Origin of the sequence: Variovorax sp. PBL-E5 (assembly GCF_901827185.1) — a bacterium.
In the GTDB taxonomy this organism is placed as follows: domain Bacteria; phylum Pseudomonadota; class Gammaproteobacteria; order Burkholderiales; family Burkholderiaceae_C; genus Variovorax.
This window is the reverse complement of record NZ_LR594671.1, coordinates 3,407,834-3,463,196: the sequence shown is the minus strand read 5'-3', so window position 1 is coordinate 3,463,196 and position 55,363 is coordinate 3,407,834. Positions and strand designations below refer to the sequence as shown.

Sequence of the window (55,363 nt, the reverse complement as noted above, 5' to 3'; positions counted from 1 at the left end):
TGGTGTGCGTGTACATCGTGCTCGGCGTGCTGTACGAGAGCTACATCCATCCGCTGACCATCCTCTCGACGCTGCCTTCGGCCGGCGTGGGCGCCTTGCTGGCGCTGATGGTGACCGGCAACGACCTCGGCGTGATCGGGATCATCGGCATCATCCTGCTGATCGGCATCGTGAAGAAGAACGCGATCATGATGATCGACTTCGCGATCGATGCCGAGCGCAACCAGGGCAAGTCGCCCGGCGAGGCGATCCACCAGGCAGCGCTGCTGCGCTTCCGGCCCATCCTGATGACCACGCTGGCCGCGCTCTTCGCTGCCTTGCCGCTGATGTTCGGATGGGGCGAGGGCGCCGAACTGCGGCGCCCGCTGGGCCTCGCGATCTTCGGCGGGCTGGTGGTGAGCCAGGTGCTGACGCTGTTCACGACGCCGGTCATCTACCTGGGCTTCGACCGGTTGGGGCGTCGGTTCAGGCGTCAGCCTTCTGACGGAGCGGCGTCGACATGATGCGCCGTGGAAGCCTTGCTCCCTCTCCCAGAGGGAGAGGGAGCAAGACCGAGGGGCTTTGGGCATGAACCTTTCCAAGCCCTTCGTCGAGCGGCCGATCGCCACGGTGCTGCTGACCATCGGCATCGCATTGGCCGGCATCGTCGCTTTCTTCGTGCTGCCGGTCTCGCCCTTGCCGCAGGTCGACTTCCCGACCATCTCGGTCCAGGCCAGCCTGGCGGGCGCGAGCCCGAGCACCATGGCCTCGAGCGTGGCCACGCCGCTGGAGCGCCGCCTGGGCATCATCCCCGGCGTCAACGAACTCACTTCGACGAGTTCGACCGGGGCTGCCCGCATCACGCTGCAGTTCGACCTCAGCCGCAACATCGACAGCGCCGCGCGGGAGGTGCAAGCCGCCATCAACGCGTCGCGCGTCGACCTGCCCGCCACGCTGCGCAGCAACCCGACCTACCGCAAGCGCAACCCGACCGCAGCGCCGATCATGATCATCGCGCTGACCTCCAAGACGCGCACGCCGGGCCAGATCTACGACGCGGTCTCGAACATCGTCAGCCAGCGGCTGTCGCAGGTCGAAGGCGTGGGCGAGGTCGAGATCGGCGGCGGCTCGCTGCCGGCGGTGCGGGTCGAGCTCGAACCCTTCGCGCTGAATCGCCTGGGCATCAGCAGCGAGGACGTGCGCGCCGCGATCCAGGCCAACAACGCCAACCGGCCCAAGGGCGCGATCGAGACCGCCGACCGCCGCATGCAGATCTACACGCCCGCGCCCGGCCTGCGCGCCGACGCCTACCGCGACATGGTGATCGCCTGGCGCAACAACGCCGCGGTGCGGCTGGGCGACGTGGCGCGCGTGATCGACAGCGTCGAGAACACGCGCACGCTGGGCCTGTTCAACGGCGAGCCCGCGGTGATCGTGCTGGTCACGCAGTCGCCCGGCGCCAACATCATCGACACGGTGGACGGCGTGCGCAAGCTGATGCCCGAGCTGCGCGCGCAGCTGCCGCAGGACATCGACATCCAGGTCGCGTCGGACCGCACCAACTCCATCCGCGCCTCGCTGCGCGAGATCGAGGGCACGCTGATGATTTCCATCGTGCTGGTGGTGCTGGTGGTCGGCCTGTTCCTGCGCAAGGCGCGCGCCACCATCATTCCCGCGGTCGCCACCGTGGTGTCGCTGCTCGGCACCTTCGGCGTGATGCACCTGCTGGGCTACAGCCTCAACAACCTGAGCCTGATGGCGCTCACGGTCGCGACCGGCTTCGTGGTGGACGACGCCATCGTGGTGCTCGAGAACACCATGCGCCACGTGGAGGCCGGCATGAACCGCATGGAGGCCGCGCTGCGCGGCGCGCGCGAGGTCGGCTTCACGGTGCTGTCGATCAGCCTGTCGCTGGTGGCGGTGTTCATCCCGCTGCTGTTCATGGGCGGGCAGGTCGGGCGGCTGTTCCGAGAGTTCGCGGTCACGCTGTCGGCCTCGGTGCTGATCTCGCTCGTGATCTCGCTCACCACCACGCCGATGCTGTGCGCCATGCTGCTGCGCAGCGAGGCCGAGGAAAAGGGCGAGCCGCCGGGCCGCGTGCGCGCCTGGCTCGGCAGCAAGGCCGAACGCGCCTGGGAATGGACCCTGGGCACCTACGCCCACAGCCTGGACTGGGCACTGGCGAGCAAGGGCGTGGTGATGCTGGTGCTGCTGGCGGTGATCGGGCTCAACATCTACCTGTTCAGCGCGATTCCGAAGGGCTACTTTCCGCAGCAGGACGTGGGCCAGCTCAATGCCGGGCTGCGGGCCGACCAGAGTATCTCGTCGGTGGCGATCGCCGACAAGCTGAAGGCGGCCGTGGACATCATCCACAAGGATCCGGCGGTCGACACGGTGGTCGGCTTCGCGGGCGGCAGCCGCGCGGGCGGCGGCTTCATGTTCGTCAACCTGAAGCCCATCTCCGAGCGCAGCGAGAAGACCAATGCGGTGATCGACCGCCTGCGTCCGCAGCTCAATCAGCTGACCGGCCTGCGCGTGTTCCTGAGCCCGGTGCAGGATCTGCGCATGGGCGGGCGCACGAGCAATTCAGCCTACCAGTACACGCTCAAGAGCGACAACCTCGCCGACTTGCGCACCTGGTCCACGAAGCTGGCCGATCGCCTGCGCCAGGAAGCCAAGCTGACCGATGTCGACAGCGACGATGCAGACAATGGTGTCGAGACCTACGTCGACGTCGACCTCGACGCCGCCGCGCGCCTGGGCGTGACCTCGAGCGCGGTCGACAACGCGCTCTACAACGCCTTCGGCCAGCGTTCGGTGGCGACCATCTACGACGAACTCAATCAGTATTCGGTCATCATGGAATGGGCGCCGCGCTTCCAGCGCTCGCCGATCGTGCTCAAGGACGTCTACGTGCCGTCGACGCTGAACTCGGTCACGACCGCGAGCGGCAACACGATCACGAGTTCGCTGCAGCTCAACACCGACGCCAGCAGCGGGACCTCGACGGTCACCTCGGCCAACCCCGCCTCGCGCACCTCGTCCGCCGGCCAGCAGGTCGCGACCGCCGTCACGCCGATGGTGCCGCTGGCGGCCTTCTCCACACTCCGCGAGCGCGCGGTGCCGACCTCGATCGACCACCAGGACACCGAGCTCTCGAGCACCGTCTCGTTCAATCTCGCCGACGGTGTGAGCCTGGGCGACGCGAAGGCCATCGTCGCCGAGGCCGAGGCCGACATCGCGATGCCGATCAACGTGCGCGGCAGTTTCCAGGGCACGGCGCTCGCCGCGCAGCAGTCGCAGGGACAGCAGCTGCTGCTCATCCTGGCCGCGCTGGTGGTGATCTACATCGTGCTCGGCGTGCTCTACGAAAGCCTGATCCATCCGATCACCGTGCTGACCACGCTGCCTTCGGCCGGCGTGGGCGCGGTGCTGGCGCTGCTGCTGTTCCGCATGGAGTTCTCCATCATCGCGCTGATCGGCGTCTTCCTCCTGATCGGCATCGTCAAGAAGAACGCCATCCTGATCATCGACTTCGCGCTCGAGGCCGAGCGCGCGCGCGGGCTGACCGCGACCGAAGCGGTGCGCGAGGCCTGCATGCTGCGCTTCCGCCCGATCCTGATGACCACGCTGGCCGCCGCGCTCGGCGCGCTGCCGCTCGCGATCGGCTTCGGCCTCGGCGCCGAGTTGCGCCAGCCGCTGGGCGTCGCCATCATCGGCGGACTGATCGCGAGCCAACTGCTCACGCTGCTGACCACGCCGGTCGTCTACGTGCTGCTCGACAAGCTGCGCCGGCGCCCGGCCAACGAAAAACACCTGGCCCGAGCCGCCGGTCCCGGCGCTCCAGCATGATCGCCGCCTGAACCCATGACCGCACCGAACAGCCCATCCCTCCGCGGCCGCCCGAGCCGCCGCCTCGCACGAACGTCCATGGCGCTGGCCCTGGCGGCGGTCCTGAGCGCCTGCGCCGTCGGGCCGGCCTACGAGCGTCCCACCACCGCCTTGCCTGCGGCCTGGAAGGAAGCGCCCACGGCCCAGGGCTGGCTGCCCGCGGCGCCGGCCGATGCGCTGGACCGCGGCGAATGGTGGAAGCTCTTCGGCGATGCGAAGCTCGACGAGCTGGCGCAGCGCGTGCAGGTATCGAACCAGAACATCGCCGCCGCCGTCGCCAACTATGCGCAGGCCCAGGCGCTGGTGCGCGAGCAGCGTGCGGCGCTCTTTCCGTCGGTCTCGCTCGGCGGCGGCGCCACCCGTTCGGGCGCGCGCAACACCACGCCCAGCAATTCGTTCAATGCCTCGCTCGGCGCCGACTGGGCGCCCGACGTGTGGGGCCGCCTGCGTCTGGCCGTGACGGGCGCGCAGGCCAGCGCGCAGGCGAGCGAGGCCGACCTGGCCGCGGCCCGCCTCTCGGCGCTGGGCGATCTGGCGACCAACTACTTCTCGCTGCGCGAGGCCGATGCCGAACTCAAGCTGCTGGCCGAGACCATCGAAGGCTACGAGCGCAGCTATGAGATCACGCGCAACCGCTACAACGCCGCCATCGCCGCGCAGACCGACGTGCTGCAGGCGCAGACGCTGCTGGTCAACACGCGCGCCGACCGCGTCGCGCTGCAGCGCACGCGCGACGCGCTGGAGCATGCGATCGCGGTGCTGACCGGTGCCGCGCCGGCCGAGTTCAGCCTGCCGGCCGCCGACTGGACGCCGACCGTGCCGGGCATTCCGCTCGCCGTGCCCTCGACGCTGCTGCAGCGCCGGCCCGACATCGCCGCCGCGGAACGCGACGTGGCGTCGGCCAATGCGCAGATCGGCATCGCGCGCTCGGCCTACTACCCGAACCTGTCGCTCAGTGCCTCGGTCGGCAGCACCGCGAGCCGCGTGGGCGATCTGTTCGGCGCCTCGAACACGCTGTGGTCGCTCGGTCTCTCGGTGGCGCAGACGGTGTTCGATGCGGGCGCGATCAGTGCACGCGTCGATGCCGCCACGGCCACGCGCGATGCGGCCGTCGCGCGCTATCGCCAGACCGCGCTGACCGCATTCCAGAACGTCGAGGACCAGCTCACCGCCGGCAGCCGGCTGGCGCAGCAGGACGGCCTGCGCCGCGAAGCCTCGGAGGCGGCGGACCGCACCGAGCAGCAATTGCTCAACCGCTATCGGCAAGGGCAGGTCAGCTACACCGACGTGGTGACCGCGCAGGCCTCGGCGCTGAGCGCACGGCGCACGCTGATCCAGCTGCAGGTCAGCCGCCAGAACGCGGCCGTCACGCTGATCCAGGCGCTGGGCGGCGGCTGGCAGGCCGGATGGGACGGCGAGGGGGCCTCGGCGCCCGCGCCTTCCGCCTCCGCACCGAGAACCAGTCCTTGACCGTGACACGCATTGCCCTCATCCACGCGCTGAGCCATTCGGTCGCTCCGATCAACGCCGCCTTCGAACGCGACTGGCCGCAGGCGTCGCGGATGAACCTGCTCGACGACAGCCTCTCGACCGATCTCGCACGCAGCGGCCGAGGGCTCGACGCCGCGATGCACGAGCGCTTCCAGCGGCTGACGCAGTATGCGGTCGACGCCGGCGCGCAGGGCATCCTCTTCACCTGCTCGGCTTTCGGGCCCTGCATCGAGGCCGTCGCGCAGCGGCATGCCGGCCTGCCCGTGCTCAAGCCCAACGAGGCGATGGTGGCGGATGCGGCGGCGGGTGCCGGCAAGCTCGGGCTCATCGCCACCTTCGCGCCGACGCTGGCGTCGATGCCGCCCGAGTTTCCGGCCGGCATGGCACTCGAACCCGCGCTGGCCGACGGCGCGATGGACGCGTTGAACCGCGGCGACGGGGAGACGCACGACCGGCTCATCGCCGCACAGGCGGCGCTGTTGTGCGCGCGCGGCTGCACGCGCATCGCATTGGCCCAGTTCAGCATGGCCCGTGCGCGGCAGGCCTGCGAACTGGCATCGGGGCTGCCGGTGCTGACCACCGTCGACAGCGCGGTGCGGGCGCTGCGTACACGGTTGTCGGACTAGACATCCTCATCGCTCGATAAGAAGCGGAGACTCGTCTCGCCTCCGGCGGCCGGATGGGGCAGGGCGGCCTTGCCGATTCGATCAAGGTAGACTGCACGGTTTTTCGTTCAGGCGGTATGGCGCACGTTTCACAGCGCACAGGTTTCAACGGCTCGGCGCTGGTGTGCGTGCTCTCTCGGCTGACCGGCACCGAAGTCCGCGAATCCGGACAGGCCACTGCGGATCGATTGAGCCAATGGTTCGATTGGACGGATGCCATCTCGCTGTCCGCGGCACTGAATGGTGGCCTGGCGCCTGCGCCCGCCGGCGCCCGGGCCTCCAGCCGCGCCGAGGAAGGCGAATACGCCCGCGTGCGAACCGCATTGAAGAATGCGATCGCCGAGGATGGCCTCTCCACGACCGACAAAGAAGGCCGGCGCCTGCGTGCGTCGACGCCCGGAGACACCACGGCCACGACAGCCGCCTTCAAGCCCTACCGTCAGCGCTACCTTGCCCGGCAACAGGCCATGGAATCGAGCATCGCCCCGTTGCGCAGCCGGCTGCGGGCGGCGCTGGCGGCCCGATCGCCTGCCATGGCCCGGCTTGCTGCCGTGGACGTGGTGATGGAACAGGTGCTGGGTGCGCGCGAGCGCAGCTTGCTGACGGCGGCTTCCGCAGGGCTCGCAAGGCATTTCGAGCGCCTGCGCCAGGCAGCACAGGCGTCGATCGATCCCGACAACACGACGCCACCCGGCGAGTGGCTGGATCTGTTCTGCAAGGACATGCAGGACCTGCTCCTCGCCGAACTTGATTTTCGAATGCAACCGATCGAAGGGCTGCTCGAAGCCCTTCGCATGAGGCCACCAGACTGCCATGAATAGATTTCTTCATCACGCCGTCCTTGTCGCCGGCCTGGCCGCCGTGTGCTGGGCCGCTGCCGGCTACGTCGGTTCGAGCCCGTTGGCGTTGGCCATCACGGTGTTCGTCGCCGCGTTCTACCTGATGGGCGCGCTGGAATTGCAGCGCTTTCGCCAGGCCACGTCCACCTTGACTCGCGCCACGGCGGACCTGCGCGATCCCCCGGCGAGCCTCGGCCCCTGGCTCGAGCAGCTGGATCCTTCCCTGCAAAACGCGGTGCGCCTGCGGATCGAAGGTGAGCGCGTTGGCTTGCCCGGCCCGGCGCTGACGCCGTACCTGGCCGGGCTGTTGGTGTTGCTGGGCATGTTGGGCACGTTCCTGGGAATGGTCGTCACGCTGAAGGGCACCGGCATCGCGCTGGAGAGCGCGACCGACCTGCAGGCCATCCGCGCCTCCCTGTCCGCCCCCGTGAAGGGCTTGGGATTGGCCTTCGGGACATCGGTCGCGGGCGTGGCCGCTTCCGCGATGCTGGGCCTCGCCTCGGCGTTGTGCCGGCGCGAGCGGCTGCAGGCGGGACAAAGGCTCGACCAGCGGATTGCGACCACCTTGCGTGGCTTCTCCCTGGCCCATCAGCGCGAGGAATCCTTCAAGCTGCTGCAGCGGCAGGACCAGGCGATGCCCGAGCTGGCCGATCGGCTGCAACGCATGATGGCGACGATGGAACGGCAAAGCGAAGCGCTGAACGAGCGCCTGGCCGCCGGCCAGGACAGCTTCCATCGCAAGACCGAGGCCGCATACGCCAGTCTGGCCTCTTCCGTCGGGCAATCCTTGAACCAGAGCCTGAGCGAAAGCGCCCGCATCGCCGGCGCGACGATCCAGCCGGTCGTCGAAGCCACGATGGCAGGGATCGCGCGCGAAACCGCCGGGTTGCACGAGACCGTCGCGCACACCGTGCAGCAGCAACTCGACGGTCTGTCGATCCGCTTCGAAGCCACCCACACCAGCGTGGCGCAGACCTGGAAGACCGCGCTCGCCGAGCACCGGCATACGAGCGAAGCGCTGTCCGAGGCGCTGCGCCACGCGCACGACCACTTTGCCGAAAGCTTCGAACAGCGTTCGGCCTCTCTGGTGCAGGAGGTCGGCGGCCGTCTGGAAAGCACGATGGCCCGTGTGTCGGACACCTGGGACAGCGTCCTTGCGCAGCATCAGCGGGTCAGCGAGAAGCAGTCGGAGGATGCGCACCAGGCCTTGGCCACGGTGGCGGCGAGCTTCGGGCAGCACGCGGACTCGCTGCTGCGCAACGTGGGCCAGGCGCATGCCGACCTGCAGGCGGGAACGGCATTGCGCGATGAGCAGCGGCTGTCGGCCTGGACGCATGCGCTGTCGGCCATGGCCGCCTCGCTGCAGCAGGAATGGCAGCAAACGGGCGCGCAGACCCTCGGTGCGCAGCAGCAGCTCTGCGAAACGCTGGCGCAGACCGCCCGCGACATGTCCGCACAGACGGGCGCACACGCAGAGACCACGGTCGCCGAGATCGCCCGGCTGCTGCAAGCCGCCGCCGAGGCGCCTCGTGCCGCAGCCGAGGTGGTGGCCGAGCTGCGCCAGAAGCTTTCCGACAGCATGGCGCGCGACAACGCGATGCTGGAGGAACGCAGCCGCATGCTGAGCGTGCTCGAGACACTGCTCGACGCGGTGAACCATGCGTCCGGCGAGCAGCGAACGGCCATCGACGCGTTGGTCACCTCGTCGGCGGAAATGCTGGACCGGGTCGGCAGCCGCTTCACGGACACGGTCGATGCGCAGACCGGCAAGATGGCCGCTGTCGCCGCGCAGATCACCGGCAGTGCCGTCGAAGTGGCGAGCCTGGGCGACGCATTCGGCTTTGCCGTTCAGCTGTTCAGCGAATCGAACGACAAGCTCGGCACGCATCTGCAGCGCATCGAAGGAACGCTGGGCAAGTCCATCGCGCGCAGCGACGAGCAGCTGGCGTACTACGTCGCGCAGGCGAGGGAGGTCATCGACCTGAGCATCATGTCGCAGAAGCAGATCGTCGACGATCTGCAGCGCCTCGGCAGCAAGCAGGCCCTCGTGGACGCCGACGCGCGATGAGGGAGGAGATGGATGCCGGCCTGGAGCCGACCGTGCCGGTATGGGCCGTCTTCGGCGACCTCATGGCGGGGATGTTGGGCGCCTTCGTGCTGATCCTGGTGTGCGTGCTCGGCATGCAGTTCGAGCTCGCGACAAAGCTGGAAGCCGAAGTCCATCAGCGGCAGGTGGAAGCGCAGCGCCGAATGGCCCTCGAGCAAGCCCTGGCAGGGCCCTTGGCGACAGGCCGGGTGACGCTCAGCAACGGGCGCATCGGCATCAATGGCAGCGTGCTGTTCGCCTTCAACTCCGCTGAATTGCAGCCCGAAGGCCGGCAACTGCTGAGGAGCCTGACTGCACCCTTGGCCGCTTATCTGCAGGCTCGCGACGAGATTCTGATGGTCAGCGGCTTCACCGACGACCGGCAGGTTCGCGGCGGCAACCGCCAGTTCGCCGACAACTGGGAACTGTCGGCGCAGCGCGCCTTGACGGTGACACGGACGCTGATCGAGGAAGGCATGCCGTCGGCCTCGCTGTTCGCCGCTGCCTTCGGGTCCGAACAAGCAGTGGCATCGAATGCCGATGCCGACGGACGCGCCCGCAACCGGCGCGTGGAAATAGCGCCCACGCCCAGGCGATCCGACGGAAATCTCAAGTCCCATGAGTAGCGGCAAGCCCTGCGCAACGGGCATGGAGGCCACCGACCCCGCCGGGATGGTTCACGCGCGGCGCGAGCGTGGCGATCATCGATTCGATCCCGTGCGCTTTCACTTCATCGAAGCGCTGGCCGCGCGGGCATCCGTCCACCACGGCGAAGCGCGACGCATCCTGGACGACAAGGTCGTCAAGCTGCTGGCCGTGTATGGCGGGGATCTCGCCAAGGCCCGTCGCGCGGATGGCCCACCGGCACCACCGGCGGCGGATGCGAAGCAGGAAGGCCGACCCGATCGCGGGGCGCTGGCCGAGCTTGTCGACGACATCGACCGGCGTGCCTCTGCCCGCGAGAGCGGCGCAACAGCAAGTGATGGCACGCCGAGTCTCGCTCCCCATCCCGAACTGAAGGCGCTCCGATATTTCAGGAGCACCTGGTCGCGGCTCAGTGCCGAGCGGCGCCTGCTGCAGTCACTGGCGAAGGTGCCGGAGAATGCCGGCCCTCTCAACTCGCATCAGCTTGTGCATCGATCTCTCATATTGATGCGTGATCTTTCGCCGGAATACCTGAACCGGTTCATGTCCTATGTCGACGTGTTGCATTGGCTCGATCAGGCAGATGCGGGCCGTGCCCCGTCAGGCACAAATGCCCCGCGTGCCGAAAGTAATCGGAAGACGGCTCGCGGCAGGTCCGGCTGATGGATGTCGCGCCGTCTGCAGAACGCTTGAGCCTCTCTCCATTCGGCGCGCCCGCCGGAATGCAGCGGCACTCTACGCAGTGAGTTCTTCCAGCGACTTTCCGGCCGCCATCGCCTCCTTGAGCCACCTCGGGCGCGGACCCATGCCGCTCCAGCTGTTTCCGGCCTGGTCGCGATACTTCGCTTTGGGCTTCTTCGCTTTCGAAGCCTTCGCTGCGCTGCGCATTGTCTTTGCGGGCGAAGACCCTGCGGTTGCGAACTCATCGAGTGCTCTTCCCGCCTTCAATGCGTCGCGCAGCCAATGCGGACGCGGGCCTCGACCCGACCACGCGTTGCCTTGGCCGTCCGCGTACTTGACCGACTGAGGCGCGGCGGAGACAGCCTTGGCCGCCTTCGGCTTGCTGCCGCCGGACTTGCCTCCAAAGAGCTGGTCTGCAGTCAACCCATAGTGCGCAATCGCCTCCTTGATGCGGCCAATGACGCCTCCCACTTCCTTCTTCTTCAATTTTTCCGCCTGTTGCTGGAGTGCCTCGATTTGCCGTTGAATCTGCTTGTAGCTTTGAGTCATTGAATGAAAGTCCCAGGTTCGTATGGAGTTGCGACTTTAAGCCCATTGCAGTGCGGCGCACAATGGTGTCCGGACGACAGATCGAGTCCAGACAATGCGAGTCCGGACAACGCGGCATCAACGTCCCTGGAATTTCGGCTTGCGTTTTTCGAAGAAGGCCCGCACGCCCTCCTTGTGATCCTCGGTCAAAAGCGCCAGGCCCTGTGCCCAGGCCTCGGCATCCAGGAGGGCTTCGAGATCCGGCTGGTACATCAGCTTGAACATCTTCTTGGCCACACCCAGCGCAAAGGTGGGTCCGTTCGCGAGGCTCTGCACTTGAGCCCATGCGGCTTCTTCCAGTTCGCCATCCGGCACGACCTGGGAGACCAGTCCGAGTGCCAGTGCTTCCTGGGCGTCGATGCGGCGACCCGAATACACCAGTTCCTTCGCGCGTTGGACGCCGAGATGCTGGGTCAGGAAATACACGGCACCTCCGTCGGGCACCAGACCGACATGGCGGAATACCTGGGAGAAGCGCGCGCTTTCGGATGCAATCACCAAATCGCATGCCAGCGCCATGCTCCATCCGATGCCGGCCACCGCACCGCGGACCGCACAGACCACCGGCTTCTCGATGTTCGCCAGGTTGCGAACCATGCGTTGCGCCAGCTTCAGCAAGGCCCTGCCGCTCTCCGGCGTGAAGTCGCCCATCCTGCCCACATCGCCGCTCGCGCAAAACGCCGGCCCGGCGGCGTCCAGCAGCACGGCCCGCACCGTCGGATCCCGCCCGGCGGCCTCGAAGGCCGTGCCGAGCGCTTCGCGCATCTCGACGGTGAGCGCGTTCATCTTTTCGGGACGGTCCAGCGTGATCCGCGCCACGGCATCTTCCACAACGAATCGTGTGTTCATGGTTCGGCTTCCTGATCTCAGCGACCGGTGAATTCCGGCTGGCGCTTTTCCGCGAAAGCGCGGGTGCCTTCCGCGACGTCCTCCGTTCCCTGAAGCAGGCGCAGCATGATCTGTTCCAGCCGCAGGCCGGTCGCGAGATCGACGTCGCGGCTGCGGATCGCGAGTTCTTTCGCGGCCTGCACGGCGAGTGGCGCGTTGCGCACCAGCCGGTGCGCGAAAGCCAAGGCTGTTTCCATCAGCTCCGATGGCTTGACGACGCGATTCACCAAACCCCAGCGCAGAGCGGTCTGGGCGTCGATGCTGTCTCCCAGGAGCAGCAGTTCCATCGCAATGGCATGCGGCAGTTGCTGGGCGATGCGCTGCGTGCCGCCGTTGCCGGGAAAAATGCCGCGCTTGACCTCGGCGACCGAGAAGGTCGCATGCTCGGCCGCGATGCGCAGGTCCGATGCCAGCATCAAGGTCATGCCGCCCCCGACGCAATAGCCATTGATCGCCGAAATGACCGGCTTCCAGACTTCAAGGCCGCGGTTGAGCAGTTGATCCTTCTGCGTCAGAAGCGTCTCGGAGAGCGCCGGCTGCGCATTGACGAAGGATTTCAGGTCGGCGCCGGCCGAGAAGGATTTCTCTCCGGCACCGGTCACGATCGCGACCCGGATTTCCGGATCGTCGCGCACTCTGAGCCACGCATCGGACAGGGCTTTGTAGTGCGCCGCGTCCATCGCATTCATGCGCTCGGGACGATTGATCGTGAGGGTGGCGACATGCCGAGCCAATGTGAAATCGATGGACATCCGTTCTTGTCTCCGGAATGAAGGATTGAGCCGCCGTTGATCAGACTTCGATCACCAGGGGTGCGTTGGGAAACTTCTTGCAGGCAGCGCTCAAGGCCGCCAGGTGCCGCGCCATGCGACGGTTGGCCGCCTCCGCATCCTTCTCGGTGATCGCGGCGAGGATCCGGCGGTGCGCCCTGATCACGGTATGGCGCACGTCTTCCGTCGCGAAGTTCTCGATGGCCGAAGCCTTGTAGACGAGGTTGGCGATCGACAGCATGAACGCCCGCAGCAGTTCGTTGTGGCTCGCGTCGGCGATGGCGCAATGCCAATTGACGTTCTCGCGCAGGAAGTGCGGCACGTCCGCGAACGCCTCCTCGACGCGCCGCGTGACGTCGATCAGGTTTTGCAGTTCCGCCGCCGTGCGGTTCTGCGCCGCCAGCGCGGCGAGCGACGGCTCCACCGCTTCCCGCGTCTGCAGCAGCGACAGCAAGCTGATGCCGCGGCCGCCCACGAAGAGCGACACCGATCGATGCATCGACTGATCGTCCGGCCGGCTGGCGACCGTGCCGCCGAGCCGGCCCGGGCGAGTCCGGACGAGGCTTTCGGTTTCGAGGATGCGCAGGGCTTCGCGAACCGATCCCCTGCTCAGGCCGGTCTGGGCCATGAGCTCGCGTTCGGCGGGCAGCGGCATGCCCGGCTCGAGCGCGCCGTCGAGGATGCGCCGGCGCAGTTCGCGCGCCAGCAGGTCCGAGTTCTTCGGCGCACGGATGGGAGAAAGTTTGACGTCGTTCACGGCTTGATTTTGGTGTTTACAGATCAATCGTATCTTTGTACGATCCGATTCGTCAATGGTTCGACCAACTCGGCGCAATCCCGCGACAGGGTTTTTGGGCGTCGGACACAACAAAGGAGACAACACATGGAAGGCTTCAACCGTCGCGACGCGCTGGCTGCATTCCTTTTGGGCGCCGCAGCAGTTGCACCGCTGTCGGTGTTCGCAGAAGGCAGCTATCCCGCCCGGCCCCTCAGGATGGTCGTGCCCTTTTCCGCCGGCGGTGGAACCGATGTCGTCGCGCGCGCCCTGGCGAGAACCCTGTCGGAGCGGCTGAAGCAGCCCGTGGTGATCGACAACCGGGCCGGCGCGGGTTCGACCATCGGGACCGAGGCCGTGGCGCGCTCGCCGGCGGACGGCTACACGCTGCTTTTCGCCTCCGCGGCCTACAGCTTCGCACCGGCGGTCTACGGCAATCTTCCCTACCGGCCGGAAGACCTCACCGCGGTCGCGGTCGTGAACAGCACGCCGCTGATGCTGACCGTGAACCCGTCGGTGCCGGCGCGAGACGCGCGCGCCTTCATCGAACTGCTCAAGACGCAGCCCGGCCGGTTCAGCTATGCGTCCTCCGGCGTGGGCACGACCCTGCACATCGCGGCGGAACATTTTCTGCGGAGCGCCGGCGTCAAAGCCCAGCACATCCCGTACAAGGGCGAGGCGCCGGCGATGAACGACCTGCTCAGCGGGCAGGTCGCCTTCATGGTCGGCCAGGCGTCCTCGGCGGTGCAGTACGTCAAGAGCGGCAAGCTGATCGGCCTGGGCGTCACGACGCCGAAGCGCCTGGCTTCCCTGCCGGAGATGCCGACCTTGGCGGAGGCCGCCATCCCCGGCTTCTCCGCCTATGGATGGAATGCGGTGCTGGTGCCCAAGGGCACGCCGCGCGCCGTGATCGAGCGGCTGAATCGCGAGATCACGGCCGCCGTCGGCAGTTCGCAATTGCAGAAGACCTTCGATGACCTTGGCCTCGATCGCCTGGAGCCGATGACGCCGGAAGGCGCCGCCGCATTCATCGTCGCCGAGACGAACAAGTGGAGGCCGGTGATCCAGGGCGCGGGCATCAAGGGCGAGTGACTTTCAATCACGCCCATACAGAACACAGGAGGTGACATGGCAGGTTTGTGGTTTCAGCAATTCAGCGTCGGGCAGATCTTCGAACACGAGATCCGGCGCACCGTGACGGAGGCCGACAACATGTGGTTCAGCAATGCCACATGCAACCCCGCGGCCATCCACATCGACGCGGAATACTGCAAGGGAACGGAGTTCGGCAGACCGCTGGTCAACAGCATCTTCACGCTGGGACTCGTCATCGGGCTGTCGGTCCAGGACACGACGCTGGGCACCACCATCGCGAACCTCGGCATGACCGATACGCGCTTCCCGAAGCCGGTGTTCGCCGGCGACACGATCCGATCGAGGACCACCGTCACCGCGAGCCGCGAAAGCCACTCGCGCCCGAACGCCGGAATCATCACCTTCCTGCACCAGGGCTTCAATCAGCGCGACGAAGAAGTCTGCACCTGCACGCGGCAGGCCCTGATGCTGCGCCAGCCGGACTGATCCGCGTCGAACTCACACCAAGGAAGCATCCATGCGAAAGCTGCACCACTTCATCGCCGGCCTGCTGCTGGCAGCCGGCACACTCAGCGCGTTCGCCGACGCCTATCCATCGAAGGCGATCAAGGTGATCGTGCCGTACGCGGTCGGGCAGGGCACGGACATCGTGGCCCGCTTCGTTGCCGATGCGCTCGGCAAGGAACTCAAGCAAGCGGTCTATATCGAGAACAAGCCCGGCGCCAACGGCAATGTGGGCGCGCAGTTCGCCGCCCATGCGCCTGCCGACGGCTACACGCTGATGGTGGGCACGAACGCAACCAATGCGGCGAACGCATTCATCTACGCGAATCCCGGCTACGAGGCCGAGGACTTCGAGGCCATCGGGATGATCGGCATCCTGCCGCTGGTCTACGTCGCCAACAACGCCAGTTCCGTCAACAACATCCAGGACCTGATCCGCGCGGCCCGGGCGAAGCCCAACGCCCTGAATACGGCGGTCTCGACCACGACGTGCCGGACCGCGCACGAGCTCTTCAAGTCGCTCGCCCAGGCACCGATGTTCCCGGTCGACTTCAAGGGCAGTGGCCAGGCCCTGACGGCCGTCATCGGCGGACAGGTCGAATTCATGGTCGACACGATCACCTCGCTGCGCGCCGCGATCACGTCGAATCAGGTGAAGGCCCTCGGCGTGACCTCCGCCAGCCAGAGCAAGCTGCTGCCCGGCGTCAAGTCGCTGGCCGAGCAGGGCGTGAAGGGCTATGAACTGGTGGGATGGACCGTGCTGTACACGCCCAGGGGCGTGCCGGCCGAGATCTCGCACACGCTTTCCGCTGCCCTCGACAAGGTGCTGGCACGCAGCGAGGTGCAGGACAAGCTTCTCCAGTTCGGCATCGAGCCGCAGAAGAAGTCCGCCGAGGAACTCAAGGCGTTCGCCGCATCCGAGAAGGAAAAGTGGGGCCGCCTGATCACTGCGGCCGGCCTGAAGGCGAACTGATTCGACACCATGAACCAACTACCCGACCCCATCCGACCCGTCCGGTCCTTTCTGTTCGTGCCCGCCGACAGCGAGCGCAAGATGGCCAAGGGCGCCGACAGCGCGGCCGATGCCCTGATCCTCGACCTGGAGGATTCAGTCGCCGCGAGTCGCACGCAGATCGCTCGCGGCATGGCGCTCGACTATCTGCGCAGCCGGCCGGATCGCAGCCGCCAGCAACTCTGGGTTCGCATCAACCCGCTGGAGACGGAATCGGCCTTGCAGGACCTCGTGACGGCGCAGGGCGCGCCCGATGGCATCGTCTTGCCGAAGGTGCGCGGGGCCGCCGACGTGGTCAGGCTCTCTCACTACCTGGAAGCGATCGAAGTCCGCGACGGCATTGCCAAGGGGAGCATCCGGATCATGCCGGTTGCCACCGAGACGCCCCAGGCGCTGTTCACCCTGGGCAGCTACGAGGGTTGCTCTTCCCGGCTGGCCGCTCTCACCTGGGGCGCCGAGGACATCGCGGCCGCACTGGGCGCCAGCACGAACCGCGCACAGGACGGCGAGTACGACACCATCTATCAACTCGCGTGCTCCCTCTGCCTCGCGGGTGCGCATGCCGCGGGCGTGCAGCCCATCGACACGATCTGGGCCGACTTCAAGGACGATCCAGGCCTGCGGCGCGATGCACAGCGTGCGCGCCGGCGCGGCTTCACCGGAAAGATCGCGATCCACCCCGGCCAGGTGGACACGATCAACGCGGCCTTCACGCCGAGCGACGAGGAGCTTGCACACGCCAGACGCGTGGTCGAGATCTTCGAGAGCAACCCGGGGCTGGGCACGGTCGGCCTCGACGGCAAGATGCTGGACATGCCGCACCTGAAGCAGGCGCAGCGCCTGCTCGCGCTCGCGCAGCGCTTCGCCGGAAGCACGGCGGAAGGCGGATCGGATCGTTCATGAGCAAACAGCCTCTGCGCGGCCTGCGCGTGCTGGACCTGTCCAAGGTTCTTGCCGGCCCCCTGTGCGCCCAGTACCTGGGCGACATGGGGGCCGACGTGATCAAGATCGAGTCGCCGCGGGGCGGCGGTGACGAAACCCGTGGATGGCCTCCGCTGCGCGAGGGCGGGGGAGCGCGAACCGGCGCGATCTTCATCAGCACCAATCGCAACAAGCGCTCGATCGCGGTCGACCTCGCCACCGACGACGGCCGCGAGATCGTGCATCGGCTCGCGCGGCGAGCGGACGTCGCGATCACGAGCTTCGGACCGGGCGTGGCCACGAAGCTCGGCGTCGACAGCGCATCGCTTCGCGCGTTGAACCCCCGGCTGGTGTTCTGCGACATCTCGGGTTTCGGCAGCGTTGGGCCGATGTCCCAGGGCAAGGGCTACGACGTGATCCTGCAGGCGTTCTGCGGCATGCTCTCCATCACCGGCGAAGCGGATGGCCCGCCGGTGCGCAGTCCCTTCTCCCCCGTGGACCAGGGCACGGGCCTGCATGCGCTCGCCGGCATCCTGGCGGCGCTGTACGAGCGGGAACGAAGCGGGGTCGGCGGCACGGTGGAGGCCTCGCTCTTCGACACCGCGACCGGCTTCCTCGCCTACTTCCTGCAGAACTTCTGGGAACGCGGCACCGAACCCGTTCGGCCGGGCAGCGGCCACGAGTCGCTGTGCCCCTATCAGGTGTTCGAGACCGCCGACAAGCCGCTCATCCTCGGCGTCGCCAACGACGCGCTTTGGCAGCGCTTCTGCGCCCTGGCCGGGCTGGAGTCCGTGCGCGACGACCCGCGCTTCGCCACCAACGCGACGCGCGTCGAGCATCGAGCCCAGACGCTGTCACTGGTCAGCGCCGCCATGCGGACGCGCGGGCGGGCCGACTGGTTGCAGACGCTGGACGCAGCCGGCATCCCCTGCTCGCCGCTGCATACCCTCGGCGAACTCTCGGCGCATCCGCACACGCGCGCCAGCGGCATGGTGTTCGAGTACGAGCATCCCGCGCTCGGCACGCTCGCCACCGTGGCGCAGCCGCTGCGATTCGATGGCGAACGCACCGAGGTCCGCCGGGCCGCGCCGATGCACGGCGAGCACACGCGTGAAGTGCTGGCCGAGCTCGGCTACAGCGAGGCGGAGATCGTCCGCCTCGCGTCGAAAGGGGAAGCGCGATGAACTTCGATCTGAGTGATGAACAACGTGCGATCCAGGAAGCCGTGGCCGGCATCTGCCGCGATTTCGGCGACGACTATTGGCTGCTCAGGGATCGCGAAGGCGGCTTTCCCGAGGACTTCTACCGCGCCATGGCCAACGCCGGCTGGCTCGGCATCGCCATGCCGCAGGAGCACGGCGGCGCGGGCCTGGGCATCCTCGAAGCCACCCTCATGATGGAAGCCGTCGCGGGCTCCGGCGCAGGCCTGTCCGGCGCTTCCGCCATTCACATGAACGTGTTCGGATTGCATCCTGTCGCCGTGCACGGCACGGAACAACAGAAGCGCCGCTGGCTTCCGTCGATCATCCGGGGCGAGGCGAAAGCCTGCTTCGGCGTCACCGAGCCGAACACCGGGCTCAACACGCTCAAGCTCAAGACGATGGCGGTGCGCAAGGGCGACCGGTACATCGTGAACGGGCAGAAGATCTGGATCTCCACCGCCCAGGTCGCTCACAAGATCCTCCTGCTGGCGCGGACCACGCCGATCGAACAGGTCAAGTCGCCCTCGCAAGGGCTCAGTCTCTTCTACACCGACCTGGACCGCAGCCACATCGAGGTTCGCGAGATCGAGAAGCTCGGCCGCAAGTGCGTCGATTCCAATCAACTGTTCATCGACGGGCTCGAGATTCCGGTGGAAGACCGGATCGGAGAAGAAGGCAAGGGGTTCTCGTACATCCTCGATGGAATGAATCCCGAGCGCCTGCTGCTCGCGGCCGAAGCCACCGGTCTCGGCCGCGCGGCGCTGCGCCGGGCGGCGAGTTATGCCAACGAAAGGGTGGTCTTCGACCGCCCGATCGGCAAGAACCAGGGTGTTCAGCATCCGCTGGCGGAGCGTTGGGTGGAACTGGAAGCGGCGGAACTGCTGTACCGGCGCGGCGCATGGCTCTACGACCAGGGCCGGCCCTGCGGCGCGGAGGCCAACGCCGCCAAGTTCTTCTGCGCCGAGGCGGGCTTCCGTTCCTGCGAGACGGCCGTGCTGACGCATGGCGGCATGGGCTACGCGAAGGAGTACCACGTCGAGCGCTACCTGAGAGAGGCGATGCTTCCCAGGCTGGCACCCGTGTCCATCCAACTGATCCTGTCTTTCATTGCGGAGAAGGTGCTGAACCTTCCCAAGTCTTACTGAGAGCCTCCGGAGTTTCCATGTTCCAGCAAAAGAAGGTCATCATCAGCTGCGCAGTGACCGGCGCGATCCACACGCCGTCGATGTCTCCGCACCTGCCGGTCACGGCCGACGAGATCGCAGAGGCGTCCATCGCGGCTTGCGAAGCGGGCGCGGCAATCATTCACCTGCATGCCCGCGATCCCGTCACCGGCAAGCCGGATCAGCGCCCGGAGGCGTTCAAGCCATTCCTCGAGCAGATCAAGGCCCGGAGCAAGGCGGTCGTCAATCTGACGACCGGCGGCTCGCCCTACATGACCGTGCAGGAGCGCATGCTGCCGGCGAAGGTGCTTCGACCCGAGGTCGCATCGATGAACATGGGCACCATGAACTTCGGCCTGTTCCCCATGCTCAAGCGCTTCAAGGCGTTCAAGCATGATTGGGAACGCCCTTACCTCGAAGGAAGCAAGGACCTGATCTTTCGCAACACCTACGGCGATTTGGAAACCGTGCTGACCGAGCTCTCGGCGAACGACACCCGCTACGAATTCGAGTGCTACGACACCTCGCACCTGTACAACCTGGCGCACTTCGTCGAGCGTGGCCTGGTGAAGGCGCCGTTTTTCATCCAGACCGTGTTCGGCATCCTCGGCGGCATCGGCACGCATCCCGACGATGTGATGCACATGAAACGCACGGCCGACCGGCTGTTCGGCGACAACTACCGCTGGTCGGTGCTGGGCGCCGGCGCCAGTCAGATGAAAGTCGCAGCGATGGCGGCGTCCATGGGCGGGAACGTGCGGGTGGGCCTGGAAGACAGTCTGTGGATCGGCAAGGGCCGTCTGGCGAAATCGAATGCCGAGCAGGTGCACCAGGTGCGCGCCATCCTCGAAGGCTTGGGGCTGGAGATCGCCACGGCGGATGAGGCGCGGGAGATTCTCCAGCTGAAAGGTGCCTCTGCTGTCGGCTTTTGAGAGGACCTTGCCGCATCACGCGGCGTCTCGGCGCGACGGTGCCTTCGGGCGGTAGCCGATGAATTGCGGCGCGATGCGCGCGATGACAGGGCCGTCGAAATCCCAGCTCAGGCATTTGCCCATCTGATGGTCGGGCTCGGTGGCGACGAGGGGTGCCTCTCCGCGCTGTAGCCGCTGGTGGCGCCGGTAGCCCGGAACGGTTTGAAAGGCGACGGTCGCCATCACGCCCAGCAACTCGCGCAGGTGGGTGCAGCCGCGCACGCCGCCCATGGCCGCGTCGACCTGCTTGCGCCAACCCGGACCGATCCTTGCGCCGACCAGGCCGCCGAAGGGGTCGGCTGCGGGCGCGCATTCATCGAAGGGCGTGCTGGGCATGGCCGCCACTGCGGCGTGCACGATCAGTGCGTCGTCGATCGTCAGACGGATGTGCATGTGGTGGACGGGCTCGCCCGCGGCACGCGAGCGGTCGCCGTTGGTCGTTGTCGCATAGGCCTTGGTGTCGACCAGTTCGGCCTCGAGGTCCCAGAGCCCGTCGGCGCGCAGAAAGCTCCGGGTCGTGATGGCACGGATGTGCGCGGGCTCGCGAGAAACGGGGTCGGGGAGGGCGTCCATGCTTTTTCTTTCATTCCTGGATAGCGCCGCGCGACTCGGCGCGCAGCAACGAGGTCCCGCTCGGATCTCGCTTGACGTCGCGAGCCTGTTGGCGAGCTGACGTCGATTTTTAACATCATTCAACGCATCGCCTGCACCTCGGTCTTCCCGGGCGCTCGAGCGCAATGAACGGAAGCTGAGCGATGTCCTCGCGATAATCGGCACTCTTACAAGGAGCGCGCGTGGATATCGTTTTGCTGGTGAAGGCCGCCGTCATGGGCATCGTCGAGGGCCTGACCGAGTTTCTCCCCATTTCGTCGACCGGGCACCTGATCCTCGCGGGTTCGCTGCTCGGCTTCGACGACGACAAGGCCAAGGTGTTCGACATCGCGATCCAGACCGGCGCGATCTTCGCGGTGATCGGGGTCTACTGGGAGAAGATCCGCTCGACCGTCGTCGCGCTGCCGCGCCAGCCCAAGGCGCGGCGCCTGGCGCTCAACGTGCTGGTCGGCTTCCTGCCCGCGGTGGTGCTGGGCCTGCTGTTCGGCAAGGCGATCAAGGCGCACCTGTTCACCGCGGTCGTGGTGGCCAGCACCTTCATCATCGGCGGCTTCATCATCCTGTGGGCCGAGAAGCGCCCGCCCGGCGCAGTGCGCGTCGAGCATGTCGACGACATGACGCCGTGGGACGCGCTGAAGGTCGGTGTGGTCCAGTGCTTCGCGATGATCCCGGGCACCAGCCGCAGCGGCTCGACCATCATCGGCGGCATGCTGCTGGGCCTGTCGCGCCAGGCGGCGACCGAGTTCTCCTTCTTCCTCGCGATCCCGACGCTGATCGGCGCCGGCGTCTACAGCCTCTACAAGGAGCGCGCGCTGCTGTCGCTGGCCGACATCCCGCTGTTCCTCGTCGGCCTGGTGTTCTCGTTCGTCAGCGCCTGGTTGTGCGTGCGCTGGCTGCTGCGCTACATCGCGAGCCACAGCTTCGTGCCCTTCGCGTGGTACCGGATCGCGTTCGGGATCGTGGTGCTCGCCACCGCATGGAGCGGCGCGGTGGTCTGGGCGGAGTAGCGCGCGCTGCGTGGCAGCCGCTCAGTCCAGGGTGAGCCCGGACTTGTGCGCGATGTCCTTCCACTTGTTCGTCTCGGTGGCGACGAAGGCCTGCGTGTCCCGCGCGCTGCCCTTGCCCGCGATCGATCCGCTGGAAACCAGCGCCGGCCTGAGCTCGCTGGAAGCCATGATCTCGTTGATCCAGGCGTTCAATTGCGTCACCCGGGCGGCGGGCGTGCGGGCCGGCGCACCGACCACGTACCACTGCGTGGCCTCGTAGCCCTTGAGGCCGGCCTCCTGCATCGTCGGCACCTCGGGCAGGCTCTCGATGCGGTAGGAGGAAGTCACGGCATAGGCCTTGAGCTTGCCGGCCTTGATCTGCGGCAGCACCGGCGTGACACCCAGGATCGCCAGCGGCACCTGGCCGCCGACCACGTCCGTCACCGCCTGGCCGCCGCCCTTGTACGGGATGTGCGTCATCGCCGTGCCGGCCGTGATGTTGAACAGTTCGCCCGCCAGATGCTGCGAGGTGCCGTTGCCGGAACTCGCGTAGCTCCAGGCCTTCGGCGTGGCGCGCATTGCCGCGAGCAACTCCGCGACGGTCGATGTCGGTGCCGCCGCAGGACCGACCAGAACCATCGGTCCCTCGGCGATCCTGGCCACCGCGACCAGCTCCTTGCCCAGTTCCGGCGGCCGCTGGTTGAACAGGATGGGGCCGGGGATCGAGATCAGCGTGTAGCCGTCCGGCGCCGCCTTGGCCGCTGCCTGCAGCGCGATGACGCCCGATGCGCCCGGACGGTTGTCGACCACCACCGGCTGGCCGGTCTTCTCGCTCAGCCGCCGCGCCGCGAGCCGGGTGAGAACGTCGAGGCTGCCGCCCGGCGCGAAGCCGACGATCCAGGTGATCGGCTTTTCGTGCGGCCAGTCGGCGGCCGCTGCGAGGCCGTGCAGCGGGAGCATGCATGCGAGCGCCGCCAGTGCGATGGCGCGGCGCGGAAGCGAAGAAGGTTTCACGATATCGAATCCGTCAAGAAGGGGTGGGCAGGGCGGCGCGCACAACGCTAGTCGCGCGCGCCCGGAACCGTGTTGGGAAATGTCTTGCAGCTGTCGTTGAAGGCCTGGACCATGCGCAGCACCGGCTGCAGCACCCAGGTGTTGAAGGCCAGCACGTCGCTCTCTTCCTTGGGGTCGCGCGTCAGGTTGAAGAGGTAGGGCGATTCGAGCTTGCCCTTGCCCTCGTTGACTTCCGGCTCCCAGAAGAAGTGCAGCTTCCAGTCGCGCCACTTCACCGCGCGCAGGTCGTTCTTGATGTAGAAGAGAAAGCCTTCGCGCGTCGAACGCGCCGTGCGCCCGAGGAGGAAGTCGCGCTGGTCGATGCCGTCGATCGGCCGGTCGTCCGGAATGCGCGCGCCGCCCAGCGCGGCCAGCGTGGTGAACAGATCGGTGACGTGCACGATCTCGTTGCTGACCTGGCCGGCGGCGATCTTCTGCGGCCAGCGCGCGATGAAGGGCACGCGCAGGCTGCCTTCCATGGCCGTGTGGTACGTCCCGCGCCACGGCCCCGCGGTGCCGCGGTAGGGCGGGCGGAACTCGGGTCCGTTGTCGCTGCAGAAGATGAAGAGCGTGTCGTCGGCCAGTCCCAGGCGGTCGATCTCGTCGACCACCTGGCCCACGCGATGGTCCATCTCCACCATCGAGTCCGCGAAGTCGCCCGCGCCGGTGCGGCCCGCAAAGTCGCGATGCGGCAGCGTCGGAAAGTGCAGGTGCACCATCGGCAGGTAGAGGAAGAAGGGCTTGCGCGTCGCGTGGTTGCGCTGGATGAAGGCCAGCGACAGGTCGACCAGTTCCTCGTCGATGCGGCGCCGGCTCTCGAGGTCGTAGACCTTGACATTCTCGGACGCCGATCCGCGCGTGCCTTGCATGATGTGCGGCAACTCGGCCACCGACGGGTCGAAGCCCGGGGTCGAGGTGAACTGGCTTTCGTCGGTCGTGCGCGGAATGCCGTACCAGCTGTCGAAGCCGCGGTCGGAAGGGTAGCGGCCCGGGATGTCGCCCAGGTGCCATTTGCCATAGTGCGCCGTCGCGTAGCCGCTGTCGGAAAGGACCTGAGCCAGCGTGACCTCCGACCGCGTCAGTCCCTGCGGCAGGCCCGCCGGCACCGATTGCAGGCAGCCGGTGCGGATCGGATGACGGCCCGTCATGAGCGCCGAGCGCGTCGGCACGCAATCGCTTTCGACATTGAAGTTCTGCAGGAGCAGGCCCTGCCGGGCCAGCGCGTCGATGCGCGGTGTCGGCGCGCCGCGCAGCGCGCCACCGCCGTAGCAGCCGAGTTCTCCCCAGCCGAGGTTGTCTGCAACGATGAGGACGATGTTGGGTTGGTGCACGTGTCGGGCCCGGTCGAAGTCGAGTCCTTCAATCTAGCCAGTCCGGCACCGCCGGCCATTCCGGTGAGCGCGTTTTCGGATGACGATCCGGAATGCCCTCGCGGGCTAGGAACGTCCGGCCAGCAGCAGATCCCGGAACGTCGTCATCAGCGGCGACCAGCTTGCGCGCGGCTGCGCCAGCAGCACCAGCGTGCGCTGGAACGCGAACTGGGGCACGGGCAGCGGCGCCACCTGCGCCGCCCAGCCCCGCAGCATGGAGCCGGGGACGAGCGCGAGCAGGTCGGTGCTGGCCAAGAGGCCCATCGCGGTGCCGGAGGTGTAGTCGGCCTCGAGCGCGACCTGCGGCGGCGGCACGCCCTCGCGCTCGAAGATCTCGGTGACCAGGCGCCGCGCCGCGCTCGCGCGGCTGGCCAGGATCCACGGGTAGGCCGACAGATCGGCCAGCGTCACCGTGGCCCGCTGAAAGAGCGGATGCCGCGTTCGCGCCGCGACCTGGACCTTGTCCTCGCCGATGCGCGCATGGGTGCAGCTGAAGTTCGCGCCCGGGTAGGACGGGACCACGGCGAGATCGAGCGCACCTTGCTCCACCTCGTCGTTGAGCGCGTCCGACTTGCCGATCGTCAGGCGGATCCGCAGCCCCGGCCGGCTGCGGACCATGTCGGCGAGCGCACGGACGGCGTCGGTGTCGCCCGCCGAATTGGTCAGGCCGATGCGCAGCAGTCCTTGGTGCTGCGCCCGTATCTCCGTCGCGACGCGCGCCATCTCGACATGCTGGGCATGAAAGCGCCGCGCCGATTCGACGAAGAGTTCGCCGTTGCCGGTGAGCCGCGTGCCGTGGCTGCTGCGCTCGAGCAGCGGCATGCCCACAGCTTCCTCGAGGCGCCGCAATGCCTTGGAGATCGTCGGCTGCGTCACGCCGATGGACTCGGCCGCCCGGCCCAGGTGGCCCTGACGCACGACCTCGAGGAAATAGGCGATGTCGTTGAACGAATAGCTCATCCGACCCGCGCCGCCTATTTGCCGGCGCGGCCTGGCGACATGCTCTTCACGGCCTCGAGCATCTTCTCGACATGCAGATCGGGGTCGAGGCTCTGGTAGACGGCAGCCACCTTGCCGTCGCGCGAGAGCGCATAGGACACGCGGGTTGCGTAGTCGGGCCGCGTTTCCATCATCGCGTCGAAGGACTGGCTGATCGACTTGCTCTCGTCCGACGCCACCGGAAAGCGGCCCTGGCAGACCTCGCTGGAGAATTTCGCGAGCGTCTGGATGTCGTCGGTCGACACGCCGATCACCGTGGCGCCGGCCGCCGCGAAGCGGTCCATCGCCTCGGCGAAGGCATGGGCCTCGATCGAGCAGCCCTTGGAGAATGCCGCGGGGAAGAAGTAGACGACCACCGGTCCCTTCGCCAGCGCATCGGCCAGCGCGTACTCGAAGGGCTTGCCGCCGAGCGCGGCCTGGGTGCTGAACATCGGCGCGGCGCGGCCGACGTCGAGCGCGGCCCGGGCAGGCCCGGCAAACCCAAGAACGAGCATCATCTGCACAATGGCGGTCGCAGTTCCAGGCAGCAGCTTTTTCATGTCTTCATCCCGTCAGGTTCCGGCCCGCATGTTATTCCAGCCCTTCGCAGTCCGCATGGCATGGCGCGCCATGGTGCTGCTGCTGTGCGTGCTTCTCGGCGCCTGCGGCAGCCTGCCGCCGTTCAAGCAGATGGCGCCGACCCTGACGCTGCCGGTCGATGCGTCGACCCCGCTCGCGAAGGTCGTCGCCGCGTCGACGCCGCCCGGCGAGCATTCGGGCTTTCGGCTGATGCCGCTCGGCGTCTATTCGCTGGATGCCCGGATCGAGCTCGCGGCGCGCGCGCAGCACACGCTCGACCTGCAGTACTACCTGATCGCCGACGACGGCGCCGGCCGCCTGCTGCTGCGCTCGCTGAAGGAAGCGGCCTTGCGCGGCGTGCGCGTGCGGCTCCTGGTCGACGACCTCTACACCGCGAGCACCGAGCAGATGCTGCTGGCGCTGCAGGACACGCCCAACGTCGAGGTGCGCCTGTTCAATCCCTTCTGCTGTGCGCGCGGCCACCTGGCCAGCCGTTTCATCGCCTCGGCCTTCGACCTGCCGCGGCTCAACCACCGCATGCACAACAAGCTCTTCATCGCCGACGGCGTGATGGCGGTCGCGGGCGGACGCAACATCGCCGACGAATACTTCACGCTGAACATCGCGCAGAACTTCGTCGACATGGACGCGCTGGTGGTCGGCAAGGTGGTCGCACAGCTGGGCAACATCTTCGACGACTACTGGAACAGCGAAGAGGTCTATCCGATCGCCCAGATCGTGCGGCCCGGCCGCCAGGTTCCGGTGCGGGACAAGGCCTTCGACGTCTCGGTCGGCATGGCCGGCCCCGAGCGCAGGATCCCGCTGCCCTCGACCGACACGCTGGGCTACGGCCCGATCGGCGAGGAGCTCGATGCCGGCCGCATGGGCCTGCTGTGGGGCGAGGCCCATGCGATCGCCGATCCGCCGGCCAAGCTGCGCTTCGTGCGGCCCGACCAGGCCTATGACGCCAGTGTGACCAAGCGCCTGTGGGCGCGGCTGATGGAGGCCGAGCACGACATCTTCCTCACCACGCCCTATCTGGTGCCGGGCGAGAGCGGCATCGCGTCGCTCGAAGACGTGCGCCGGCGCAATGTGAAGGTGACGCTCCTGACCAACTCGCTCGCGGCCAACGACGAGCCGCTGGTGCACGGCGGCTATGTCCGCTACCGGGTACGGCTGCTCAAGGCCGGCATAGACCTCTACGAGCTGAGTCCGGCGCGCACTGCGCGCAGCGAGCGGCTGGGCATGTTCGGCAAGTCGGTCGGTCGGCTGCATGCCAAGACGGCCGTGGTCGACCGGCGCGAGATGTTCATCGGCTCGGCCAACCTCGATCCGCGTTCGGCCACCGAGAACACCGAGCTCGGCATCGTGGTCGACAGCCCGCAGCTGGCGCGCGAGATGCTGCGCATCATCAACATCAGCAAGCTCGAAAGCGCCTACCGGCTGCGCCTGGCCGAACCCGGCGACCGGATCGAGTGGCTCACCATCGACAACGAGAAGGAGGTCATCCTCCACAGCGAGCCCGAGTCGACCTGGTTCCAGCGCGTCTACAACCAAACCTTCGCACCGCTGGTGCCGGAAGACCTGCTGTAGCGCCTGCGCGCGCGCCCTGCCTTCAGTCGATCAGATTGCGCAGCGACGCCTCGACCGCGGCCGCGGTCGCGATCGGCTTTTCCATCGGGAACAGGTGCGTGCCATCGAGCACCGTGATGCGTCCCCTGGTGACGCGCTGCGTCATCGCCATGCCGACGCGCCGCATCTCGATCGACTGGCGGCCGGCCACGAAGGCGGCCGGGCACTTGAGCGGATGCGCGCGCAGCAGGGCGCCGAGGTTGTGCGGGATGGTGTCGTAGATGGCGGTCTCGATGTCGCGGTCGAAGCTCAGCGTGCGCGAATCCTCGGCATCGAAGGTGCCGTGTTCGATGTAGTCGCGCAGCACGCGCTCGTCCCAGCGTGCGAAGGCCTTCTTCTCGCGGAAGTGCGCGAACACCGCCTCGCTGTGCTCCCAGCTGTTGCGGCGCTTGCGGCTCACCGTGCCGGGCGACACGCTCTTCATCCAGGGCGTGCGCTTCATGAGATGGATCGTGCCGGCGCGCCAGCCGCCGATGAGCGGCGAATCGAGCAGCACCACGCCCCGGGCGAGGCCGGGGTGCAGCGCGGCGCACATGAGGCTCAGGAAGCCGCCCAGCGAATGGCCGACCAGAAAGACCGGGCCGCCGGTCCTGTCGACGTGCATCTGTGCGAAATCGGCCAGCTGCTGCACGAGGTGTGGCCAGTTGTCGGTCACGGGGTATTTCGGGTCGTGGCCGAATTTCTCGATCGCGTCGATCTCGAAGCCGCGCTGGCGCAGGCTGTCGAGCATCACGCGGTAGGTGCTCGCGGGAAAGCTGTTGCCGTGCGAGAAGATGACGGGCGGCATGCCCCTGGACGCGCTCAAATCAGTTTTTCTTCCGGCGTCGAGATCTTGCGCAGCGCGCCGTGGCGCGTGGCCGGCATCTTGAGCGGATGCTCGGTGAAGCCGTCGTCCCAGACCGGGTCCTCGATGCTGTCGAACACCTCGCGCAGCTTCTGGCCCCAGCTGTTGTGCATCATGCGGTAGTACGGATTGTCGGCATCGATGCAGACCACCTTGTCGGTCTGCAGCCGGTTGGCCTCGTACACCACGAGGTCGAGCGGCAGGCCGACCGAGAGGTTGGACTTCATCGTCGAGTCCATCGACACCAGCGCGCACTTGGCGGCTTCGTCGAGCGGCGTCTCGGGCGTGAGCACGCGGTCGAGCACCGGCTTGCCGTACTTCGATTCGCCGACCTGGAAGTAGGGCGTCTCGGTGGTCGCCTCGATGAAGTTGCCGGCCGCGTAGACCAGGAAGAGCCGCATGCTCTCGCCCTTGACCTGGCCGCCGAAGACGAAGGAGACGTTGAAATCCACCCCCGCATGCTTGAGCGCTTCGGCATCGCGGTCGTACACATGGCGCACCGCCGAGCCGAGCACGCGCGCGGCGTCGAACATGCTCTTCGCATTCCAGATCGTGATCGGCGGCCCGTCTTCGGTCTCGCGCAGTTCCTCGATCTGCAGGATCTCGCGCACCGATTGCGAGATGCTCAGGTTGCCGGCCGACAGCAGCACCATGAAGCGGTCGCCCGGCTGCTCGTAGACGATCATCTTGCGGAAGGTGCTGATGTGGTCCACGCCCGCGTTGGTGCGCGAGTCGGAGAGGAACACCAGTCCGGCGTTGAGTTTGATGCCGACGCAGTAGGTCATGAGAGGGTCTTGCACGAACCGGGCCATCAACCGGCTTCGCGCGCCTGGAGTTTCTTGAGTGTGTAGAGCGCTTCGAGCGCCTCGCGCGGGCTCATCGCGTCGGGATCGAAGGCGACCAGCGCGGATTCTACGGCGCTGATCGCCGGCGCCTCGGCGGCCGGCGGCGGCGCGAACAGGTCGACCTGGGCGCGCGTCTGCGTCTGCTGCGCCTCCAGCGCCTCGAGCGCCTGGCGCGCATGGTTGACCACGGCAGCCGGCATGCCGGCCAGCCGCGCGACCTGGATGCCGTAGCTCTTGCTCGCCGGGCCGGGCTGCATCTCGTGCAGGAACACGATGTCGCGGCCGGCCTCGGTGGCGCTCACGTGCATGTTGACCGCGCCGTGGTGCGTCGCGGGAAATTCCGTGAGCTCGAAGTAGTGCGTCGCGAACAGCGTGAAGGCACGCGTGCGGTCGTGCAGCTGCGCCGCGATGCCCGCGGCCAGCGCCAGGCCGTCGAAGGTGCTGGTGCCGCGGCCGATCTCGTCCATCAGCACCAGCGAGTGCGCGGTGGCGCTGTGCAGGATCTGCGCCGCCTCGGTCATCTCCAGCATGAAGGTCGACTGCGCGTTGGCCAGGTCGTCGGCCGCGCCGATGCGCGTGTGGATGGCATCGATCGGCCCGAGCCGGCAGGCCGCGGCCGGCACGTGCGAGCCGATCGAGGCCAGCAGCACGATGATCGCGACCTGCCGCATGTAGGTCGACTTGCCGCCCATGTTGGGCCCGGTGATCACCTGCAGGCGCTGCTGCGGGCCGAGCCGGGTGTCGTTGGCGATGAAGGCGCCCGAGGATTTCTCGGCCAGGCGCGCTTCCACCACGGGGTGGCGACCCTGATCGATCTCGATGCACGGATGCGCGGCGAAGCTCGGCGCATGCCAGTGCAGCGTGTGCGAGCGTTCGGCCAGTGCGCACAGCGCATCGAGCGCGGCCAATGCGCCGGCCAGGTGCGTCAGGGCCGCGACCGAGGGCTGCAGCGCATCGAGCAGCTGCTCGTAGAGCCACTTCTCGCGCGCCAGTGCGCGGTCCTGCGCCGACAGCGCCTTGTCCTCGAAGGCCTTGAGTTCGGGCGTGATGAAGCGCTCGGCATTCTTCAGCGTCTGGCGGCGGCGGTAGTTGTCGGGCACGCGGGACAGCGCGCTTTGCGTGACCTCGATGTAGAAGCCATGCACGCGATTGAACTGCACCCGCAGGTTGGTGATGCCGGTGCGTTCGCGTTCGCTGGCTTCGAGCTTCAGCAGGAAGTCGTCGCAGTTCTCGCTGATGGCGCGCAGTTCGTCCAGTTCGGCATCGTGGCCGGTGGCGATCACGCCGCCATCGCGCACCAGCGCGGCCGGCTCCGGATGGACCGCGGCCACGAGCAGGTCGACGCAGCCGGGTGGCGGCGCGAGATGTTCCGCGACCTGGTCCAGCAGCGAAGCAGTTGCCGGCAGCAGCGGCGCGAGCAGCTCGGCCTTGGCGAGCGCCATCCGCAGCGCGACCAGTTCGCGCGGGCGCACCTGCCGCAGCGCGATGCGCGCCGCGATGCGCTCGACATCGCTGGTGTTCTTCAGTTGCTCGCGCAGCGTGCGCCATGGCGCGGCCGTGCCGCCGAAGGCCGTGGCCTGCAGCGCATCGATGGCTTCCAGCCGTGCCTGCGCGTCGCTGCGGTCGCGCCGCGGCGCGAGCAGCCAGCGCTTGAGCCGCCGGCTGCCCATGCCGGTCATGCAGGTGTCGAGCAGCGAAAACAGCGTCGGCGAATCCTCGCCGCGCAGGGTCTGCACCAGCTCGAGGTTGCGCCGCGTGGTGGGCGGCAGTTCGATCAGCTCGCCGTCGCGCTCGACCGCAAGTCGCTGCACGTGAGACAGTGCGCGGCCCTGCGTGTGCTCGGCAAAGCCCAGCAGCGCGGCCGCCGCCGCATGCGCCTGGGTCAGGGACTCTGCGCCCCAGGCGGCGAGGTTGGCGCTGCCCATCTGCTCGCACAGCTTGCGCTCGCCGAGGCCGCCATCGAACTGCCAGGCCGGCCGCACCGACAGCGTGAAGGGCGTGGCGCTGCGCGCGGCTTTCAGGCGCTGTTCGAAGGCGGTCGTCACCTCGGCGCTGTAGAGCAATTCGCTCGGCGCGATGCGCGCGATCCAGGCTTCCAGTGCATCGGCCGGGCATTCGGCCAGGCGCAGCTCGGCGCCGGTCACGCTGAGCCACGCGAGCCCGCAGAAATTGCGCGTACCCGCATGCACCGCGAGCAGCAGCGATTCGCTCTTGTCGTTGAGCAGCTCGGCATCGGTCAGCGTGCCGGGCGTGACCACGCGCACCACCTTGCGCTCGACCGGTCCCTTGGAGGCGCCGACTTCGCCGACCTGCTCGCAGATGGCGACCGATTCGCCGAGCTTGATCAGCCGCGCGAGATAGGTGTCGACCGCATGGAAGGGCACGCCGCACATGACCACCGGCTGACCGGCCGACTGGCCGCGCTGCGTGAGCGTGATGTCGAGCAGGCGCGAGGCCTTTTCGGCATCGGCGTAGAACAGTTCGTAGAAATCGCCCATCCGGTAGAACAGCAGCGTGTCCGGGTGGTCCGCCTTGAGCCCGAGGTACTGGCTCATCATCGGGGTGTGCGAGGAGATGTCTGCTTTGTTCATCAAAAAAGTCAACTACCTGAGAATCATGCCGCTATTTTCCAGGGTGTCGCCGACGGGGCGCTTTTTCACCCGGCCTCATCAGTCCTCGTCCAGCGCCTGGAACCGATCCGCCAGGAAATCCACCAGCGCCCTGACCGCCGGCAGCAGCCCGCGGCGCGAAGCGAACACTGCGTGGATGATCTCGCGCCGCGGAGCCCATCCCGGGATGACGTGGACCAGTTCGCCGCGCTCAATCTGCTCTCGCACCATCATCGAGGGCAACTGAACCACGCCCACGCCGGCCATGGCGGCTGCCCGCAATGCCAGCATGCCGCGCGTGATCAGGCGCGGCTGGTGGCGGATGGCCGCTTGCGCACCCTCGGGGCCGATCAGGTTCCACACGTGCTCATGCTGCGGCAGGCCCAGGTCCATGCTCGGCAGGCCTGCCAGATCGGCAGGCACTCTGGGAATCCCGTTCGACAGCAGGCGCGGGCAGGCCACCAGGCATTGCCCCCGTTCGGCGAGCACACGCATCACCAGATCGCTGTCCTCGATCGGCGGCGGGCGCACGCGGATGGCCACGTCGATGCCTTCGCCCACCACGTCCACGCGGCGGTTGGTTTCTTCCAGATGAATCTCCACGCGCGGATACGCCACCATGAAGGCCGACACCATGTCGGCGATGCGCGCATCGAGCAGCGCCACCGGACAGGTCATGCGGACGATGCCTCGCGGCTCGGCATGGGTCAGCGCAATGGCCTCATCGGCGGCCTCGGCCTCGACCAGCATCGCCTTGCAGTGGCCATAGTAGGTCTGGCCCGACTCGGTGACGGCGAAGCGCCTTGTCGAGCGCTGGATCAGGCGCGTGGCCAGACGTTCCTCCAGCAGCGCGATGCGCCGGCTCAGCTTGGACTTCGGCATGCCCAGCGCGCGGCCGGCGGGCGCGAAACCACCGTGGTCCACCACCTGCACGTAGTAGTAGAGGTCGTTCAGGTCTTTCATCGGCCATCGTCTTCATCGTTCACAAGATAGAACGCTGATGGCAAGTATTGCCGACTAGCGGAATCATCGTTCGGTTCCTATTCTCTATCCATCGGCCAAGACCTTTGTCTCGGCGACACATGGAGATGAACATGAAGAAGATCCTCGGTGTCTACAGCGCCCCTCGTCCGCATTGGGTGGGCGATGGTTTTCCGGTGCGTTCGCTGTTCGGCTACGACGGCCTGGGCCAGCACCTGAGCCCGTTCCTGCTGCTCGACCACGCAGCGCCGACGCCCTTCGGACCGGCCACACGCCCGCGCGGCGTCGGCCGGCACCCGCACCGCGGCTTCGAGACCGTGACCATCGTCTATCAGGGCGAACTGGAGCACAGGGACTCCACCGGCGCGGGCGGCCTGATCGGTCCGGGCGACGTGCAGTGGATGACCGCCGGCGGCGGCATCCTGCACGAGGAGTTCCACTCGCGGGCCTTCACCGAACGTGGCGGCACGATCGAGATGGTGCAGCTCTGGGTCAATCTGCCCGCCAGGGACAAGATGACCGAGGCGGGCTACCAGACCCTGCTGGATACGCAGATTCCGTCCGTGGATTTGTCCGGGGGTGCAGGCCGGGTGCGGGTGATCGCCGGCGAGTTCGACGGGCATCGCGGGCCGGCGCGGACCTTCACGCCGATGGATGTGTGGGACGTTCGCATCGGCCAGGGCGGCGTCGGCCGGTTCGACGCGAAGGAAGGCCACACGCTGGCGCTGGTCGTGCTGCACGGCACGGTGCTGATCAACGGCAACACCGTTGCGCGCGAAGGACAGCTGGTGCATCTCGAGCGCACCGGCACCGGCGTCGAGATCGAAGCCAACAGCGACGCGACCGTGCTGTGGCTGTCCGGTGAGCCGATCGACGAGCCCGTGGTGGGCTACGGTCCGTTCGTGATGAACAACGAGGCCGAGATCCGCCAGGCCATGGCCGACTTCAACAGCGGCCGCTTCGGCCGGATGGCGGCCTGAGCGCCGCAGGCCTCCCGGCGCGGAGGCCTCCGGCGCCCGGCACTGCCGGCTTCCGCGCGCCGCCGTCTCCAGTATCCTCGGGCGAGATGAACTTCAAGCACCTGGAGACGCTGGTCCGAGTGGCCGAGCTCGGCAGCTTCAGCAAGGCGTCGGTCGTGCTCGGCGTCGCGCAGCCCGCGCTCAGCCGCCAGGTCCGCATGCTCGAGGTCGAGCTCCATCAGACGCTGCTGCTGCGCAACGGCCGCGGCGTGCGCCTGACCGATGCCGGCCGGCGGCTGTTCGACCACAGCGTGGGCATCCTCGAGCAGGTCGAGCGCGCGCGCGAAGACCTGGCCGCGGGCCGCGACGAGCCCTTGGGCCGCGTGGTGGTCGGGCTGCCGCCGAGCGTCGGGCTTCAGTTCACGCTGCCGCTGATCGACCGCTTCCGGGCCAAGTGGCCGAAAGCGAAGCTGGCGGTCGTCGAGGGGCTGTCGACCCACATCGCCGAATGGATCACGTCGGGACGCATCGACTTCGGCGTGGTGTTCAACCCCGAGCCGCAGGCCGCGATCGAGGTGACGCCGCTGCGCGAGGAGAACCTGTGCCTCGTGTCACCCGTGGCCAAGCGAAGGCGCGCCCCGCCGGCGCCGCTGCCGCTGGCCGAGCTGGCGGCATTTCCGCTCGTGATTCCCGAGCGCGGCCACGTGATCCGCAAGCTGCTCGAATCCCACGCCTCGCTGGCCGGCTTCAAGCTCGACATCGCGTGGGAGGTGTCGAGCGTTCCCGCGATCATCGACCTGGTGCGCGCCGGCTACGGCCATGCCGTGCTCACCGCGAGCGGGGTGAAGGCGTCGGCGCGCGCGCCGCAGCTGTCGGTGCGGCCGATCGTCCAGCCGCGGCTGGTCAGCGTGCTGTGCCTCGCGCTGCCGGCGCACAAGAAGCCGACGCCGCTGGCCAAGCAGACCGCCGCGCTGGTGGCCGAGCTCATGCGCCAGCGCAGCCATGCCGAAAAACGCTAGCTGCTAGCGCATTTCCAGCCTCGCTCATTGCGCGGAATTTGCGCAAGATCCACACCATGCAAACAGCCATTCCCTGCCTCTTCATGCGCGGCGGCACATCGCGCGGTCCGTTTTTCCATGCCGCGGATCTGCCGCAAGACATCGCACGGCGCGACCGCGTGCTGCTGGCGGTGATGGGATCGCCCGACCCGCGCCAGATCGATGGTCTGGGCGGTGCGCATCCGCTCACGAGCAAGGTCGGCATCGTGAGTCGCAGCCAGACCAAGGGTGTCGACCTCAACTTCCTGTTCGCGCAGTTGCAGCCCGACAGCGACACGGTCGATACCACGCCCAACTGCGGCAACATGCTCGCGGCCGTGGTGCCCTTCGCACTGGAGACCGGACTGGCCGCGGCGCAGGGCGAGACGACCACGCTGCGCGTGCTGACGCTCAACACCGACATGCAGTGCGACATCACCGTGCAGACGCCCGGCGGCCACGTGCGCTATGACGGCGACGCGCGCATCGACGGCGTGCCGGGCAGCTCGGCCGCCATCACCATCAACTTCCTCGACACCGCCGGCTCGGTCTGCGCGAGGCTGCTGCCCACGGGTCGGGCGCGCGACACCATCGACGGCATCGAGGTGACCTGCATCGACAACGGCATGCCGATGGTGCTGTTCCGCGCCGCCGACGTCGGGCGTACCGGTGACGAGAGCGTGGCCGCGCTCAACGGCGACGTCGAACTCAAGGGCCGTCTCGAACAGCTTCGCCTGGCCGCGGGCCACGCGATGGGCCTGGGCGACGTGACGAAGAAGAACTACCCGAAGATGTGCCTGGTGGCCGCACCGACGGCGGACGGCGCCCTCAACACGCGCTGCTTCATTCCGCACGTGTGCCACGACGCGATCGGCGTGCTCGCCGCGGTGACGGTCGCGACCGCCTGCGTGCTCGAAGGCTCGGTGACGCAAGGCCTCGCGCGGGTGCCCGAGGGCCGCGTGAAGCAGATCTCGGTCGAGCATCCGACCGGCGAATTCAGCGTCGAGATCGAGGTCGACGCGGCCGACCCGCAGAACGTCACGCGGGCCGCGCTGCTTCGCACGGCACGGCTCATCATGCGCGGCGAGGCCATGGTGCCTGCCGCAGTCTGGAACAAGGAGCAAGAATGATCATCGACATCCACGGCCACTACACGACGGCACCGAAGGCGCTGGAGGACTGGCGCAAGCGCCAGATCGACAGCCTCGCGAATCCCGGCACGGCGCCGAGCCCGTCGGCGCTCAGGATCTCCGACGACGAGCTGCGCGAATCGATCGAGTCCAACCAGCTGGCGAAGATGCGCGAGCGCGGCAGCGACCTCACGATCTTCTCGCCGCGCGCGAGCTTCATGGCGCATCACATCGGCGATTTCGCGGTGTCGTCGACCTGGGCGGCGATCTGCAACGAACTCTGCGCGCGCGTCGCATCGCTGTTTCCCGCGCATTTCATCGGCGCCGCGATGCTGCCGCAATCGCCGGGCGTGGACCCGCGCAGCTGCCTGCCGGAACTCGAGCGCTGCATCAAGGACTACGGCTTCGTCGCCATCAACCTCAACCCCGATCCCTCCGGCGGCCACTGGACTTCGCCGCCGCTGTCGGACCGCCACTGGTATCCGATCTACGAGAAGATGGTCGAGCTGGACATTCCGGCCATGGTCCATGTGAGCACGAGCTGCAACCCGGCGTTCCACACGACCGGTGCCCACTACCTGAACGCCGACACCACGGCCTTCATGCAGTGCCTGACCTCGGATCTGTTCAAGGACTTCCCGACGCTGCGCTTCATCATTCCGCATGGCGGCGGCGCGGTGCCCTACCACTGGGGGCGTTTTCGCGGCCTGGCGCAGGAACTCAAGAAGCCATTGCTGAAGGACCATTTGCTCCACAACATCTTCTTCGACACCTGCGTGTACCACCAGCCGGGCATCGACCTGCTGACGAAGGTGATCCCGGTCGACAACGTGCTGTTCGCCAGCGAGATGATCGGCGCGGTGCGCGGCATCGATCCCGAGACCGGCCATCCCTACGACGACACGCGCCGCTACATCGAGGCGTCTGCGCTCAGCGCCGAGGACCGCTACAAGGTCTACGAGGGCAATGCCCGTCGCGTCTATCCCCGGCTCGATGCCGCATTGAAGAAGGCAGGCAAGTGATGAATACGCTCGGCATCGTCCAACGCAACATCGTTCGCGCCGCACCCGATGCGGTGGCACGCCTGGGCCAGCTCGGCGTCGCGACCATTCATGAAGCCATGGGCCGTGTCGGCCTCATGAAGCCCTGCATGCGTCCCGTCTACGTGGGCGCGCGCCTGTGCGGCACGGCCGTGACCGTGCTGGCCCAGCCCGGCGACAACTGGATGCTGCACGTCGCCGCCGAGCAGATCCGGGAAGGCGACGTCGTGGTCGTGGCCTGCACCACCGACAACGAGGATGGCATGTTCGGCGACCTGCTCGCCACCTCTTTCCGTGCCCGCGGCGCGAGAGGGTTGGTGATCGATGCCGGTGCGCGCGACGTCGAGACGCTGGCCGAGATGCAGTTCCCGGTGTTCTCGCGTGCCATCAGTGCCCGCGGCACCGTCAAGGCCACGCTGGGTTCGGTCAACGTGCCGGTGGTCTGTGCCGGCGCGCTGGTCCATCCGGGCGACGTGGTGGTGGCGGATGGCGACGGCGTCGTCGTCGTGCCGGCCGCCTTCGCGCAGCAGACGGCCGATGCGGCCGAAGCACGCGAGGCCAACGAAACCGCCAAGCGCGAGCGGCTTGCCGCCGGCGAGCTCGGACTGGACATGTACAAGATGCGCGACGCGCTGGCGAAGGCCGGCCTGCGCTATGTCGACTGAGCGGGCGATGGATCCGGACTGGCTCTGCTTCCATCCCGCCCCCTCGAAGCCGCGCTTCACGCCGCCGCCTGGCGCGGTCGATGCGCACTGCCACGTGTTCGGGCCTGCCGCGAAGTTTCCGTTCGCGCCCGAGCGCAAGTACACGCCCTGCGATGCCTCGAAGGAGCAGTTGTTCGCGCTGCGCGATCACCTGGGCTTCGAGCGCAACGTGATCGTGCAGGCGACCTGCCACGGCAACGACAACCGCGCGCTGGTGGATGCGCTGGCGCATTCGGGCGGCCGGGCGCGCGGCGTCGCTTCGGTGGCACGCGACGTGAGCGACGACCAGCTGCGCATGCTGCACGCGGCCGGCGTGCGCGGCGTGCGCTTCAATTTCCTGCGGCGGCTGGCCGACTTCACGCCGCGCGAAGTGCTGTCGAACATCGCGGAGCGCGTCGCACCGCTGGGCTGGCACGTGGTCGTCTATTTCGAGGCGCAGGACCTGCCCGGGCTGTGGGACTTCTTCACCCGCCTGCCGGCCACGGTGGTGGTCGATCACATGGGCCGGCCCGATGTCGGCCAACCGATCGACGGGCCGCAGTTCGAGCGCTTCGTGCGCTTGATGCAGGAGCATCCGAACGTGTGGTCGAAGGTGAGCTGCCCGGAGCGCCTGTCGGTCTCCGGTCCGCCGACCTACGACGACGTGGTGCCGTTCGCACGCCGTCTGGTCGAGCGCTTTCCGGACCGCGTGCTGTGGGGCACCGACTGGCCGCATCCGAACCTGAAATCGCACATGCCCGACGACGGCACGCTGGTCGACATGATTCCGCGCATCGCACCGAGCGCGGCGCTTCAGCGCCAACTGCTGGTCGACAACCCGATGCGGCTGTACTGGTCATGAACCCGACCCGGCGCGCATCGGTCGCTGCGCTGCTCGGCTTCGCTGCCGCACCGGCGTTGGCGGCATCGCCGGTAAATTTTCCCGGCCGCGCGGTCACGATCATCGTGCCCTTCGGCGTCGGCGGCGTCGCCGACATCACGGCGCGCATCGTGGGGCAGGCGATGGCGACGTCGCTCGGCCAGCCGGTGATCATCGACAACCGGCCGAGCGCGGGCAACATCGTCGGCTCGGCCGTGGTGGCGCGCTCGGCGCCCGACGGCTACACGCTGCTGCTGCTGAGCAACGGCAACGCGATCAGCAGCCGCCTGTTCGCCAGGCTGCCCTATGACGTGGTGAAGGACTTCGCGCCGATCGGCACGCTCGGCTTCTTCGATCTGGCGCTGTTCGTTCCCCAGGCCTCGCGCTTCGCGAACCTGCGCGATCTGCTGGCCTACGCGAAAGCCAGCCCCGGCAAGCTGACGATCGGCACCATCGCTGCCGGCAGCACGCAGAACCTCGCCGCCGAGATGTTCAGGACCATGGCAGGCATCGACGCGCTGATCGTGCCCTACAACGGCACGCCGGCGCTGCAGACCGCGCTGCTGGCCGGCCAGCTCGATGTCGGCTTCGAGGTGCTGGGGCCGATGCTGTCCCAGCTGAAGCCCGACGGGCTGCGCGCGCTCGCCGTCACCTCGGGCCGGCGCTTCGCCGGGCTGCCCGAGGTGCCGACGGTCCAGGCGTCCGGTCTCGCCGGCTACGACGTGGCCTCGTGGAACGCGCTGGCCGCGCCCGCGCGCACGCCGCCCGCGGTGTTGGACCGCCTCAACGCAGCCGTGCGGCAAGCCGTGGAAACGCCCGACGTGCGGCAGCGGCTGCTGTCGCTCGGTGTCCGCGCGCAGGCCGGCACGCGCGAGCAGCTGGCGCAACTTCTTGCATCGGAGATCAGGCGCTGGGGCGAGGTCATCGCCAGCGCGAAGATACCGGCTCGCTGAGGAGGGTGCGCCTGCGCGGCTCAGGCCTGTCCGCGCCGCCGGCGCGCCACGCGCACCGCATCCACCCACAGGTCGATGTTGAAGCGCTGGCCGGAGTCCGCGATGCGCGCGCCGGTGATCGCGTGCAGCGGCAGGCGGTGGATGTCGCCGGGCAATTCGGAATGGCCCGTGATGATCTTCTTCTGCACGTCCAGGTGGTCGACCTGTATCGTGCATTCGGCCTTCTTGCCGTGGGGGTCGAGATAGCGGATCCGGATGCGCGGCTGCTCGTCGACGATCGCATGCTCGCCCTTGCCCTGGATGAACCACTCGGGCAGCGTGTCGGGCGGCGTCTCGCCCAGGTCATCCAGACGGCCGCGCACGGTGGGGATTTCGAGCGGCACGTGTCCCGAACGGACCCGGGCCGCAGCGATGCGGCGTTCGGCTTCGCGGCGGCCGATCACCCGGTGCCATGCGAACCACATCAGCGCGAGGAGGATCAATCCACCCGTCGAAAGCACCGCGAAGAAATGCCATTGCGCAAGTCCGATGTTCATTTCTCAGCCCCCGAAAGCAATAGTCCTTAAGTGCTCAGAGCGGGGAAATTCTCGACCCTGTGCTGCGGTGTGTCAAACGCCGGCGCGGCCTACTGCTTTCGGGGGGTGGACAGGGGATCAGTCTTCGTGCGTGTCGTGTATCGCGACCGCGCCGCGCCGCCAGTAGCCCGACGCCCGGACCCACTTCGGACGGGCGCCGCGTTCGCCGACGAGGTGGGCGCGCAGCGCCTTGGCCGCGGCCGATTCGCAGGCCACCCAGGCGTGGAAATCGCCCTCGGGCAGCGTCTTTTTTCGCAGGGCGTCGAGCAGCAGGGTGCCGGTGCCCGGTTCGGCACCGCGCCGGTGGACCCATTGCAGGTCGATATCGGCGGCGGATTCGAACGCGAGCTCGTCGGCTCCGCCATCGACCTCGGCGATCACCACCGCACGCGCGCCGGCGGGCAGCTCGGCCAGGCGGCGCCAGATCGCGGGCAGCGCGGTGTCGTCGCCGATCAGCAGGTGCCAGTCGAACTCCGTCGGAACGATGAAGGAGCCGCGCGGGCCGCCGACGCCGAGCACGTCGCCGGGCCGGGCGCGTTCGGCCCATTGCGTGGCCGGGCCGGCATCGTGCAGCGCAAAGTCGATCTCCAGCGTGCCGGCGGCCGCGTCGTGGCGGCGCGGCGTGTAGTCGCGCATGGTGGGCTTCGCCCCTTCGGGCCAGACCGGTCCGCCGGGTCCGGCCGTGGGCAGGGTGAGTGCGCCGGTCTGCGGGTCGGGGAAGAAAAGCTTGGCGTGGTCGTCGAAGCCGGGGCTGGTGAAGCCGTCGAGCGCTTCGCCGCCGAGCGTGATGCGGATCAGGTGCGGCGTGAGGCGCCGCACCGTGCGCACCTGGAGCTGGCGAAAGCGCAGTTCGTGGCGCAGGCGGCGCGGCAGGCGCTCGGGCGCGGAGGAGGGGGTGGTGGAGAAATCGGTCATGGGCATGTCAGATGCGTTCGAGTTGCTGGGCGGCGCTGTCGAGCACTGCGGCGAATTCGTGGGCCTGTTGTTCGGTGAGAGGTTCGCGCGAGAGGCGCATGCGCATCGCAAGCTTGAGGTTCTCGATGGCGCGCACCACCTGCGGCGGCCGGCCCGAGCGCGGTCCCGCGCCGTCGACGCCGCCATTCATGCGGGCCATCATCTCGTCGGTCATCACCTGGTTGGCGGCGAGGAATTCGCGGCCGGCGTCGGTGATGGTGTAGCGCTTGCGGCCGCCGTCGTCGGCGGCGTCGACGCGCACGTAGCCGAGCTCTTCCAGCATGGTGAGCGTCGGGTAGACGGTGCCGGGGCTCGGGCTGTAGCGGCCGCCGAGGCGCTCCTCGATGGCCTTGATCAGTTCGTAGCCGTGACCCGGCTTGTCGGCGATGAGCCGCAGCAGCACGAAGCGCAGGCCGCCGTGGCCGAAGACGCGTCCGCCGCCGCCGCGGCCACCGCGCGGACCGCCGTGGTGTTCGCCGCCGTCGGTGCGGCTGCCGCCGAGCCCGTCGCCGTGTTCGCCGCGCCGCGTGCCGTGTAAAAAGCGTTTGAAATCTCGCATGGAAATGCACCTCGTTGTGGGTATCGGATTTGATAAAGATATATCTAAATAGTGTCGAAGTCAAGCCAGCAGAATGTTCCTGCGCACCGTGGGGCGGTCCGCGATGACCCCGCGCCATGCCTATGTCGCGCGCATCAACCGCGTGATCGACCACATCGACAACCATCTGTCGGAGCCGCTCGACCTCGCGACCCTGGCCGAGGTCGCGCACTTCTCGTCCTGGCATTTCCATCGCGTGTTCCAGACCATGACCGGCGAGACACTGGCCGAGCGTGTGCGGAGGCGCCGGCTGGAGGTGGCGGCCGGCCGGCTGCTGTTTCTGCCGCCCGAGCCGGTGCTGTCCATTGCGCTCGATGTCGGCTTCGGTTCGGCGGCGGTGTTCACGCGGGCCTTCAGCGCGCACTTCGGCGTGACGCCGAGCGCGTGGCGGCGCGGTGCCTTCAGGTCATGGGCCGAGCGTCACCGCGTTCAATTGCGCAAGATTCATCAAGCCGACCGCAACGCGCATCAAGCGGCCGTCGAGGCTTTTCTGCACGATGAGAGTTCCTGGCCCACGGGCCGTGTTCCTCAACCCGGAGAGACGCAGATGACGATCGAGATCAAGACCCTGCCGGAGGTCCGTGTCGCCTACTTGCGGCATGTCGGCCCCTATGGCGATTCGGGCATCGCCCGGACCTGGCAGCGCTTTGCCGCCTGGTGCGGCGAGCACGGGCTGATGCAGCCGCGCCGGCCGATGTACGGCATCAGCCACGACAACCCCGACGTCACGCCGCCTGCGAAATGCCGCTACGACGCCTGTATCGAGGTCGATGGCGATTTCAGGCCCGAAGGCGAGATCGGCGTGCAGACCTTGCGCGGCGGCCGCTTTGCCTGCACCCGCTTCACCGGCACGTCGGCGGTGATCCACCAGGCCTGGATGGCGCTGTGCGACTGGCTGCCCGACAGCGGCTGGCAAGCCGACGACGGCGCACCCATCGAGATCTACGGCACGGACTTCGAGATGGACGAGAAGACCGGCGCCTTCTCCTGCACCCTGTGCATGCCGGTGCGCCGGCTGTAGCCGATCAGGCCGTCGTCATGGCGTGCTGCGCGGCTGCCGCAGCCATGTCCGCGCCCGCGCCATCCTCGATGCGCATGCGCGGCAGGAACTGCGGGTACTCGCGCTGCATGAAGCCGATCACGCCTTCGCGCACCTTGCAGCGCAGGTCGAAGGCGAGCGAGGACGAGGCCGCCGTGCACAGCACGCGCAGCTGCATGGTGCGCTCGGTGGCATCGGTCACCTGCAGGTTGAAGAAGCGGCCGTCCCATTCGGGCGCCGCCTTCACCAGCCGCTCGACTTCCGCGCGCAGCGGTGCGAGCGGCATGCCGTAGTCGGCATGGACGAAGACCGCGCCGAGCAGCTGCGAGCTGCTGCGGGTCCAGTTCTGGAACGGCTTCTCGATGAAATACGACAGCGGCAGGATGAGCCGCCGGTCGTCCCAGATCCGCAGCACGACGAAGGTGCCGGTGATCTCCTCGACCCGTCCCCATTCGCCTTCGACCACCAGCACGTCGTCCATGCGGATCGGCTGCGCCAGCGCGATCTGCAGGCCCGCGATCAGGTTGCTGAACACCGGCTTGGCGGCCAGACCGGCGACGATGCCGATCACGCCTGCCGAGGCCAGCAGGCTGGCGCCGACCTGGCGCGCGCCGGGAAAAGTCATCAGCATCAGCGCGCCACCGGCCACCAGCAGCATGCTGCTCGCTGTGCGGACCAGCACGCGGGTCTGCGTGAGCACGCGGCGCGCTTGCAGGTTGTCCGCCACGTCGTAGGGATGCTGCGCGAGCACGCCGTCGGCGAAGCCGTTGACCGCCCGCACCGCGAGCCAGGTCACGGCGGCGATCAGCAGCAGGCCATTCAGGTGCTGCACCTGGGCGAGGAAGCGCAGATCGTCCGGCGCGGCCTGCCACACCATCTGCAGGGCCACCAGCGGCAGCACCAGCCGGCCGGCCGGCTGCATGTTGACCAGCATCGCGTGCAGCGTCGGCGTGCCGCGCGCCAGGCGGCGCAGCACGAGCCCGCCGACGCGGTGCACGAGCAGCGCCAGCGGCACAGCGATCAGGGCGGCCACGGCAGGGCCGAACCACGGATGGGTGAGCAGCATGTCCTTGGTCATCAGGCGGGGCGGAGTCTTTCGTCGTCGAGGGATTGCAGGATGCGCGCCGCATCCTCGCGCAGTTGCGCGGCGATGCCGGTCGCCAGGTCGAGCCGGCGCAGCAGCCAGGGGCTGATGTCGTTGTCGAAAGGGTCGGGCAGCGGGATCGGCCCGGTGAGCGCGGTGGCGGATCCGCTTTCCGGCATCGACGGCCCGGTGGTGGGCGTGGCGCCGATCAGCGCCTCGATGCGTTCCGCGGTGCGCGCGAGCGGGCCCTCGACCTCGGCCGGCGTCAGCCGGTCGCGCCGCAGCACCAGCATCGACTTGACGGCACTCAGCTGGGCGAGCAGTTGGTAGCTGTGCGCCTGCAGATGCTCGAGCGCCTCGATCGGCGGCCGCACGGCACGCGGTTCGGAGAGCGAGCGCTGCGTCGCCTGCACCAGCGCCGACAGGCTGTCGAAGGCCTCGCGCCGCGCCAGTCGCCATTCGAGCTCGGGGCTGCTGTCGACCGCGCGCAGCTGGCCGAGCCCGAGCGCGAGCCGCGCATGGCGTGCCTGCGCGGTCAGCGTGCGTGCCACCAGCGCCGGGATCTGGCTGCGCTCCCACGACGGCAGCACGTAGCAGAAGGCCCAGGCCAGCGCCGCGCCGATCAGCGTATCGGCGATCCGCTCGAACAGCGCGAAGGTCGGCCCGACGCCGACGTAGAGCATGTGCGCCTGCACCAGCCCGAGCACGGTGGCCGATACGGCCGTGATGATGTAGCGCCGGATCGCGAAGCCATGGGCGACGGCCTGCGCCACGGTGACCGTGATCAGCAGGGTGACCGGCGAGGGATGCGTCGACAGCAGGCCGACCGCGAACACGCAGCCCACCAGCGTGCCGCCCACGCGGCTGTTGCGCCGCTCCAGCGTCTGCGACAGGCTGCCGCGCAGCACCACGATGATGGTCAGCAGGATCCAGTAGTCGTGCGAGCCCCAGGGCAGAAACACCGCGATGACGTAGCCGGTCGCGATCGCGAGCGTCGCGCGGATCGCATGGCGCAGCGGCGGCGCGTCCCAGCGCCACAGCGTGAAGAAGGGGCTGAGCGACCATGCAGTGGGGCTCACGAACATCTGCCAGTTCGCGCGCACGAGTGCGAGGTCGGGCTGCGCGTCGCCGCGGGCCAGTGCGACCAGGTGCAGCACCTCGTCGTTGATGTGGCCGATGCGGCTCGCCAGGCCGCGCCCGAGCACGGCGGTGGTCGGCCCGGCGTGGCCCTTGCGCTGGCCGTCGTCCTGCAGCGCGATGGCGGCCAGCTGCGGCCGGCGGTCCAGCATCGCCGCGGGCTGGCGGCCGAGCAGCAGCGCATCGCCGAGCGCGGTCATCTCGTCGGCCAGTGTCTCGAGCACGCCGCGCATCTCGGCCAGCGCCTCCCCATGGCCCGGATGCGCGCGCAGCGCGTCGAGGTCGAGCTCGCTGGCCAGCAGCTGGTCGCGCATCTCGATCACGGCAATCAGCATGCCGGCCAGCTTCTGGCGCCGCGGCGTGCGCGGCGATTCGAGCACGATGTCGCGCGCGCCCTGCAACTGGTCGGCCAGCGCCGCCTGCTGCCGCAGCAGCTGGCCGAGCATCGAGGCCGGCGTCTTGCGCACGTCGTCCGCTTCATCGCGCGGCGTGAACTGGCGCGCTTCCAGGCGCATCAGCGCGGCCAGCGAGAACACGATGTCGGCCATCACCTGCACGCGGTAGCGCGCGTTGAGCGCGAGGTTCGCCAGCGTCGCGTAGACCACGTAGAGCGCGGCGCCGAGCCCGAAATTCAGCGTGCGCTCGACCGCCTCGTCGATGCCCGTGGGCGCGTGCGTGGCCATCGAGAAGATCATCGAGAAGGTGACCGCGATCGCGATCGGAATGCCGCGCTTGCCCCAGGCCATGCCGAGGAAGGCGAGGAAGGTCGCCGGCACCAGCACCAGCCCGAGGCGCAGCGGATCGGCATGCACCAGCTGCACACCGAAGAAGAGCGGCAGCCCGATCAGCGGCGCCGGCAGCATCTGCAGGAACTTGCCGCGGCGCGGCGCCGCCAGGTCGGGCGGCGAGGCGACGATCACGCCCGTGGCCGCGGCGGCCGCGGCCAGCGGACCCATGAACACATGCACGCCGCCCGAGATCAGCAGCAGGCCGAACGCGACCGACAGCCCGTTCGCGACGTAGTGGCTCAGCGCGACGCGCAGGGCCGCGCGGCTGCGCGCGCTGGCGCGGAGCGCCTGCATCACTTGGCGCGCGGGTCGCCTTCGACGGGGGCGACGGGAGCTTCGCGGCGGATGCGCGTGAGCTTGCGCTGCACGGGCGCGGCGGGTGCGGCTTCGGCCGCACCCTCGGCCTCGGCGGGCGGCGACATCGCATCGATGCTGCTGCGCGCATAGGCATGACCGGGCGCGGCGGCGGGGTCGACCGCGCGCACGCGTTCGCTGGCACGCAGCTTGTCGTCGACGCCGGCGAACTTCGAGTACTTGGCCAGCAGCGGCACCAGCTGTCCGTAGATGCGCGGCGCGCCCGCGAGAATCTCGCGCTGTTCGAGGAAGTCGGGCTCGCCGGTGAAGTTGCCGACCAGGCCGCCCGCCTCGGTCACCAGCAGCGAGCCTGCCGCCACGTCCCAGATGCTCAGGCCGGTTTCGAAGAAGCCGTCGGAGAAGCCGGCCGCGACATAGGCCAGGTCGAGCGCGGCCGCGCCGGGGCGGCGCAGGCCGGCTGCGCGCGGCATCAGGTCGGCCATGATGGCCAGGTACTGCTTGAAGTTGTCGCCGCTCCTGAACGGGAAGCCGGTCGAGATCAGGCACTCGGCGAGCCGCGTGCGCTTGCTCACGCGCAGGCGGCGGTCGTTCATGTAGGCGCCGCGGCCCCGGGTGGCGGTGAAGAGGTCGTTGCGGGTCGGGTCGTAGATCACGGCCTGGTCGATCTTGCCGCGGATCGCGAGCGCGATCGACACGCAATAGACCGGGAAGCCGTGGATGAAGTTGGTGGTGCCATCGAGCGGATCGATGATCCAGACGTAGTCCGAATCCCTGGCGCCATGCTCGGTGCCCGATTCCTCGGCCAGGATGCCGTGCCCCGGGTAGGCGGTGAGCAGCGTCTCGATGATCGCTCGCTCGCTCGCATGATCGACTTCGGTCACGAAGTCGTTGACCTGCTTCTGCGAAATGCGCACCGCTTCGACATCGAGCGCGGCGCGGTTGATGATGGCGCCGGCGGCGCGGGCGGCCTTGACGGCCACGTTGAGCATGGGGTGCAGGTTGGGGGACGGCATTGGATTGTGGGAAGAACGGGAAGGGCCGCGTGCGAAACGCGCCTTGGAATGCAGCCCGGCGATGCGGGCGGCGAGAATCGGGGCATTTTACATGCGTACCCGATTCGTCCTGATCCAGACCAGCCATGCCGGCAACGTCGGCGCCGCCGCGCGCGCCATGAAGACCATGGGCTTCGGCGACCTTGTGCTGGTCGCGCCACGCTGGGCCAACGTGCTGCGGCGCGAGGAGACCATCCAGCGTGCCAGCGGCGCGCTCGACGTGCTGGCCAACGCGCGCATCGTCGAGACGCTGGACGAGGCGCTCGACGGCATCACCCACCTGTGCGCGACCGCGATGGTGCCGCGCGACTTCGGCCCGCCCACGCGCACGCCGCGCGAGCATCTGGAACCGCTGGCGCAGGCGGGCGAGCAGCACGTCGCCTTCCTGTTCGGCTCCGAGCGCTTCGGCATGCGCAACGAGGACGTGTACCGCTGCCACGTCGCGCTCAGCATCCCGACCGATCCGGACTTCGGCTCGCTCAACCTGGGCGCCGCGATCCAGGTGATCGCCTACGAATGGCGGCTCGCGCTCGGCGGCTACGGCGTGCGCGACGCCACGCCGCCCGCGAGCGCGGCCGACGCGCAGGCGCTGGCCGGGATGCTCGGGCACTGGGAGCGCGCGCTGGTGGACGTTGGCTTTCTCGATCCGCAGGCGCCCAAGAAGCTGATGCCGCGGCTGCAGCAGCTGTTCAACCGCGCGCAGCCGACGCAGGAGGAGATCCATATCCTGCGCGGCATCGCGAAGGCGATGACCGAGGCCGCGCAAGGCACGCCCAAGACCCCACCTGCCGCAAGCGAAGAACCGGGGCCTTAGACTGCGCAGGCCCTATCGATAGAACCACAACCCGCATGTTCTCGCGCCTGCGTTCCGACATCCAGTGCATCCTCGACCGCGATCCGGCCGCCCGCACGCGCTGGGAAGTGCTGACCCTCTACCCCGGCCTGCATGCCGTGGTGCTGCACCGCCTCGCGCACTGGTGCTGGTGCCACGGGCTGAAGTGGACCGGCCGCTGGATCTCCCAGTGCTCCCGCTGGTTCACCGGCATCGAGATCCATCCCGGCGCCGTCGTCGGCGAGCGCGTGTTCTTCGACCACGCGATGGGCGTGGTGGTCGGCGAGACCGCCGAGATCGGCGACGGCTGCACCATCTACCAGGGCGTGACGCTCGGCGGCACCTCGCTCTACAAGGGCGCCAAGCGGCATCCGACGCTGGGGCGCGACGTGGTGGTCAGTGCGGGCGCCAAGGTGCTCGGCGGCTTCGTGGTCGGCGACGGCGCCAAGATCGGCAGCAACGCGGTGGTGATCAAGCCGGTGCCTGCGGGCGCGACCGCGGTGGGCATTCCGGCGCGCATCATTCCGTCGAAGGCCGGCGCCAGCGCCGACGTGACGACCGGCGAGAAGAAATTCTCGGCCTACGGCATCACGCTCGAGGACGATCCGCTGTCGCAGGCCATGAAGGGTTTGATCGATACCGCGTCCGGCCAGGACCACCAGATCGCGTTGCTGTGGCAGGCGATCGAGTCGCTGTCCGCGCAGCCGGGCAAGAAGGACTGCGTGCCCGGCGATGCGGCGCGCTCCGAATGTTTCGAGGCGGAGCGGCTGACGCAGTTGATCGGCAAGTGAGCGGATCGCTCAGTCGAAATTCAACAGCACCTTCATCGCCTGCGAGCGATCCGCCGCCAGCGCGAACGCACGCGCCGAGTCGCGGTACGACAGCGTCGCGGAGATCAGCGGCTTCACGTCGACCAGCCCCTTGTTGAGCAATTCCACCGCGACCGCGAACTCCTCGTGGAAGCGGAAGGCGCCGCGCAGGTCGAACTCCTTGGCGACGATGGTGTTGATCGGCAGCGTCATCTCGCCGCCCAGCCCCAGCTGCACGATGATGCCGCGCGGGCGCAGCGCGTCGAAAGCGCCGCGCAGCGCGCGCTCGTTGCCGCTGGCCTCGAACAGCACGTCGAAGCGGCCCTTCTCGGCACCGAAGCGCGCGAGGCCGTCGGGTTCTTCCGCCACGTTGACCACTTCGTCGGCACCGACCTTGAGCGCCTTGCCCAGCGTGTGCGCGCCGACGTCGGTGGCGACGATGTGCGTGGCGCCCGCGCGCCGCGCCGCGATGATGGCCAGCGCGCCGATCGGCCCGCAGCCGGTGACCAGCACGCTCTTGCCCAGGAGCGAGCCCGCGCGCCGCACCGCATGCAGCGCGACCGACAGCGGCTCGGCCATCGAGCCTTCGCCGTCGCTCACACTGTCGGCCAGCCGGTGCGCCTGCCACTGCTCGACCACGATCTGCTGGCGGAACGCGCCTTGCACGTGCGGATTGCGCATCGCGCTGCCGTAGTAGCGCATGTCCAGGCAATGGTTCTGCAGGCCTTGCTGGCAGTAGCGGCAGACGCCGCAAGGGCGGCTCGGGCTGATCGCCACGCGCTCGCCGGCCTTGAACGGCGCGCCCGCGCCGACCGCCTCGATCACGCCCGCCACTTCATGGCCGAGCACCATCGGTTCCTGGATGCGCACCGTGCCGAAGCCGCCGTGCTGGTAATAGTGCAGGTCGGAGCCGCAGATGCCGCCGCAGCGCACGCGCACCTGCAACTGGCCGGGTCCGAGTTCGGGCGTGGGCACGTCCTCGACGCGCAAATCGCCGGGGGCGTGGATGACGAGGGCTTCCATGGGATGTTCTTTCGTGTGATGTCTGTCAGAGCGTGGCCGTCACGCCGCCGTCGACATAAAGGATGTGGCCGTTGACGAAGTTCGACGCATCGCTCGCAAGGAACACCGCCGCGCCGACCAGGTCCTCCACATCGCCCCAGCGCCGCGACGGCGTGCGCCCGACCAGCCACTGCGTGAACTCCGCGTTCTTCACCAGCGCATCGGTCAGCTCGGTCTTGAAATAGCCCGGGCCGAGGCCGTTGACCTGGATGCCGTGCTGGCCCCAGTCGATCGCCATGCCCTTGGTCAGCATCTTCACCGCGCCCTTGCTCGCGGTGTAGGGCGCGATGCCCGGGCGGCCGAGCTCGCTCTGCACCGAGCAGACGTTGATGATCTTGCCGCGCCGGCGCGGGATCATGTGGCGCGCAACGGCCTTGCCGACCAGGAACACGCTGTCGACGTTGGTCTTCATGAGCTCGTGCCAGTGCGCTTCCTCGAATTCGTCGAGCGGCCCGCGGCGCTGCATGCCGGCGTTGTTGACGAGGATGTCGATGGCACCGATCTCGGCCTCGATCTTCGCGATCGCCGCGCTCACCGCATCGCCCGAGGTGACGTCGAAGGCCGCAGTGAAGACGGTCGCGCCCTCGCTGCGCAATTGCGCGGCAGCCTGTTCGAGCTTGCCGGCGCTGCGCGCGTTGAGGACCACGCGCGCACCCGCACCGGCCAGCCCGCGCGCCAGCGCAAAGCCGATGCCGGCACTGGAACCGGTGACGAGCGCCGTGCGGCCCGTGAGGTCGAAGCTTTTCAGGACGTTGTTCAAGATGGAGTTCTCCTCAGGAATGGGATGGTGCGGGAGCGAGCCAGCGCAGCACCGCATCGCATTGCGCCTCGATCGTCCGGGTCGCGTCGACGGGCAGCACGCCGGGCTCGCCGAGCGGCGATTCCAGCGCATCGAACTGGTTGGCCACCAGGCTGGCGGGAAAGAAATGCGAAGCGCGCGCCGCCACGCGTGCGCGCGCCTCCTCGGGGCTGATCTCGATGAAGACGATCTGCAGCGCCGGCTCGGCCGCGCGCAAGCGGTCGCGGTAGCGCCGCTTGAGCGCCGAGCAGGTCAGCACCACGCCGCCCTGCGCGTCCGCGAGCAGCCCACCCAGCTGGTCGAGCCAGGGCTCGCGGTCGGCATCGGTGAGCGCGATACCGCGGCGCATCTTGTCCTGGCTCTGCGGCAGGTGGTGGTCGTCGCCCTCGATCAGCGCCGCGCCCAGCGCACGTGCGAGCCCGGCGGCCACGGTGGACTTGCCGCAGCCCGAGACCCCCATGACGAGCAGTTTGAAAGGCATGTGCTCAGTGTGCCAGCACCTCGGGATTGACCGGCGTCGGCGGATGGCCGGCCGATGGCCCGAAGCCGAGCGCCGCAATCAGGTTGTCGATGGTCAACGCCGCCATCGCGCGCCGCGTCTTCACCGAGGCGCTGCCGATGTGCGGCGTCAGCACCACATTGGGCAGCGCCAGCAGCGCCGGATGCACCGTGGGCTCGCCCTCGAACACATCGAGGCCGGCGGCCGCGATCGTGCCCTTGCGCAGCGCTTGGGCGAGTGCCGCGTCGTCGACGATGCCGCCGCGCGCGATGTTGGTCAGCGTGGCGCCGGGCTTCATCTGCGCCAGCTCGGCGGCGCCGATCGCATGGTGCGAGGCGGGCGAGTAGGGCACCACGAGCACCAGGTGATCGGCCTCCTTCAGCAGCGCCGCCTTGTCGACGTAGCGCGCGCCGCTCTCGGCCTCGACCTCGGGCGCCAGCCGCGAGCGGTTGTGATAGATCACGCGCATGCCGAAGCCCGCCGCGCCGCGGCGCGCGATCGCGCGTCCGATGCGGCCCATGCCCAGGATGGCCAGCGTGGCGCCGTGCACGTCGGCGCCGGCGAACATGTCGAAGATGCCGGGCTTGGTCCAGCCGCCGGCGCGCAGGAAGTGCTCGGATTCGGCGATGCGGCGGGCCGTTGCCATCATCAGCGCGAAGCCATAGTCGGCCGTGGTCTCGGTCAGCACGTCGGGCGTGTTGGTGACCAGCACGCCGCGCGCGGTGCAGGCCGCGACGTCGACATTGTTGTAGCCCACGCCGACGTTGCACACGGCCTTGAGCGAGGGGCAGGCGTCCAGCAGCGCGGCGTCGATGCGCTCGGTGCCGGTGCTCATCACGCCCTGCTTGCCCTGCAGGCGGCGCCGCAGTTCTTCCGGGCTCCAGACGGTGTCGGACGGGTTGTCCTCGACGTCGAAATGCTCGCGCAGGCGGTCGGCGATGTCGGCAAAGGTGGCGCGGGTCGCCAGGACGGATGGGCGCACGGTGTCTCCGGGTGGTTCGATGCTCGCGGTGCGAGGACGCCACGTTACGCAATCCGCGCCCGGGCGCCAAGACAAGTTCGCTCTGGTCCCATCCGGAACGCTTATGCCGGCCCGGGCGCCATCTGGGTATGCGATCGCCGCAGAACGAAGCCGTCTTGGCGCGCCCGGCCCGGAAGGCCTACCGTTCGTCCTGTCGCCAACGCCACAGGAATCTCAGTGAGCCCCTCCCGGATCTCGTCGCGCATCCGCCGCATCAAGCCCTCGGCCAGCGCCGCCGCCGCAGAACGCTTCGCCGAGCTGCGCCGGCAGGGCAAGGACATCGTCAACCTCGCGATCGGCGAGCCCGACTTCGACACGCCGGCGCACATCCGCGAAGCCGGCTGCGCGGCGATCGAGCGCGGCGAGACGCGCTACACGCCGGTCGCCGGCACGCTGGCGCTGCGCCAGGCGATCGCGGCCAAGCTGCAGCGCGAGAACGGCCTGGACTACGCGCCGCGCGACATCATCGTCACCTGCGGCGCCAAGCACGCGCTCTTCAATGCGCTCGCGGTCACGGTGGAAGAGGGCCACGAGGTCATCATCCCGGCGCCGTTCTGGGTGTCCTACCCCGACATGGTGCTGGCCTGCGACGGCACGCCGGTCATCGTCGCCTGCCGCGAGGAGGACGATTTCCGCCTCACGCCCGAGGCGCTGGAAGCCGCGATCACGCTGTCCACGCGCTGGCTGGTCTTCAACTCGCCGACCAACCCCACCGGCACCACCTACACCACGGCCCAGCTGCGCGCGCTGGCCGACGTGCTGCTGCGCCATCCTCAGGTGATGGTGCTGACCGACGACATCTACGAGCACATCCGCTTCGTCGATGCGGCGCCGCGGCACCTGCTGGCCATCGAGCCCGCGCTGCGCGAACGCACGCTGGTGGTCAACGGCGTCTCGAAGACCTATGCGATGACCGGATGGCGCATCGGCTATGCGGCCGGGCCCGCCGACATCGTCGCCGCGCTGGACATGCTGCAGTCGCAGTCGACCAGCGGCGTCTGCTCGATCAGTCAGGCCGCGGCGGTGGTCGCGCTGAACACGGCGCCGGACTTCCTGCCGCAATGGGTCGCGACCTACCGCGAGCGGCGCGACACGGCCACGCGGCTGCTCAATGCGATCCCCGGCATTCGTGCGCGGGCGCCGGGCGGCGCCTTCTACCTCTATCCGCATTGCGGCGGCCTGATCGGCAAGCGCACGCCCGAGGGCAAGACCCTCGACACCGACAACGACGTGGTGCTGTTCTTCCTCGAAGCTGCCGGCGTCATGGTGCTGGCCGGCACGCCCTACGGCGTGTCGCCGTACTTCCGCATGTCGACCGCGACCAGCCTCGCGCAGATCGAGGAAGGCTGTGCGCGCATCGCGCGGGCCGTCGCGCTGCTTGGCTGAGCCCATCAGCAAAGCCGATACCCGAAGCCGGATTCCCTATTGGCCCTCGGGGCCCGTGCTTCCTACCATTCACTTCACCCCCATCATTGGAGAGATGCGATGAGCTGTTTTCCCGGGATTCCTTCCCTCCGCGCCGCTGCACGATGCGTCCTCGTGGCGATGGCCGGCGCGGGCGCCTTCACGCTGGCCGCGGCCGAGGCCGCCGAGCCGATCAAGATCGGCATCATCGCGCCGATGAGCGGGCCGAATGCGCGCTACGGCGCCTTCGCCAACAAGGGCGCCGCGCTGGCGGCCAAGGAGATCAACGACGCCGGCGGGCTGCTCGGGCGCAAGCTCGAGTTGGTGAGCGGCGACAGCCAGTGCGTGCCGGCCGAAGGCGTGGCCGCGACGCAGCGCATGATCAGCCTCGACAAGACGCCGATCATCATCGGCGACGTCTGCAGCTCCGTCACGCTGGCGATGGAGCCGCTGGTGGAGGAATCGAAGGTGCTGCTGGTCAATGCGGCTTCGTCGAACCCGGACATCACCTACAAGGCCGGCGTCGGCGGCTTCAAGTGGACCTTCCGCAACTACCCGACCGACGAAGTCCGCGCGGCCACCGTGCTCGAGTACGCGGTCAAGACCAAGGGCTTCAAGAAGTTCGCGGTGCTCTCGGTCGACAGCGACTACGGCCGCGGCGCCATCAAGTTCACCAAGCGCTACCTGCCGAAGTACGAAGGCGCAGAGATCCTCAGCGAGGACTACTACAAGGATTCCGAGACCGACTTCCGCTCGGTGCTGAGCAAGATCCGCCGTTCGGGCGCGCAGGCCATCATCCTCTACGGCCAGGCCGACACCACGCCGATCATCGCGCGCCAGATGCTGGAGCTGGGCCTGGCCGGCAAGGTGGCGCTGGTCGGCAACGGCGAGTTCAACACCAAGGAAACCATCGCCGCCGCGCCCAAGGTCATGAACGGCGCCGTCGAGGCCGCCGCCTGGCTGCCCGAGGTGCCGGCGCCGCGCAGCCTGAAGTTCGTCGAGGACTACAAGAAGGCCTATGGCGGCGAGATGCCCAACAACCACGCCTACACCCACTACGACACGCTGCAGCTGGTCGCGCAGGCGATCCGCAGCGCCAAGAGCGCCAAGGGCGAGGACGTGCGCAATGCGCTCGCCGCGATCAAGTACGACAGCCCGATGGGCGTGGTCACCTTCGACGACCACAACCAGGCGGTGCAGCCGATGGTGCTCTTGGAGATCGTCGACGGCAAGCCGGTGATCAAGGGCACGATCACCACCAAGGTCGACTACGGGGCGGCCGCGAAGTAGGGCGCAGGAACATCCCGTGAGCTCCTTCATCTTCGAGCAGATCGTCAACGGCATCATCACCGGATCGATGTACGCGCTGGTCGCTGCCGGCATGACGATGATCTTCGGCGTGCTGCGCGCCATCAACTTCGCGCATGGCGAGTACTACATGCTCGGCACCTTCGCCGCCTGGTGGGTGATGACGCAGCTCGCGGCCGACTACAGCTTCGCGATCATCGGCGGCGTCGCGATCGTCTGCGTGATCGCGGTGCTGATCGGCCGCTTCGTGATGCAGCGCCTGATCGGCCAGCCCTTCCAGGCCGGCGTGCTGGCCACGCTGGGGCTGTCGCTGATCCTGCAGAACGTCGTCATTCTCGCCTTCGGCGGCGGCTACAAGGTGTTCAACGGCGGCTGGATCGAGCCGATCGAGCTCGGCGACTTCGGCATGTCGCAGCAGCGCGTGATCCTCGTCGTCGTCACCATCGCGGTGTTCGCCGGGCTCGAATGGATGGTGCGCAGCACGCGGCTGGGCCGCTCGATCCGCGCGGTGTCGCAGAACATCGAGTGCTGCCAGGTCAACGGCATCGACGTCGAGCAGGTGGTGCGCCGCACCTTCCTGATCGGCGTCGCCATCGCGGCGCTCTCCGGCATCCTGACCGGGCCGATCAACGTCAGCATCTACGGCGGCATGGGCGAGTCGATCACGCTCAAGACCTTTGCCGTGATCGTGATGGGCGGCATGGGCAACGTGCGCGGCACGCTGATCGCGGGCTGCCTGCTGGGCATCGT

The 55,363-nt window shown here is 68.2% G+C and carries 53 protein-coding genes (2 of these 53 cut by a window edge); 30 read left to right on the top strand and 23 right to left on the bottom strand.

Translation table 11 applies throughout. The features are described from left to right. From WDLP6_RS16805 to WDLP6_RS16770, 8 genes are all read left to right on the top strand, one after another. Positions 1-503, top strand: the end of a protein-coding gene (locus WDLP6_RS16805) for an efflux RND transporter permease subunit (RefSeq protein WP_162593262.1). It extends 2,614 nt beyond the left edge of the window; 503 of the gene's 3,117 nt are visible here — the last part of the coding sequence; its start codon lies beyond the left edge, outside the window; the stop codon is at positions 501-503. A gap of 64 nt (positions 504-567) precedes the next feature. After that, positions 568-3,831, top strand: a complete 3,264-nt coding sequence (locus WDLP6_RS16800; RefSeq protein ID WP_162593261.1) for an efflux RND transporter permease subunit — start codon at positions 568-570, stop codon at positions 3,829-3,831. 78 nt (positions 3,832-3,909) lie between these two features. Continuing rightward, entirely contained in the window at positions 3,910-5,340 is a 1,431-nt protein-coding gene (locus WDLP6_RS16795) for an efflux transporter outer membrane subunit (RefSeq protein ID WP_162595125.1), read from the top strand. Between the two features lie 2 nt (positions 5,341-5,342). After that, on the top strand, positions 5,343-5,987 hold the full coding sequence (locus tag WDLP6_RS16790; protein WP_162593260.1) for an aspartate/glutamate racemase family protein: 645 nt from the start codon (positions 5,343-5,345) through the stop codon (positions 5,985-5,987). A 116-nt stretch (positions 5,988-6,103) separates the two neighbouring features. Next, entirely contained in the window at positions 6,104-6,847 is a 744-nt protein-coding gene (locus WDLP6_RS16785; protein ID WP_162595124.1) for a DUF3348 domain-containing protein, read from the top strand. Further along, positions 6,840-8,933 (top strand): DUF802 domain-containing protein, encoded by a 2,094-nt coding sequence (locus tag WDLP6_RS16780; protein WP_162593259.1) that lies wholly within the window; start codon positions 6,840-6,842, stop codon positions 8,931-8,933. Before WDLP6_RS16785 ends, WDLP6_RS16780 begins: the two co-directional genes overlap by 8 nt. Further along, complete coding sequence (locus WDLP6_RS16775) at positions 8,930-9,577, top strand: OmpA family protein (protein ID WP_162593258.1); 648 nt, start codon at positions 8,930-8,932, stop codon at positions 9,575-9,577. The genes WDLP6_RS16780 and WDLP6_RS16775 overlap by 4 nt, the downstream gene beginning before the upstream one ends. After that, a complete protein-coding gene (locus WDLP6_RS16770) occupies positions 9,570-10,259 on the top strand; it encodes a DUF2894 domain-containing protein (protein ID WP_232077093.1) in 690 nt (229 codons plus the stop codon). The genes WDLP6_RS16775 and WDLP6_RS16770 overlap by 8 nt, the downstream gene beginning before the upstream one ends. A 72-nt stretch (positions 10,260-10,331) precedes the next feature. Here WDLP6_RS16770 and WDLP6_RS16765 read toward each other — a convergent pair whose 3' ends face one another. The 4 genes from WDLP6_RS16765 to WDLP6_RS16750 form a co-directional block, all read right to left on the bottom strand. Then, positions 10,332-10,826, bottom strand: a complete 495-nt coding sequence (locus tag WDLP6_RS16765) for an H-NS family nucleoid-associated regulatory protein (protein ID WP_162593257.1) — start codon at positions 10,824-10,826, stop codon at positions 10,332-10,334. A 117-nt stretch (positions 10,827-10,943) separates the two neighbouring features. Then, positions 10,944-11,714, bottom strand: a complete 771-nt coding sequence (locus WDLP6_RS16760; protein WP_162593256.1) for an enoyl-CoA hydratase/isomerase family protein — start codon at positions 11,712-11,714, stop codon at positions 10,944-10,946. A 17-nt stretch (positions 11,715-11,731) separates the two neighbouring features. Beyond that, on the bottom strand, positions 11,732-12,505 hold the full coding sequence (locus WDLP6_RS16755; protein ID WP_162593255.1) for an enoyl-CoA hydratase/isomerase family protein: 774 nt from the start codon (positions 12,503-12,505) through the stop codon (positions 11,732-11,734). A gap of 40 nt (positions 12,506-12,545) precedes the next feature. Further along, on the bottom strand, positions 12,546-13,280 hold the full coding sequence (locus tag WDLP6_RS16750; protein WP_162593254.1) for a FadR/GntR family transcriptional regulator: 735 nt from the start codon (positions 13,278-13,280) through the stop codon (positions 12,546-12,548). 126 nt (positions 13,281-13,406) lie between these two features. On the opposite strand from WDLP6_RS16750, the gene WDLP6_RS16745 reads away from it, so the two are divergent. The 7 genes from WDLP6_RS16745 to WDLP6_RS16715 are packed head-to-tail and all read left to right on the top strand — an operon-like array spanning position 13,407 to position 20,127. Continuing rightward, on the top strand, positions 13,407-14,390 hold the full coding sequence (locus tag WDLP6_RS16745; protein WP_162593253.1) for a Bug family tripartite tricarboxylate transporter substrate binding protein: 984 nt from the start codon (positions 13,407-13,409) through the stop codon (positions 14,388-14,390). A gap of 36 nt (positions 14,391-14,426) precedes the next feature. Continuing rightward, positions 14,427-14,879 (top strand): MaoC family dehydratase, encoded by a 453-nt coding sequence (locus WDLP6_RS16740; protein ID WP_162593252.1) that lies wholly within the window; start codon positions 14,427-14,429, stop codon positions 14,877-14,879. A 31-nt stretch (positions 14,880-14,910) separates the two neighbouring features. Then, positions 14,911-15,870, top strand: a complete 960-nt coding sequence (locus WDLP6_RS16735) for a Bug family tripartite tricarboxylate transporter substrate binding protein (RefSeq protein WP_162593251.1) — start codon at positions 14,911-14,913, stop codon at positions 15,868-15,870. Positions 15,871-15,879: 9 nt separating this feature from the next. Continuing rightward, on the top strand, positions 15,880-16,812 hold the full coding sequence (locus tag WDLP6_RS16730; protein WP_162593250.1) for an HpcH/HpaI aldolase/citrate lyase family protein: 933 nt from the start codon (positions 15,880-15,882) through the stop codon (positions 16,810-16,812). Next, positions 16,809-18,014, top strand: coding sequence for a CaiB/BaiF CoA transferase family protein (locus tag WDLP6_RS16725; RefSeq protein ID WP_162593249.1), 1,206 nt, complete (start codon positions 16,809-16,811; stop codon positions 18,012-18,014). Before WDLP6_RS16730 ends, WDLP6_RS16725 begins: the two co-directional genes overlap by 4 nt. Then, positions 18,011-19,177, top strand: coding sequence for an acyl-CoA dehydrogenase family protein (locus WDLP6_RS16720; protein ID WP_162593248.1), 1,167 nt, complete (start codon positions 18,011-18,013; stop codon positions 19,175-19,177). Before WDLP6_RS16725 ends, WDLP6_RS16720 begins: the two co-directional genes overlap by 4 nt. Positions 19,178-19,194: 17 nt before the next feature. Beyond that, on the top strand, positions 19,195-20,127 hold the full coding sequence (locus WDLP6_RS16715; RefSeq protein WP_162593247.1) for a 3-keto-5-aminohexanoate cleavage protein: 933 nt from the start codon (positions 19,195-19,197) through the stop codon (positions 20,125-20,127). Positions 20,128-20,142: 15 nt separating this feature from the next. Here the strand turns inward: WDLP6_RS16715 and WDLP6_RS16710 are convergent, their stop codons facing one another. Then, a complete protein-coding gene (locus tag WDLP6_RS16710) occupies positions 20,143-20,739 on the bottom strand; it encodes a DUF2889 domain-containing protein (protein ID WP_162593246.1) in 597 nt (198 codons plus the stop codon). 221 nt (positions 20,740-20,960) lie between these two features. On the opposite strand from WDLP6_RS16710, the gene WDLP6_RS16705 reads away from it, so the two are divergent. Beyond that, complete coding sequence (locus WDLP6_RS16705) at positions 20,961-21,785, top strand: undecaprenyl-diphosphate phosphatase (protein WP_162593245.1); 825 nt, start codon at positions 20,961-20,963, stop codon at positions 21,783-21,785. A gap of 21 nt (positions 21,786-21,806) precedes the next feature. Here the strand turns inward: WDLP6_RS16705 and WDLP6_RS16700 are convergent, their stop codons facing one another. The 4 genes from WDLP6_RS16700 to WDLP6_RS16685 all read right to left on the bottom strand — a co-directional run bounded on the left by WDLP6_RS16700 (position 21,807) and on the right by WDLP6_RS16685 (position 25,725). Then, positions 21,807-22,778 carry a tripartite tricarboxylate transporter substrate-binding protein gene (locus tag WDLP6_RS16700; protein WP_332105586.1) on the bottom strand — a complete coding sequence of 324 codons (972 nt, stop codon included), beginning with the start codon at positions 22,776-22,778 and terminating at the stop codon, positions 21,807-21,809. 47 nt (positions 22,779-22,825) lie between these two features. Continuing rightward, positions 22,826-24,148 carry an arylsulfatase gene (locus WDLP6_RS16695; protein ID WP_162593244.1) on the bottom strand — a complete coding sequence of 441 codons (1,323 nt, stop codon included), beginning with the start codon at positions 24,146-24,148 and terminating at the stop codon, positions 22,826-22,828. A 105-nt stretch (positions 24,149-24,253) separates the two neighbouring features. After that, positions 24,254-25,147, bottom strand: a complete 894-nt coding sequence (locus WDLP6_RS16690) for a LysR family transcriptional regulator (protein ID WP_162593243.1) — start codon at positions 25,145-25,147, stop codon at positions 24,254-24,256. A gap of 14 nt (positions 25,148-25,161) precedes the next feature. Then, positions 25,162-25,725 carry a peroxiredoxin gene (locus WDLP6_RS16685; protein ID WP_162593242.1) on the bottom strand — a complete coding sequence of 188 codons (564 nt, stop codon included), beginning with the start codon at positions 25,723-25,725 and terminating at the stop codon, positions 25,162-25,164. On the opposite strand from WDLP6_RS16685, the gene WDLP6_RS16680 reads away from it, so the two are divergent. After that, the gene (locus tag WDLP6_RS16680; RefSeq protein WP_232077091.1) at positions 25,724-27,337 is read left to right on the top strand and encodes a phospholipase D family protein; all 1,614 of its coding nucleotides are present in this window, start codon (positions 25,724-25,726) and stop codon (positions 27,335-27,337) included. The two genes, WDLP6_RS16685 and WDLP6_RS16680, sit on opposite strands and share 2 nt — an antisense overlap. A gap of 22 nt (positions 27,338-27,359) precedes the next feature. Here WDLP6_RS16680 and WDLP6_RS16675 read toward each other — a convergent pair whose 3' ends face one another. The 4 genes from WDLP6_RS16675 to WDLP6_RS16660 form a co-directional block, all read right to left on the bottom strand. Continuing rightward, entirely contained in the window at positions 27,360-28,163 is an 804-nt protein-coding gene (locus WDLP6_RS16675) for an alpha/beta fold hydrolase (protein WP_162595120.1), read from the bottom strand. A gap of 14 nt (positions 28,164-28,177) precedes the next feature. Next, positions 28,178-29,005 (bottom strand): proteasome-type protease, encoded by an 828-nt coding sequence (locus WDLP6_RS16670; protein WP_162568226.1) that lies wholly within the window; start codon positions 29,003-29,005, stop codon positions 28,178-28,180. Positions 29,006-29,031: 26 nt separating this feature from the next. Next, positions 29,032-31,656 (bottom strand): DNA mismatch repair protein MutS, encoded by a 2,625-nt coding sequence (mutS, locus tag WDLP6_RS16665; protein WP_162593241.1) that lies wholly within the window; start codon positions 31,654-31,656, stop codon positions 29,032-29,034. Positions 31,657-31,734: 78 nt separating this feature from the next. Next, on the bottom strand, positions 31,735-32,637 hold the full coding sequence (locus tag WDLP6_RS16660; protein WP_162593240.1) for a LysR family transcriptional regulator: 903 nt from the start codon (positions 32,635-32,637) through the stop codon (positions 31,735-31,737). A gap of 131 nt (positions 32,638-32,768) precedes the next feature. Here WDLP6_RS16660 and WDLP6_RS16655 point away from each other — a divergent pair, with 131 nt between their 5' ends. The 7 genes from WDLP6_RS16655 (at position 32,769) to WDLP6_RS16625 (ending at position 39,337) form a co-directional block, all read left to right on the top strand. Beyond that, complete coding sequence (locus WDLP6_RS16655; RefSeq protein WP_162593239.1) at positions 32,769-33,635, top strand: pirin family protein; 867 nt, start codon at positions 32,769-32,771, stop codon at positions 33,633-33,635. 86 nt (positions 33,636-33,721) lie between these two features. Next, positions 33,722-34,633, top strand: a complete 912-nt coding sequence (locus WDLP6_RS16650) for a LysR substrate-binding domain-containing protein (protein WP_162593238.1) — start codon at positions 33,722-33,724, stop codon at positions 34,631-34,633. A 56-nt stretch (positions 34,634-34,689) separates the two neighbouring features. Beyond that, the gene (locus WDLP6_RS16645; protein ID WP_162593237.1) at positions 34,690-35,781 is read left to right on the top strand and encodes a 4-oxalomesaconate tautomerase; all 1,092 of its coding nucleotides are present in this window, start codon (positions 34,690-34,692) and stop codon (positions 35,779-35,781) included. Continuing rightward, positions 35,778-36,803 carry an amidohydrolase family protein gene (locus WDLP6_RS16640; RefSeq protein ID WP_162593236.1) on the top strand — a complete coding sequence of 342 codons (1,026 nt, stop codon included), beginning with the start codon at positions 35,778-35,780 and terminating at the stop codon, positions 36,801-36,803. Before WDLP6_RS16645 ends, WDLP6_RS16640 begins: the two co-directional genes overlap by 4 nt. Then, positions 36,803-37,486 carry a 4-carboxy-4-hydroxy-2-oxoadipate aldolase/oxaloacetate decarboxylase gene (gene ligK / locus WDLP6_RS16635; protein WP_162593235.1) on the top strand — a complete coding sequence of 228 codons (684 nt, stop codon included), beginning with the start codon at positions 36,803-36,805 and terminating at the stop codon, positions 37,484-37,486. Before WDLP6_RS16640 ends, ligK begins: the two co-directional genes overlap by 1 nt. A gap of 7 nt (positions 37,487-37,493) precedes the next feature. After that, positions 37,494-38,366, top strand: coding sequence for an amidohydrolase family protein (locus WDLP6_RS16630; RefSeq protein WP_232077090.1), 873 nt, complete (start codon positions 37,494-37,496; stop codon positions 38,364-38,366). Continuing rightward, the gene (locus WDLP6_RS16625; RefSeq protein WP_162593233.1) at positions 38,363-39,337 is read left to right on the top strand and encodes a tripartite tricarboxylate transporter substrate binding protein; all 975 of its coding nucleotides are present in this window, start codon (positions 38,363-38,365) and stop codon (positions 39,335-39,337) included. Before WDLP6_RS16630 ends, WDLP6_RS16625 begins: the two co-directional genes overlap by 4 nt. A gap of 20 nt (positions 39,338-39,357) precedes the next feature. Here WDLP6_RS16625 and WDLP6_RS16620 read toward each other — a convergent pair whose 3' ends face one another. From WDLP6_RS16620 to WDLP6_RS16610, 3 genes are all read right to left on the bottom strand, one after another. Beyond that, positions 39,358-39,873, bottom strand: coding sequence for a hypothetical protein (locus WDLP6_RS16620; RefSeq protein WP_162593232.1), 516 nt, complete (start codon positions 39,871-39,873; stop codon positions 39,358-39,360). A gap of 117 nt (positions 39,874-39,990) precedes the next feature. After that, positions 39,991-40,827 (bottom strand): siderophore-interacting protein, encoded by an 837-nt coding sequence (locus tag WDLP6_RS16615; RefSeq protein ID WP_162593231.1) that lies wholly within the window; start codon positions 40,825-40,827, stop codon positions 39,991-39,993. A gap of 7 nt (positions 40,828-40,834) precedes the next feature. Then, positions 40,835-41,425, bottom strand: a complete 591-nt coding sequence (locus tag WDLP6_RS16610) for a PadR family transcriptional regulator (protein ID WP_162593230.1) — start codon at positions 41,423-41,425, stop codon at positions 40,835-40,837. Positions 41,426-41,498: 73 nt separating this feature from the next. On the opposite strand from WDLP6_RS16610, the gene WDLP6_RS16605 reads away from it, so the two are divergent. Continuing rightward, positions 41,499-42,485: an AraC family transcriptional regulator gene (locus tag WDLP6_RS16605; protein ID WP_162593229.1), complete on the top strand. Its 987-nt coding sequence runs from the start codon at positions 41,499-41,501 to the stop codon at positions 42,483-42,485. 4 nt (positions 42,486-42,489) lie between these two features. On the opposite strand, the gene WDLP6_RS16600 is transcribed toward WDLP6_RS16605, so the two are convergent. The 3 genes from WDLP6_RS16600 to WDLP6_RS16590 are packed head-to-tail and all read right to left on the bottom strand — an operon-like array spanning position 42,490 to position 46,840. After that, positions 42,490-43,581 carry a mechanosensitive ion channel family protein gene (locus WDLP6_RS16600; protein WP_162593228.1) on the bottom strand — a complete coding sequence of 364 codons (1,092 nt, stop codon included), beginning with the start codon at positions 43,579-43,581 and terminating at the stop codon, positions 42,490-42,492. Next, positions 43,581-45,806: an FUSC family protein gene (locus tag WDLP6_RS16595; protein WP_162593227.1), complete on the bottom strand. Its 2,226-nt coding sequence runs from the start codon at positions 45,804-45,806 to the stop codon at positions 43,581-43,583. The genes WDLP6_RS16600 and WDLP6_RS16595 overlap by 1 nt, the downstream gene beginning before the upstream one ends. Further along, entirely contained in the window at positions 45,806-46,840 is a 1,035-nt protein-coding gene (locus WDLP6_RS16590; RefSeq protein ID WP_162593226.1) for an inositol monophosphatase family protein, read from the bottom strand. Before WDLP6_RS16590 ends, WDLP6_RS16595 begins: the two co-directional genes overlap by 1 nt. Before the next feature lie 91 nt (positions 46,841-46,931). Here WDLP6_RS16590 and WDLP6_RS16585 point away from each other — a divergent pair, with 91 nt between their 5' ends. Together WDLP6_RS16585 and cysE are read left to right on the top strand one after the other, a co-directional pair. After that, the gene (locus WDLP6_RS16585) at positions 46,932-47,693 is read left to right on the top strand and encodes an RNA methyltransferase (RefSeq protein WP_162593225.1); all 762 of its coding nucleotides are present in this window, start codon (positions 46,932-46,934) and stop codon (positions 47,691-47,693) included. 35 nt (positions 47,694-47,728) lie between these two features. Continuing rightward, complete coding sequence (cysE, locus tag WDLP6_RS16580) at positions 47,729-48,502, top strand: serine O-acetyltransferase (RefSeq protein WP_162593224.1); 774 nt, start codon at positions 47,729-47,731, stop codon at positions 48,500-48,502. Positions 48,503-48,511: 9 nt separating this feature from the next. On the opposite strand, the gene WDLP6_RS16575 is transcribed toward cysE, so the two are convergent. From WDLP6_RS16575 to WDLP6_RS16560, 4 genes are read right to left on the bottom strand one after another with little or no spacing between them, the layout of a single operon-like run. Next, complete coding sequence (locus WDLP6_RS16575; protein ID WP_162593223.1) at positions 48,512-49,543, bottom strand: L-idonate 5-dehydrogenase; 1,032 nt, start codon at positions 49,541-49,543, stop codon at positions 48,512-48,514. 25 nt (positions 49,544-49,568) lie between these two features. Continuing rightward, positions 49,569-50,342 carry a glucose 1-dehydrogenase gene (locus WDLP6_RS16570; protein ID WP_232077089.1) on the bottom strand — a complete coding sequence of 258 codons (774 nt, stop codon included), beginning with the start codon at positions 50,340-50,342 and terminating at the stop codon, positions 49,569-49,571. A 13-nt stretch (positions 50,343-50,355) separates the two neighbouring features. Continuing rightward, positions 50,356-50,862 carry a gluconokinase gene (locus tag WDLP6_RS16565; protein WP_232077088.1) on the bottom strand — a complete coding sequence of 169 codons (507 nt, stop codon included), beginning with the start codon at positions 50,860-50,862 and terminating at the stop codon, positions 50,356-50,358. A 4-nt stretch (positions 50,863-50,866) separates the two neighbouring features. Further along, positions 50,867-51,862 (bottom strand): 2-hydroxyacid dehydrogenase, encoded by a 996-nt coding sequence (locus WDLP6_RS16560; RefSeq protein WP_162593221.1) that lies wholly within the window; start codon positions 51,860-51,862, stop codon positions 50,867-50,869. A gap of 216 nt (positions 51,863-52,078) precedes the next feature. Here WDLP6_RS16560 and WDLP6_RS16555 point away from each other — a divergent pair, with 216 nt between their 5' ends. The 3 genes from WDLP6_RS16555 to WDLP6_RS16545 form a co-directional block, all read left to right on the top strand. After that, positions 52,079-53,287: an aspartate transaminase gene (locus WDLP6_RS16555; protein WP_162593220.1), complete on the top strand. Its 1,209-nt coding sequence runs from the start codon at positions 52,079-52,081 to the stop codon at positions 53,285-53,287. Between the two features lie 99 nt (positions 53,288-53,386). Continuing rightward, positions 53,387-54,595 carry an ABC transporter substrate-binding protein gene (locus WDLP6_RS16550; protein ID WP_174259878.1) on the top strand — a complete coding sequence of 403 codons (1,209 nt, stop codon included), beginning with the start codon at positions 53,387-53,389 and terminating at the stop codon, positions 54,593-54,595. Between the two features lie 16 nt (positions 54,596-54,611). Next, positions 54,612-55,363: the 5' portion of a branched-chain amino acid ABC transporter permease gene (locus WDLP6_RS16545; RefSeq protein WP_162568204.1), read on the top strand. The gene runs 121 nt beyond the window's last position; the window shows 752 of its 873 coding nt (coding positions 1-752); it begins with the start codon at positions 54,612-54,614; the stop codon falls past the right edge of the window.

What these genes read in the sequence shown, in the direction of transcription:
- WDLP6_RS16800 (WP_162593261.1), top strand. Translation starts at nt 568, where the DNA reads ATGAACCTTTCCAAGCCCTTCGTCGAGCGGCCGATCGCCACGGTGCTG.
- WDLP6_RS16795 (WP_162595125.1), top strand. Translation starts at nt 3,910, where the DNA reads ATGGCGCTGGCCCTGGCGGCGGTCCTGAGCGCCTGCGCCGTCGGGCCG.
- WDLP6_RS16785 (WP_162595124.1), top strand. Translation starts at nt 6,104, where the DNA reads ATGGCGCACGTTTCACAGCGCACAGGTTTCAACGGCTCGGCGCTGGTG.
- WDLP6_RS16780 (WP_162593259.1), top strand. Translation starts at nt 6,840, where the DNA reads ATGAATAGATTTCTTCATCACGCCGTCCTTGTCGCCGGCCTGGCCGCC.
- WDLP6_RS16775 (WP_162593258.1), top strand. Translation starts at nt 8,930, where the DNA reads ATGAGGGAGGAGATGGATGCCGGCCTGGAGCCGACCGTGCCGGTATGG.
- WDLP6_RS16770 (WP_232077093.1), top strand. Translation starts at nt 9,570, where the DNA reads ATGAGTAGCGGCAAGCCCTGCGCAACGGGCATGGAGGCCACCGACCCC.
- WDLP6_RS16765 (WP_162593257.1), bottom strand. Translation starts at nt 10,826, where the DNA reads ATGACTCAAAGCTACAAGCAGATTCAACGGCAAATCGAGGCACTCCAG.
- WDLP6_RS16760 (WP_162593256.1), bottom strand. Translation starts at nt 11,714, where the DNA reads ATGAACACACGATTCGTTGTGGAAGATGCCGTGGCGCGGATCACGCTG.
- WDLP6_RS16755 (WP_162593255.1), bottom strand. Translation starts at nt 12,505, where the DNA reads ATGTCCATCGATTTCACATTGGCTCGGCATGTCGCCACCCTCACGATC.
- WDLP6_RS16745 (WP_162593253.1), top strand. Translation starts at nt 13,407, where the DNA reads ATGGAAGGCTTCAACCGTCGCGACGCGCTGGCTGCATTCCTTTTGGGC.
- WDLP6_RS16740 (WP_162593252.1), top strand. Translation starts at nt 14,427, where the DNA reads ATGGCAGGTTTGTGGTTTCAGCAATTCAGCGTCGGGCAGATCTTCGAA.
- WDLP6_RS16735 (WP_162593251.1), top strand. Translation starts at nt 14,911, where the DNA reads ATGCGAAAGCTGCACCACTTCATCGCCGGCCTGCTGCTGGCAGCCGGC.
- WDLP6_RS16730 (WP_162593250.1), top strand. Translation starts at nt 15,880, where the DNA reads ATGAACCAACTACCCGACCCCATCCGACCCGTCCGGTCCTTTCTGTTC.
- WDLP6_RS16725 (WP_162593249.1), top strand. Translation starts at nt 16,809, where the DNA reads ATGAGCAAACAGCCTCTGCGCGGCCTGCGCGTGCTGGACCTGTCCAAG.
- WDLP6_RS16720 (WP_162593248.1), top strand. Translation starts at nt 18,011, where the DNA reads ATGAACTTCGATCTGAGTGATGAACAACGTGCGATCCAGGAAGCCGTG.
- WDLP6_RS16715 (WP_162593247.1), top strand. Translation starts at nt 19,195, where the DNA reads ATGTTCCAGCAAAAGAAGGTCATCATCAGCTGCGCAGTGACCGGCGCG.
- WDLP6_RS16710 (WP_162593246.1), bottom strand. Translation starts at nt 20,739, where the DNA reads ATGGACGCCCTCCCCGACCCCGTTTCTCGCGAGCCCGCGCACATCCGT.
- WDLP6_RS16690 (WP_162593243.1), bottom strand. Translation starts at nt 25,147, where the DNA reads ATGAGCTATTCGTTCAACGACATCGCCTATTTCCTCGAGGTCGTGCGT.
- WDLP6_RS16680 (WP_232077091.1), top strand. Translation starts at nt 25,724, where the DNA reads ATGTCTTCATCCCGTCAGGTTCCGGCCCGCATGTTATTCCAGCCCTTC.
- WDLP6_RS16685 (WP_162593242.1), bottom strand. Translation starts at nt 25,725, where the DNA reads ATGAAAAAGCTGCTGCCTGGAACTGCGACCGCCATTGTGCAGATGATG.
- WDLP6_RS16675 (WP_162595120.1), bottom strand. Translation starts at nt 28,163, where the DNA reads ATGCCGCCCGTCATCTTCTCGCACGGCAACAGCTTTCCCGCGAGCACC.
- WDLP6_RS16670 (WP_162568226.1), bottom strand. Translation starts at nt 29,005, where the DNA reads ATGACCTACTGCGTCGGCATCAAACTCAACGCCGGACTGGTGTTCCTC.
- mutS (WP_162593241.1), bottom strand. Translation starts at nt 31,656, where the DNA reads ATGAACAAAGCAGACATCTCCTCGCACACCCCGATGATGAGCCAGTAC.
- WDLP6_RS16660 (WP_162593240.1), bottom strand. Translation starts at nt 32,637, where the DNA reads ATGAAAGACCTGAACGACCTCTACTACTACGTGCAGGTGGTGGACCAC.
- WDLP6_RS16655 (WP_162593239.1), top strand. Translation starts at nt 32,769, where the DNA reads ATGAAGAAGATCCTCGGTGTCTACAGCGCCCCTCGTCCGCATTGGGTG.
- WDLP6_RS16650 (WP_162593238.1), top strand. Translation starts at nt 33,722, where the DNA reads ATGAACTTCAAGCACCTGGAGACGCTGGTCCGAGTGGCCGAGCTCGGC.
- WDLP6_RS16645 (WP_162593237.1), top strand. Translation starts at nt 34,690, where the DNA reads ATGCAAACAGCCATTCCCTGCCTCTTCATGCGCGGCGGCACATCGCGC.
- WDLP6_RS16640 (WP_162593236.1), top strand. Translation starts at nt 35,778, where the DNA reads ATGATCATCGACATCCACGGCCACTACACGACGGCACCGAAGGCGCTG.
- ligK (WP_162593235.1), top strand. Translation starts at nt 36,803, where the DNA reads ATGAATACGCTCGGCATCGTCCAACGCAACATCGTTCGCGCCGCACCC.
- WDLP6_RS16630 (WP_232077090.1), top strand. Translation starts at nt 37,494, where the DNA reads ATGGATCCGGACTGGCTCTGCTTCCATCCCGCCCCCTCGAAGCCGCGC.
- WDLP6_RS16625 (WP_162593233.1), top strand. Translation starts at nt 38,363, where the DNA reads ATGAACCCGACCCGGCGCGCATCGGTCGCTGCGCTGCTCGGCTTCGCT.
- WDLP6_RS16620 (WP_162593232.1), bottom strand. Translation starts at nt 39,873, where the DNA reads ATGAACATCGGACTTGCGCAATGGCATTTCTTCGCGGTGCTTTCGACG.
- WDLP6_RS16615 (WP_162593231.1), bottom strand. Translation starts at nt 40,827, where the DNA reads ATGACCGATTTCTCCACCACCCCCTCCTCCGCGCCCGAGCGCCTGCCG.
- WDLP6_RS16610 (WP_162593230.1), bottom strand. Translation starts at nt 41,425, where the DNA reads ATGCGAGATTTCAAACGCTTTTTACACGGCACGCGGCGCGGCGAACAC.
- WDLP6_RS16605 (WP_162593229.1), top strand. Translation starts at nt 41,499, where the DNA reads ATGTTCCTGCGCACCGTGGGGCGGTCCGCGATGACCCCGCGCCATGCC.
- WDLP6_RS16600 (WP_162593228.1), bottom strand. Translation starts at nt 43,581, where the DNA reads ATGACCAAGGACATGCTGCTCACCCATCCGTGGTTCGGCCCTGCCGTG.
- WDLP6_RS16595 (WP_162593227.1), bottom strand. Translation starts at nt 45,806, where the DNA reads ATGCAGGCGCTCCGCGCCAGCGCGCGCAGCCGCGCGGCCCTGCGCGTC.
- WDLP6_RS16590 (WP_162593226.1), bottom strand. Translation starts at nt 46,840, where the DNA reads ATGCCGTCCCCCAACCTGCACCCCATGCTCAACGTGGCCGTCAAGGCC.
- WDLP6_RS16585 (WP_162593225.1), top strand. Translation starts at nt 46,932, where the DNA reads ATGCGTACCCGATTCGTCCTGATCCAGACCAGCCATGCCGGCAACGTC.
- cysE (WP_162593224.1), top strand. Translation starts at nt 47,729, where the DNA reads ATGTTCTCGCGCCTGCGTTCCGACATCCAGTGCATCCTCGACCGCGAT.
- WDLP6_RS16575 (WP_162593223.1), bottom strand. Translation starts at nt 49,543, where the DNA reads ATGGAAGCCCTCGTCATCCACGCCCCCGGCGATTTGCGCGTCGAGGAC.
- WDLP6_RS16565 (WP_232077088.1), bottom strand. Translation starts at nt 50,862, where the DNA reads ATGCCTTTCAAACTGCTCGTCATGGGGGTCTCGGGCTGCGGCAAGTCC.
- WDLP6_RS16550 (WP_174259878.1), top strand. Translation starts at nt 53,387, where the DNA reads ATGAGCTGTTTTCCCGGGATTCCTTCCCTCCGCGCCGCTGCACGATGC.